This is a genomic window from Reichenbachiella versicolor (genome assembly GCF_003171675.1).
GTDB lineage: Bacteria > Bacteroidota > Bacteroidia > Cytophagales > Cyclobacteriaceae > Reichenbachiella > Reichenbachiella versicolor.
The window spans coordinates 1-57,671 of the sequence record NZ_QFZQ01000003.1 but is presented as its reverse complement, the minus strand read 5'-3'; the positions used below and the strand labels follow the sequence as shown (position 1 = coordinate 57,671).

Below are 57,671 nucleotides of genomic sequence, written 5' to 3'. Positions count from 1 at the left end.
AATGGCAATGCTGTGAGACATTCTAATAAAAGGATTGAATTTGAACTACCGAAAGGACTTAGCAATCTAGGAGTAGACAATGGACACTACAGAAGCACACAAACTTACAGTGCCTCATCAGTAGTCACAGACAAAGGACGAGCACTGATGGTCATAAGAGCTGAAGACTTAAAAGGAGATGCAGAAATCAAGGTAAAAGGAAACGGTTTGAAGACTGCTTCTGTCAAAATAAGTGTGAAGTAACAGGCCTCGTGTTGATGACTTACATTGTCACGAAATCATGGTTATCATGCCATATAGCATCGAAAGAATCTAGGTACATCATCTTAGCGTTCGCTTGAAAAGCACATAGAAGTCTAGCTCTGTGCTTTTCAATAGCTGTTATTCATGATGTACTTCAAATATTCCCATCAAACGTAGCAATCTGTTCATAGAACCCATATTTTATCAGGACAGATTGCTACATTACCCATGCAAGGATGAATTTTATAGATTCTTAGACAACATTTCATCAACCAAGGGTTACATGTGATCAACCAGACGTTACATTTCATCAACCAAGCATTACATGTGATCAACCAGACGTTACATCTCATCAACCAGACATTACATGTGACCAACCAGACGTTACATCTCATCAACCAAGCATTACATGTGATCAACCAGACGTTACATCTCATCAACCAAGCATTACATGTGACCAACCAGACGTTACATCTCATCAACCAAGCATTACATGTGATCAACCAGACATTACATGTGATCAACCAGACGTTACAATTCATCAACCAGACATTACATGTGATCAACCATGAGGCTCCTGAAATAGTTGACACAAAAAGTGTCGATAATGAAAGAAGGGCTAAAAAGAGAAGACTTATCGAAGTACAAAAATTCGGGAGGTAATTATAAGGAAGCTTTCAGTATATGGTCATCCAAAGATCACATGGCTATGTTCTTTGAGCCTATTGATATTTCTATGCATTCGATATGACGTACTAATTCTTAAAAAACGTTAAATCAACATCTTTTCTTGTCATTAAAACCGTTACCGACTACTTTCAGGCCAGTTAAATAATTTTTCAATACAAATTTATATCTATGAGACGTAATTATAACCTTTCCGATGATGAGCTGGTTCAATATGGCTATACCGTACTGGAGCACCTCAATTCTGATTTGCCTGACTTCACATCTATGGACGCTGACCTTAATGAAGATAAAAGAAGTGATCTAGCTGCCAAGATTGAAGTAGCACTGAGGGATGGAGGCGATGAGGCCAACAAATCTGAAATCGGACAGAAAACCGAGACTTTATTGTCTGAAATGAGCAATGCCCGAAAACTGTACAATCAACTTCGATATTGGGTACTGAAAACCTACCCTAGAAGCAAAGCCATTCAAAGACAGTTTGGAATCGGTAGATTTACCAAAGTATCTAGAAACCAAACCTCTTTAATCGGCTTCTTCTATGAGCTGTCTGAAACTGTGAAGCAGTATATGACAGAATTGACAGCTGCTGGTGCTACTGAAGCTTTTCTCAATGAAGTCATCGCTCAGGCTGACAAAATGAAGAACGCAGAGGTACAGCAGGAAGTAGTCAAAGGTAACAGAACCGTAAGCACAGCCGAGCGTATCGGTAGACTCAATGAGATCTATGATATTCTTAGAGAGTTCAACGCCGCAGCTGAGTTCACCTACTTTGCCCAACCCGAAAAGCGTGAGTTTTATAGAACTCCCGCCGGTACTCCTTCGGTAGAAGAGGAAGAGAGTTTGGAGGCATAAAGACTATATATTAATTTGGTTAAATGAAGGCACGCTTGTAATAGCGTGCTTTTTTTGTGTCATCTATTTAGGTGATTTCACTCTTTTTAATCCCCCCTGCCCCCTTGACCAATGCTATTAAGCTAAGGAATAAAAAGCCGACTAAGTATTCCCTTAGTCGGCCACCTCTAAGTAAATTAGAGGTAATAAAAATACGTAATAATGAAAGTAAACAACGAAAATCAAAAGACGGAGAACTTTGGCGGTTCTTCAAAAAAAACTCTTTGATTTTATCAGTAACCCTGAGACAGAGCTCAAATACAAGCAATCACCCAAAGACTTTTCCAGAACATCTAAATTGTCCTTTCAAGCGGTTGTCGGAAGTATTCTTCATCTGTTCAAGGAATCAGTTGAATATAATCTACATGTTGTCTTACCTTCTCTTTGCGCTCAACATGTTACAGGTAGTGCCTTTTCTCAGGCCAGATATAAGGTTAAGAGTTTGTTTTTTAATGATTTGCTTACCCTATTAAAAAACTCTTATCAGTGCTTAGATAAGAAGCTTTGGAAGGGTTACCTCTTGCTCGCAGGAGATGGCAGTACGCTTAACCTGCCAGCATCCGATGATATATCAGAGAAATTTGGTATCCATGCTACCAATAACTTGGGTATAAACAGATACTTGGCTCGAATATTCTTTCTCTATGATGTACTCAACGATTATGTGGTAGAGAGTAAGTTGTCGGTGATGAAGCAAGGAGAGAAAACACTGCTAGAGCAATGCCTACCTGAGCAAAGTGAAGGTGATGAAATGATTATTCTGGATAGAGGATTTGGTAACTTTTGCATGATCAAAGAATTAACAAAGAGGTCTTTTCAATATTGTATTAGACTGGGGGTGGACAACTCAAACTTCGCCAAAAGAGCGATGGAAGACGAGCGATCAGACTATGTGACAAACTGGATACCAAGTCCAAAAGAAAAAGAAAACTGTCGAAAAAATGGCTTAGACTCAGATCCCATACTGGTACGAGTAACCAAAATCAGGCTTAGCTCAACAGAAATGGAATTACTCATAACAAGTCTCCATGACCAGAGAACTTATACTAAAGATGATTTAAAAGAACTCTATCACCTTAGGTGGGGAGTCGAAGAAGGGTTCAAGAACTTAAAACCCAAAATGAAAATAGAACATTTTGGATGTAAGAAAACAGAAGGTGTGTATCAGGAGTTCTACGCTCATATTTTTCATATCAATATGATATCCTTGCTAGGAATAGCTTGCCAAAAGGGCATAAAGAAGAAAATCTCCAAACGAAAAATAAACTACAAGTTCAATTGGAAAAATGCCTATAGATTCCTCAGAGCAAATGTTATCAAGCTTCTGTTTCAGAACAACCCTAAAAAACTCGTTGATGACCTTATATCCAAAATAACCAATTCTCTAATCGCAGTAAAACCCAATCGGCAATTTGCCAGAGACACAAGAAACCTTAACCGACGCAACAGAATATCCCAATTCAATAAGTAAGCCTAGAAAAGACTACTCATATTGCCCCAATAACCGCTACATCTAAAATCTGATGGATATGAATGCCTATACTTAACCTTTAGCCTCACACAGGTTTCAAAAACATAAGCACTCGGACCTTTTGATTCAAAGCAATATTCTATCCTTAGCTTAATAGCATTGGAAAGGGGGCTAGGGGGATTGAAAATGAGTAAAAGACAAATCAATCATCCTCATATTCCTCAATATAATTTTCAATGACCCTTAGCACATTAGACATGTCATTTTTGACTTCAAGATCATCGAAGCGAATTACTTTTAATCCAATAGCCTCTAGTTCTTGTTGACGCTTTTGATCATAGGTAGCCATTTCTTCATGAGCGTGAGAAGCTCCATCAATTTCTATGACCAGATTGAGAGATTTGCAGTAAAAATCAACAATGTAGTTCAGAATAGGTTTCTGTCGGTTGAATTTATGTCCGAACATATTACCAGCACGAAGGTATCCCCACAGTAGAACTTCAGAAAGTGTAGAATCGTTTCGAAGCTTTCGTGCTTTGTCCTTAAGATTCTAATTGTAAGGTAAGTAGGCCATTCGTGGTTTTGTATTTAGATATAAAAAGGGAGAGGATTCCTTTATTGATAAAATGATTTTATAAAAAAACTCCCTCGTTCAAATACGAGGGAGTCAATAAATCAAAATGTTTGTTTAAAACGCTTAATCAGGGTTAATTACTTACTCTTAAGCTCTTGAACCTCTTCTTGCAGTTCCTTGATCGTTTTATTTTGTTCGATCAAGTAGAGAGTCAGTTCTTCGATTTTTTGGAGGAGTTTAGCATCCATCTCTCCCAGAGAAATGCCATCCGCTTCTACCTCTGCAGCACTTGGAATATCAGGTAAATGACCCTTTTCAGAGATATATGATTCCACTTCATTTAGTTCACGTAGTTCATAGTCTTCTTCAAATACGAAGTCTGACCAACCACTAAGTGTTACTTTTATCTCTTTGGCAGTCAATCCATTTTTATCAATCTTGACCTGCTTTTCATTTCCAATTTTAAAGTAGACTGCTCTAGTATTACTCTGACTTTTACCTGCATTTAATATAATATCACTAAAAGGTGCATCGAATAACCAATCTCCATGATTTTCATCTCGCTTATATGATTTGATCAGGTTAGTACTACCTCCTACCCCTCCTACATTAAAGTGCATTCCATGTTTACTGATATACACTCTGTTCTTTGATCCTACATTAAAATAGATGTTTCTTGGGTTATTTTCATTTATTCCAGCATTGATATAGATACTACTGTATGGGGCTTGAAATTTCCATTCTCCCTGAGTATTTGACAATTTTCTAGAGCTTATCTCATTAGGTCTACCTCCTACTCCTCCAGCTGGAAAGAGTATTTTATAGTTAGACATATTTATATCTTGATTCTGAGTCTGTGCCATCAAGGCACTTCCTGATAGACACAATAGTGTCAATACTATTAGCTTTTTCATTTTGTTCTTTTTGTTAGTTGTTAATTCAGCAATTAGATTTTTTAAATTATTTATTAATGGCTAGCCGTTCAACTTTTTGAAAATCTGTACCTGTTGCCTCCAAAAAGTAAATACCCGTTTCCAAATTGGATAAATCCATAATACTTTGTAAACCTGTGTGTTTAGCAAATTGTACCTTTTGACCTTTAATGTTATAGATCACTATATCAGCAGATTGGATATCATTAGAAAATGAAACTTTGATGTAATCTTGATCTAATGGATTAGGGTATATGGTCATTTTCAAATCCTGATCCAAACCTGTATTTGTATCTGCTAAAGATGATCCATCCCTATCTATCAATATCACCTTCGAATAGGACGTAGTGACTCCATCTTCAAATGAGGATTCCAAATTGATAGTATACAAACCATCTTCATATCTGCTATCAATTGTAATCTGGTTTCCTGATTCATAGTATACCTGATCACCTTTTGAAATTTCCCAATCAAAAGTGGCTTGATCACTTATTAAAGCTTCATACTGTTGATCATCATTGTCTCGTATTACTGTTGTTCCAGCAATTCTAGGGTTGGGATGATAGGACTGTGTGAGCTCACGAGCATTGTTCGCTGTGAGTGTGGGAATACTTGTTGTGAGTCTAGCTCCTTTCTGAATATGAACCCCTGGTCTAAAAACTATAGACTGACTTTCTAGATTCAATTCGCCACCGCTAAGAACTACTACTGGACCAACAGGTATATTCTTACCTACATGATCTAATGCATCTACATTTTCTCCTATAGTGATTTCATCTAATGCCTGGATCCCCACTGATGAAGAGATCGTTTTATTTTGAAGAAAAAAATCTTCCAACATTATTTCTCTCTCGACTACTTGATCAATCAAATCCTGCTCTATTGCAACATGAGGATCATTTGTATTGTCAGCATATATATCATCGAAGGGTGTGTAATTATTATTGATAAGAAAGTCCTTATTGCCATTGAACATGAACATGCTATAATTAGGCGTATTATAATCCAAATCAATAGAACTTACACTTGGTACAAAACTGAACTTATCTATCAAAATTCCATTTTCTTGTCCGAGCTGCATTATACCTCCTGGCACGTCTTCTCGAGCTAATGGATCTTGAGCACTTGTATAACCCTTCTTGTCTGTCGTTTCAACACAATTAATATCAATAGTTACTTGAGAAACTTTTTGGTTAGCCTGATTAATGCTAGTCGACCAAATATCAACATTTAGTTTGGTCCAGTTTGAGCAAAAAATACCAGGTTGAGCACCAAAAGGGCCCTGTTTATTTCCTTTATAATAATCAACCATATGATCCCCAGGACTGAAACCAAGTCCTATTCCATTACTACTTCCATTGATCATAGCTACATTTCTTGATATCGATGGATATCCGACATTTTGCAGGTGGGACATCAACTCGTTATATCTTGGATTATTGCTACCAAAAGAAATATGCTTTCTAAGCATTGATTTGGCTGCTGCCGAATGCCAACTTGCCCTAGCACCATTAATATTGTTCAAATCATTCCCGACACCTACTACTGTTCCTAGATTTAATGTCACTCCAATCGGCATAAATAATCTCAACCTCAGAACTGCTTCTACAAATTCGACTAAATCTATATCCTGAATATTATCTAATGTGGTTTGAAGTCCCATCGGTACATTGGCTCCTTTGTGAGGAGAGTCAAATGAAACATATAATCTCAATTGATGATCATAGCCTTCTTGTTCCAACTCTGCTAAGGCAATTCGTGATACCAGTCCCCCCATACTCTGACCTATTATCACACCACTATAATTTCCAGATTTCTCTTGATTGATTCGCTTGATCAAGTCCTTGATCACTTGAGCATTGCTAACCAACGGTTGATTATTATTTTTAAAATCTACAATAACGATATCATATCCATGATTTCTTAATTCACTGAACAATGGTCCATTCCATGTTTCTACATGTTTATCAAGATTTTTTTCAGCGAACCCTCCTACATTAAACCCTTCTACAAACAAGACTGGTTTATCAAATTCATCACCGTCACTATAAATCGTGTTTCTCCCGCTCAAAACTCTCACATTGGCGTCGGCATTACTAAACTCATTCATGTTTACGACTCTACCATTACTAGCTGAGTTGGTAAGGTCTGATCGAATTGCCGAAACATCTTTTACCACAATCATTGAATTCGTATACAAAGTATCCGATGGTAGAATTAACCTAAATGATATGGCCTTTTCTCCTTCTGACATGTACTGCTGTTTGATAGGTTGATTCACTTGGATAGATCTATATCCCTTACCATCTCCAAAATCCACCTCCATAAAATCTTCTTTTTCATAGATGTTGGACAAGATATCATCGGACTCTAGTATAAAATCGACTTCTAGACTATTGACCTCACTCTGCTTTGGGGCCAAACTCAATATGGTAGATTGAGTAAGGGTTGGTTTATAGCTGTTATCATCGTAGAACTTACTAAGCTCTTCATTTTCTATATAATCACCCTTATATAGTAACAACTCAAGAGCACAAGTACCTTCGTCACCACTAACTACTGATGTCGCAGGTGCTGTTTGAAAATTTGCTTTGCTAGCATCAATAATTGACCTTATTACTTTCTCTTTCAAAGCATAATGTCCGATACCATCTGAAAAATATCCAGGAAAGTCATTGATATGCTGAGGGGTTGATAATACGAACCCTTTGTTAAATAAAACTCCTGTCTTAACTCGGCTATCATCTATCTGCTCCAATAGCTGATAATACTCTTCCAAGTTTTGAGAATATGATAGAGTACATTGTCCTATGAGTATCAGGGCAACAATTATGTGTTTTAGTTTCATTACTGATTAATTTTTTAGGTTAAAAAAACTCCCCTCCGAAACGAAGGGGAGTAAGTAAGATTATTCTACTACAACTCGTCTGATTTCATCAAACTCATTCGTAACGGTTCTTAAGAAATAGATACCCGGTCTAAGACCTGAAACATCTATGACCTTGGATTGCGCCCCCGCAGACAACTCCGGATCTGAATCTTCATAGACTGGTCGACCCTGAATGTCTGATACCACTACTCTCAAACTAGATTCTTCTTCTAATCCAAAGTCTAGGAATAGCACGGAGTTAGTTGGATTGGGGTGAAGCGACAAACTAGTAAGAGCAGAATAATCTTTATCAACCGGAACTTCTTCAATCATAGTTTGATCTTCGACAAGACCTAACTCTTTTGTAACTTCTAAACTTCGTGCGTTATTATATGCATTAAGTTGAGAACAAGAAAGTTTGTGCGGACGAGGAACTGTTTTTAAATGAAGTTTTACCGTTGAATTTTCAGGCTTATAGCTAAAACCATCGATAAGAGAAAAACTCAATTTTTCATACTCATGTGATTTATAACCATCAAGTTTATAGTCAAAAGGTTTGGGAGAAGCATATTTATCAAAGTAAGCATATCGTTCCTCATCACTTGGGTATTGACGATACCCTACTGAAACCTCGGTCTTCCAACAAGTATTCTCAAGTTTATATTTTGGTAATAGTTTATCAAAATTAAAATCTGTTTTAAGCTTTTCATTCGCTTCATTTATAAACTCCTTTACCTTGATGATTTCATTCAAGGCACTACCACTTTGAACATATAACTGAGCCGTATAATCTGAAATGCCTTCTGTAGTAGGTATCTCAACATCAATTTTTTTTGAATAAAGACAACCTGCTAACTTGCTACAGTTCGACTTATCTAATTTGGATTTAGCTGTTCCTACAATTTTATTACCTTTCATTACAACAATAAAAGCACCATGTCCAAAGTATTTACCCTCATCGTCACCTGAAACCTCAATCGAAAACCTAATTTTGAATTTTTCATCAGGTTGACATTTCTGTTTGAGATAAAAATCTCCTAGCAACCGATACTCAAGTGTATGTCCATGTACTTCAGTAACTTTAAACGTCTGAACAGTTCCATGATCTCCATAGTAATTACATGCTTTTGAAACAAAAAAGGAGCTTAAATTCAAAATTAATAATACAAACAATACTCTCATCTCTCTTCTAATTTTTTAATTCTTTCTAATAGTTCTATTTGATGTAGGGTAAGCTCCTCAATCTTCTTGAGAAGTAGTAAGTTCATCTCTGTCAGGTTCATACCATTCTCAGACATTTCAACGGCAGATGGTACTTCTGGGAGGTGCTTGTTGGCTTGGATATAAGATTTAGTATCTTCTAAGGAGCGAAGATCGTAGTCCTCTTCGAAGACGTAATCAGGGACGTCTGGAACATTAGTATCTACTAGTACTTCTTCACAGTGAATCGTTCCATTGACTGCGAGTAGAGCGTCTGGGTTAGTAGTTCCGATGCCTACATACCTTCCAAGCATATGTATTTCTCCATGTGAGGAAGTTTCAATTTTAATATCATGATCTTTTCTTCCTTTGATGACTGTATCAAACCCCTCTACCCCAATTAATGGTTGTAACAAACCAATTGGTTGGTCGAGTTTTGCATATAAAAATGAATTGTAGCCTTGCAATGCGATATTACCTGCTACTCCTACTTCCATTTCTGGATTAGTGGTGCCAATACCTACCTTATGCCCTAGAAGATGCACTTCTCCATGGCCTGTTGTTTGAATTTTTATTTCATGATTGTTTCTACCTTTAATGACCGTATTAAAGCCTTCTACACCGATTAAGGGCTGTAACAAACCAATTGGCTGATCGAGTTTTGCATATAAAAATGAATTGTAGCTTTCAAGTGCAATACTCCCTCTTACTGATAACTCATGTTGTGGATTTACTACTCCTATGCCTACATTTCCTCCTTCCGTTTGCAACAATAAAGGCTTAGAATCTAAACTCCCTAAGTATGATGCACCTGATAAGGATTGAATAGCAAGTCTGTTTCCACCATCTGGTGAGTGTATTTCGAGTAACCCTCTATCTCCTGAATTGTATTTGATAATAACGCCTTTATTACCAAAGTGTAGACTACCGGTATTGTCCGATCCTAGATTATTTATCTGTGCTTTAGAACTGATTGACAATACAATCAGACCTATTATTAAGCTTAGTTTTTTGTTCATATTATTTGGATTCTAAATGTTCTAGTCTTGATTTTAATTTTTGATTCTCCTCATTAATAGAGATCACATGTAGCGTGAGCTCCTCGATCTTCTTGAGAAGTAGTAAGTTCATCTCCGTCAGGTTCATACCATTCTCAGACATTTCAACCGCAGATGGTACTTCTGGGAGGTGCTTGTTGGCCTGGATATAAGATTTAGTTTCTTCTAAGGAGCGTAGATCATAATCCTCTTCGAAGACATAGTCTGGAACTTGATCTACATTAGTATCTACTAGTACTTCTTCGCAGTGAACCTGACCATTTGTCTCGATGTCTGTACAGTGAATGGTTCCATTGACTGCTAGTAGAGCGTCTGGGGTGGTGGTTCCGATACCTACTCTCCCTGCAGTAAAGTAAGAATCGCCATACCCTCTGATATTTACTGTCAAATCTCCGTCAACGTCAGTAGCTCCTAAAAAACCACCTCCGCCATGAGCTCCCATCTTAGCATAGGTACTATTTTTCGCAGCTCTGATTTCAGAAGTAGTTTCTTTAGAATGAACTTCTAATGTATAACTCGGATCCTGTACACCTATACCTACATTACCTGCGTTGAAATAACTTTTTCCATATCCTCGGATATTTACAGTTAGCTGGCCATTTTCATTAGTAGCCCCCATGTAACCGCCTAAATTGAAACTTCCGATCTTAGTAAAAGCACTAGATCTTTGTACCCTAACTTCAGCGTTTGGTCCCGTTTCAGTTTTGACATGAATATTATGCTCTGGGGTCTCGGTTCCAACTCCTATATTATTGGCCCAATAAAAGTTTTTAGATCTCACTCCAAAGTGACCTAGTTTGGTAGGAGAAGTAGTGGAAAAGAAGTTTTTGGAATCAAATTCTACAATATCCAAATTCAAGTGAGAATTCCATTTAAAACCTATTCCATAACTCTCTTGCTCCCCAATTACAAGCATTGGCTTGTTTGCAGTATTATCCCCATTTACGGATAAAACATTATCTCTATTTCCTTTGAATTTTACATCACCATAGTGGTCAGCTTGTGCAAAGACTCCTAAAGCACAAACACTCATTGAAAGGGTTAATAATAATTTTTTCATTGTTTCAATTTGTTAAGTTCAACTTTCATTTTAGACATTTCTTCTTGTTGTCTGATCACATGCAGCGTCAGCTCCTCGATCTTCTTGAGAAGTAGTAAGTTCATCTCTGTCAGGTTCATACCATTCTCGGACATTTCAACCGCAGAGGGTACTTCTGGGAGGTGCTTGTTGGCTTGGATGTAAGATTTAGTTTCTTCTAAGGAGCGTAGATCATAATCCTCTTCGAAGACATAGTCTGGAACTTGATCTACATTAGTATCTACTAGTACTTCTTCGCAGTGAACCTGACCATTTGTCTCGATATCTGTACAGTGAATCGTTCCATTGACTGATAGTAAAGCGTCTGGGTTAGTAGTTCCGATGCCTACTCTTCCAAAGTGGTCGATTCTCATTCTCTCAAAAAATTTATCCTTACCGTCTTCCGTAAAAAAAAGAAGGCTTCCTCTATTAGTACCTGTATACATACCGGCAATTTTACTCGACCCGTCAAATCCGGTAAACTTTAGTTCAGCCATAGTAACATTAACTTGATTTGTACTAGGACCTGTTTTATAGACATGTAATTGTTCCCACAATTCAGTTCGGCCGCTGTTTTGCACTACAAATTTGTCATTTACATTGATTGCCTTGCTATCCCATCTCCAGATATTACCATCATTCCATTGCTGTCCTCCTTCGATGTACAGTAAGCCTTTACCATAGTTAGCTTTATCACCAAACGGGTTACCTTCACCTGTAATATTCCGGGCACTGATCGTGAGTCCTCTTCCATCAACACCCCATCTATCCCCATCTACATTAATTGTAGCAACAGAATTACTTGATCCTGGTTTAAAGCTTCTTACATGTAGTTTGGATTCAGGGTTAGTTATACCAATTCCTACAAAACCAGTTGGCCCTATTTTGTTATCCTGCGATTTTGCGACTAGGGATAAAAAGACGATTAATAATGTATAAAAGTGTTTCATGTGATGTGATATTAAGCTCACAACCACAGCTACGAGTGATCCATGATACGACCGAAAGTATGCCTAAGGACTCAAAAAGAAGGGAATAGTGTCAGGCAATTACGATAAATACAAGGGGCTAGTAGAAGTGTGTTATAAGCAGGTTATTTAAATTTTCAGATTAAAAAATAATTCCGCTTAGATTGGTGTCAAGTCCACATTAGACTTGATGCAAGATTACTGATCAATCCATTCATTCGCAAATAGCAGACATTAGTAAATTGATAACTTTTACCGCTTTAGTAATATTTATTATTTAACATGATGAATATCAGTGACAAGAAATTTTGAGTAAAGATGTCGACGCATATACTTGCTTCTTGTAGCAGTAAATAATGCATTTTTTTGATTTACGAACATGATGCTGTAAGTCTAAATTGCCTCTTTCCCTTTCCAACACTTGTCCCTTATGCTTGCCAAGTGTTGGTAAGCATAAGGGAAAGAACCTGTCAAGCATAAGGGACAGACAATGGTAAGGTAAGCACATGAGTTGGTTCAATTCAACAATTGGTTTTGAACTGACCTAGAATCTTATTTTCGAATAAAAAATAATCCTGCGAAAGTCAAAGCTCCATTGACTAATAGCAGCTCAAATCCAAATTTGTATCCTCCCAACCAAGCTTCCGAATTGGCATTGATCAAATACGTGAATGCTGGTGCTAAAAGACAAACCAATGGTACAAACTGGTCTTTGACTTTTAAGTCGGTAAAGAGACCAAATGCATATAGTCCCAGTAATGGCCCATAAGTATATCCTGCGATTTTGAAGAGTGAATTAATCACACTATCATCATTGATCGCTTCGAACAAAATAATGACCAAGAAGATGATCACTGAAAACATTAAATGAACTTTCTTGCGACCTGAAGGGCTTGACTTCACAGGGTCTTTGTCCAAGATGTCAATAAAGAAAGAAGTCGTCAAAGCGGTCAAGGCCGAATCTGCACTAGAGTAAGCCGCTGCCGTTACCCCTAATAAAAACACTACTCCAGCGAACAGTCCAAGATGATTCATTGCTAGATAAGGGTATAACTTATCAGTGATTTCGTTGAAATTGATCTGATTAGTATGACCATATTGATATAATAATACACCTAGTGCAAGAAATAATAAATTGGCAAAAACTAATACTACGCTGAACCAAAAAACATTTTTCTTAGCATCATCTATCGATCTGCAAGTCAGATTTTTTTGCATCATATCCTGATCCAAACCTGTCATCACAATGGCAATAAATGCTCCTGCAAAAAACTGTTTGAAGAAATTTCTTGGCGCTTTCCAATCCCAGATAAATATATCTGAATAGTCACTGTTCCATACCGTAGACATTAGTTCAGCAGCAGTATAATCCAGTTCTTTGGCTATAATCCAGATCGTAATCCCTACAGCCAAGAGCATAAAAAAAGTCTGTAAGGTGTCCGTCCACACAATAGTCTTGATTCCTCCTTTGAAAGTGTAAAGCCAAATCAAGGATATAGTTACCAAAACAGATACTGCAAAAGGAATATTAAAGGCATCAAAGAAAGCGACTTGCAATACTGTAGCCACCAAGAACAATCTAAATGCAGCTCCGATCACCCTTGAGAGTAAAAAGAAACTTGCCCCAGTCTTGTAAGTTGTATTACCGAATCGAGAATCCAAGTATTGATATATTGACACCAAATTCATTCTATAATACAGCGGTAGTAGTACCTGTGCGATGACTAAGTATCCGAGCAAGTACCCGAGTACCATCTGGAAATATGCCCAATTACTATTTCCTACTTCGCCTGGTACTGAGATGAATGTCACTCCAGACAAAGATGCTCCTATCATACCAAAAGCTACTACATACCAAGGGGACTGACGATTGCCTGTAAAAAATGATTCCTGATTGGAACCTTTGGTGGTATAGTTTGCTATGATCATCAGAAGCAAGAAATAGCCTCCTATGACACTGAATACTAGTAATGGGCTCATATAGAAAAGATATCTAAGTTGCACAACAAACTTAGTGCATTATATATTCTAGATTAAGCTATCCCCTTTTCATGAACATATGTATGAATTGATCATCTCTATTTAGTATTTCCATTATTTCCTAAGATTCTCCAGCAAAAGGATACCTTTGCCGCACATGTCTACATCTACAAACGAGCTTAGACTCTCATTCAATAATGATGACCCTAATTCAAAACAATTCGCAAGTACATTAAATAAAAGGGTCAACGAATATTTTACCTCCACAGGGAAATCTAAATATGGCAACTTTGGGATGTACTTCAAGACGGTATTGATGCTCGCTTGGTTCTTTATTCCCTATATCCTAGTCATACTATTCCAACCTTCTGGCTGGTCAGCGATTGGCCTTATGGTCTTAATGGGGCTAGGAATGGCAGGTATTGGTCTTAGTGTCATGCATGATGCTATTCATGGATCTTATTCTTCTAACTCTACTATCAATAAAATATTTGGATACACGCTGAATCTGGTAGGCGGAAATGCCCTCAATTGGCGAATTCAGCATAATGTAAAACACCACACGCATACCAATGTAGAAGGTCACGATGAAGATATTGACCCCAAAGCTATCCTTAGATTCTCTCCTAACTCACCTTTAAAACCTATTCATCGATTTCAGTTTATCTATGCATGGTTCTTCTACGCATTAGGGACATTTTTCTGGGTGACGTTCAAGGACTTTGGTAAAATAATACGCTACACTAAGGAAGGGCTACTGAAAAAGCACACTCAAAGTGTCACTTCGGAATACTTAATTCTTTTAGTAAGTAAAGTTCTATACTACACCTATATCATTGGGGTTCCAGTCTATTTCACCAGCTATACGGGTGGAGAAATATTTCTCGGATTCCTAATTATGCACCTAGCTGCTGGCATGGGGCTAGCAGTTATCTTTCAGCCAGCTCACTTGATGTCAGACGTGGTCTTTCCTGCCCCTAATAATGAAGGTCAACTACAATACTCATGGCTAGTTCATCAGCTGTATACCACAGTCAATTTCGCTAACCGAAATAGTGTTCTAACTTGGTACTGTGGCGGTTTGAACTTCCAGATAGAGCATCATCTGTTTCCTCATATCTGTCACGTTCATTATCCAGCATTGTCTAAAATAGTGAAAAAGACAGCTAAGGAATTTCATTTACCTTACCTGTCTATTGATACTTTCTTTGGGTCTTTATCTGCGCATACTCATATGCTGAAGAAGCTTGGAAAAGCCTCTTAATCTGACACTCCTACGGCACGTACTAAATAACCTCTTCGCTGTGCAACCACGATAGCTGTGATGAGTAGCATGACTGCAGTAGTAAAGGCGATGTACCAGACTTGATGAGACAGTAACTGATAGCCTTCCGCAAAAACAGGATCTTGATTTATAGTTTCTATTTGACTGGAGTGCTCTATACTTTGGGCTTTTGAAGTTTCGTATGCTGTATTATTAACTTTTGTAGATAACACTAACGCCCCTACCACCATGATCACTATGGTATATAATGCTATTTGAATTTTAAAATCTGATACTTTCATTTAAGAATAATGTGTTTTATACGCTTCTAGACGCAATACCCTTAAACACCCCTCTCTAGATTTATAAATTATCTTGAATAAAAAAACTCGGTCATCTAACCGAGCCTTTCATAGTATCCTATTGTTTTAATCGCTAGGCGATAACCCTTTCGATCTAATTCCCCCGACCCAAGTGTCGGGGAGCTTCATTTTTAATGAGGTGGATGCATAGGCATCCTTTGACCTGGGCCTCCAGGAGGGTGCATTGGTGGGTGTCTTGGCTTATTGCCTGACAATACAGGCTTAAGAATATCTTCCAATGCCAATTCATAATACCTCAACTGTTCTTCATTGCACATATTACGAATATCAACGAAGTGATCATAGGCATTTCTAAGTTTCTCAGCTTCTAGTCGATTGTACTCATTGAATATTTCAGGGTTAGGGTCATCCGCGCTATCACCTTGAAGTTGCATAAAATACTTCTTCAAAACCTCTGATTGCTCACGACCTATTTTTCTCATTTCTAAATGATGAACGTGAGACAACTTCTGGTACTCTTTGACCTGATCATCATTGAATCTCAAAGTTGCACTGATTACATCTGGCACTTTTCCTCTCACCGGAGAGTCAACCATGACTTGGGTTGGCTTATTCTTCACCAGTAGAAAAATCAAAAAACAATTGATCAACAACAGCAAAATAGTCATCACCTTCCAGTACGCATCAATTCTCATTTTAGTAGATATTAAAATTTGATGAATAGGGTAATTGTAACTCTTGCTTAGGTTGGTTCTTGGTGGTCAAGTAGTCTTTGGCAACAAAAAGATTACATCCTAGGATAATAATTACACTAGCAGCAACTAGCTGCCATTTTATTTTCTTCACCGCCTCTGAATGTACTATCGAATCTTGAATTTTAGCGAATAAATCCGCAGGAGGTTCAGCTCTCTGAATCCCATCCAGACTTCCCATTATGTCTTTTTTCCACTCCTCCATATTCATATGACGTAGGTTAATTATTATCCCCTCGATTAGGGTAATATTTTTCTAATTTTTTTCTTAGGTTTTGCTTGGCTCTTGCCAATACTGATTCCACTGCTTTTCGAGTAGTATTAAGGATCTCAGCTACTTCAACTTGAGGTAATCCTTCTACTTGAGTGAGAATAAACACAGACTTCTGTTTATCAGGAAGTTCGTTTATTACTTTAAACAACTGCTGAGCATTTTCTTTATGCTCTAATTTGACTCCTGGATGATCAAAAGTACTCTGGTCATACGCTAAATCTCCAGAGTCCTTTTTGTACAAAGACACAAAGAAACCCTTTCGTTTTTCACTGTTTTTTCTTCGGATCATATCCAAAGATTTGTTGACAGTCACACGATATATCCATGTACTTACTTTAGCCTCTCCCCTGTATTTAGAGGCTTTTTGGTAAATAGTCGTAAAAACATCCTGAGTCACTTCTTCCGCATCTTCTGCGTTTTGCAAATAGCTAATAGCTGTATTGTAGACCTTTTTTGAATATCTCTCATATAAAATAGCCAAGGCACTATTTTCTTGCCTAGCTATAGCTTCTATGAGAGATTCATCTTTAGTCATGAATTCCAAATATAATCAAGACAGATCGTTGTAAAAGCAATTCATAGATTTCAGAGAATGCTTATTTTAGCGACTGATTTAGGACATCGTAAATCCCCTAAAATCTACACCAATGTCATCCATCAATTATCCGTTATTTTAAATTGTAAACTTCTTTCTCTATCTCGATAAGAATCTACTTCAATGCGGCTAACAACTCTCAACAAGTATGGTATTTTGACGATTTCGGTTTTGACTGCCGCTATCTTAAAAATATACATTCTCAAGACACTCTTTAAATACTTACCTCCGGACAACTATATAGCTGTATTAATAGAAATACTGGTGACCATTTTTATTTTCGTACCAGCTTTCACAGTCGTAGGTAAATTCATAAAGAAATTCTCCAAGGCTTATTTAAATATTAGTAAAAAAATCAGTCGCAATCGTAAAAAAGGGTTCTTGATAGGATTCTCTGTTTTATTCGTGATAATATTCTTTACCTACGCCTACGTCAAATATGAGATGAATGCTCTGGACGACATACGACAGGTCTACGAACAAAATGAAGAAACGGTCACCAAACTCGGTATATTCAATCAATAAAAAACGGCTACCCAAATTAATGAGTAGCCGTTAATTATATTTTAATGGGATCTATTTAGCTAAGTTTAGCTGCCCATTCTTTGATGCTTGCTATGGCAGTTCTTAAATCATCTTCGGATGCAGCATAAGAAAGTCTCAAACAGTTTGGATCTCCAAAAGCCGCTCCAGTAACTAAAGATACATGAGCATTTTCTAACATAAATAAACAGAAATCACTGGCATTGCTAATTGTAGTTCCCTCATAAGATTTACCAAAAAATGAACTTACGTCTGGGAAGAAATAAAATGCACCTTGTGGCATATTTACTTTGAAACCAGGAATGTCAGAAAGTAGTCCATAAACCAATTCCCTTCTTCTACCGTATTCCTCCGTCATTTTTTGAGTCGGCTCCAAAGAAGTAGTCAATGCAGTATAAGTTGCTCTTTGAGCGATCGAACAGTTCGCAGAAGTCAGTTGACCTTGGATCTTACTACAAGCTTTAGCTACCTTAGTCGGTGCACCGATGTATCCAACTCTCCATCCAGTCATTGCAAAACCTTTGGCTACACCATTCACAGTGACTGTTCTATCAATCATTCCATCAATAGCTCCAAAACTAGTATGACCTCCAGAGAAGTTGATATGCTCATATATTTCATCAGAAATGACAAGAATATCAGTTGGCCTCAATACATCAGCAATAGCCTCTAATTCTTCTTTTGTAAAGACTGACCCAGTAGGGTTACAAGGTGAAGAAAAAATCAACGCCTTAGTCTTAGGAGTGATAGCTGCTTTGATCTGCTCAGCAGTAGCTTTGAAGTCATTTTCGATTCCACCGCTTACTATAACTGGTGTCCCTTCTGCTAATTCAACTAACGCCGTGTAAGTAACCCAATATGGAGCCAATACGATTACTTCATCACCTGGATTAATAGTAGACAAGAATATGTTAGCCAAAGACTGCTTAGCACCGTTAGATACTACAATTTGATCAGCAGAGTATGTTAAACCATTTTCCTTTTGAAATTTTTCAGAGATAGCTTCTCTCAAATCTGCATATCCATTTACTGGAGGGTATGCAAAGTATTTTTCAGAATTGATCGCTTCGATAGCACCTTCTTGAATGTGCTTAGGAGTCTTAAAATCTGGCTCCCCTAAACTCAAACTTATTACGTCTATTCCTTTAGCCTTGAATTCTCGCGCTTTTGCGGCCATGGCTAAAGTGGCAGATTCTGCCATATTTAAGATTCTATCTGATAATTGTTGTTCCATGATCTTGTTATATCACTCTATTTCTAAATTTCGATGCAAAAGTACACAGCCCATTAACAAGTGAGAAGAGAATAAGTTTTAAAAATTTAACACTTTGATACTAATTCGTTCAAATAACTTTTATGCATAACTGATATTACATTCTTTTCAATCATTAAATAATTGTTAACCTGAAGATTATTACTAGATTTATTCACGCGTCTACCCCAACTTGCGAAGTGCGAATTCAAAAAAGTCTTTTCATATTCCTGCTAACAGCATTCTGGCTCGTAAAACCAGTCTATTCAAACCCTGCGTATACCAGCGATTTTGGCTCTCAAGAATCAAAACTTGATTATTATACTAAGCGAGCAGAAGAACTAAAATCTACCTCACCTGATTCGGCTCTAGTGTACGCCAAACTTTCGATTAGAATAGCAGAAAACGTTGAGGACGTTAAAGCCCAAGCAAAAATGAATTTGTTGATTGGACGCCTACTTGACAAACATGGGAGTTTTGAACAAGCCATTGAGTATTTGATTTCAGCTTTAAACAGATACAAGGAAATGGACAATAAAAAAATGACTGCTATTGTTCAAAACCAACTTGGTAGAACTTACTCAGAAGCTTTTTTATACAACTCTTCTCTACCTCACTTAAAACAAGCCCTTTCTTATTATCAAAAAGAGAACGATCAACTCAATATTGGGTATACACTCATCAACTTTGGGTTTGTATTTGAAAAATCAGATAATGCAAACAAAGCTCTGAGCTATTACAAACAGGCTAAAGAAACTGTAAAATCTCTAAAAGACTCTTCCATAATAATCACTCTGGAAGAGGCATTTGGTAGTGTATATGAAGATTTAGGACAGTATGAATATGCTCTTGAAAAGTACAAATGGGTTCTTCCTCACTACAAAGACAACATTTTTGACCGAATTGATGTTTTGAATAACATTGGTGACTGTCACTTAAAATCAGGCGACTCTGAGAAGGCTCTACCTTACTATAAAAAAGCTTATAAACTAGCGAAAGACAAGGGCATTAGTTGGAAAATAGAGCAGAATGCTAAAGATCTTGCAAAAACCTATGAGGCTATGAAAATGGACTCTATAGCTCTTCAATACTTCAAAGAACACCTTACAATGTATAAGGAGTTTTATAATAAGCAAAGCACCTCTCATATACACCAACTTCAAATCCTTTATGACATAGATCAAAAAAATAAAGAAATAGAACTACAAAAATCACAGACGAGAGCAGCTCTTCGTACCAGAGTATTCGCTCTGATTTCAGCTGTATTTTTGCTCATAGTTGTTCTTATCCTATGGCGAAACATTAGAATCAAAACTGAACTTAATAGAAAACTTAAGAAACAGAATCATGAAATAGAGACCCAAAGATCGAAATTACAACTTGCCAATGAAGAGTTAACTAGTACTCTTAACCAACTTCAAGAAACTCAAAATAAATTGGTACACGCAGAAAAAATGGCAACCGTAGGAACACTATCGGCGGGCATTGCTCATGAAATCAATAATCCGTTGAATTACATTCAGTCAGGGGTAGATATTTTGGACTTTCAACTTAATAATCAAGCAAAAGATGCTGACCTACCCAAGGTGCTTGAAGCCATCAAACAAGGTGCTCTTAGGGCTACTAAAATTGTTAAAAGCCTCAACCATTTCAGCAGGCAAAATGAATCTTTGAATGAAACCTGTAACATTCATCAGATTATAGATAATTGCTTAACAATGCTTCAATACACCATAAAGAACAGAATTGAAGTAAACAAAAACTACAGTGAAGATGCTATTGTATGCCTCGGAAATGATGGCAACCTTCATCAAGTATTCCTTAATATTCTAGCTAATGCCACACAAGCAATCGAAAAAGAGGGTTTCATAACAGTAGAAACCTCTATTATTGACTCTATGATTACGGTTAGGATTTCGGATTCAGGAACTGGAATTGCTCCTTCTATTATTAGCAAAATAAAAGATCCATTCTTTACTACCAAGGACCCCGGAGTAGGTACAGGCTTAGGACTTTCTATAACGAATAAAATAGTAGAGGATCATAAGGGGGATTTTCTTGTAGAATCAGAACTTGGAATTGGAACATCAATGATCATTAAGCTCCCAGTCCGGTAAGATTATTCCAAACCACTCTGATAAGAAGTACGAGTAACAATACTTCTTCCAAGTGTCAATTCATCTGCGTATTCTAATTCACCTCCCATCGGTATTCCTCTTGCTATAGTTGAAACTTTGACGTCTAAATCTTCTAGTTTGCGCGAAATGTAAAAGGCAGTTGTATCTCCTTCCATCGTGGCACTTAGAGCGAGTATTACCTCCTTTATCTCTCCATTGGATTCTCTTACTCTCTTCACAAGTGAATCAATATACAGATCTTCAGGACCAATACCTCCAATCGGAGAAATAACACCACCTAACACATGAAAGAGTCCTTGATACTGACCCGTAGCCCTGATTGCCAACATATCTGGAGTATCGACTACCACACAGACAACCGATAAATCTCTGTTAATAGTTTTACAAGTACATTCTGTAGTATGAGAAATCACATGACAAATATCACAGTATCTGGTATCACGCCTCAACTTGGTCAATGCCTCAGTAAGACCTTTAGTTTCTGCTTCTTTTTCCTTGAGTAAATGAAGTGCGAGCCTTAAAGCGGTTTTTTTTCCTATTCCTGGCAGCTTAGATATTTCTCTAACTGCTTCTTCTATAAGAATACTAGGATACTCCATTCAGTAGTTCATATTATACAATAGCGGCATTGATACCTCTATCAAGAATAGCCTCCTTCATGGGTTTTAGATCAGCTTCAGTACCTTTTTTTACTTCACATTTACCTTTGAAATGAATAATGTAAGTACATTGTTCCGCTTGAACACGTTCATGACGACATACTTTAATCAAAGTCTCAATCACATGATCAAACGAATTCACATCATCATTGTAAACGACCAACCCACGACCCTCGTCTTGGGTTTCATCAACTAATACTTCTACTAATTCCTCTTCTTCTAATTGCCAGTTCATATTCTCAGAAGTTTGAAAGATTCGGCAAAATAAATGCAATCCAATGAAAGAAATCATATTATCTTCAACTTTCAAACGTTTGGTCAATAGTTAACACTGATATTTACAGCAAGTAAAATACATTCATGAAGAAAGTTATCTTGATATTACTAGCCTTATCGTGCATCGGTCTTTCAAATACTTATGCTCAAAAAAAGAAGAAAAAGAGACGTGCTGCAGAAACTACAAAAGTTGTAACTACTGCTAAAGCATATATAGGAACACCTTATAGGTATGGTGGAACTACAAGAAAAGGCATTGATTGTTCTGCCTTAATACAAAATAGTTTTTCAAAAGCTGGGTATAAAGTACCGCGTACATCCAAAGAGCAATCTAAGTATGGAAAAAATGTTGGGTGGAAAAAAGTTAAAGAAGGCGATTTAGTTTTTTTCAAATTCAAGAAAAAAGGAAAAAAATGGAATCATAGTGGGTTAATCACAAAAGTCGACGGTAAAAATATTCGATTCATCCATGCCTCCTCTTCTAAGGGAGTTGTAGAATCAAACTTAATGGTAGACTATTACAAAGACAATGTAATCGGGTTTAGACGTGTGATCCAGTAATTTTTGACTTTATAAAACAAATTACCTCATCATATTGTGTAGGTTCAAACCAATTAAATTCTTGATCCCTTCGAAGCCAAGTCATTTGACGCTTCGCATATCTTCTAGAATTTCTTTTCAACAACCTAACTGCTTCTTCATAATCGTATTCACCAACAAAATATGGAAATATTTCTCTATACCCCACAGTTTGAAGAGCATTCAAATGTTTATAAGGTTCCAGTTTCTTAGCCTCATCGAATAAGCCTTGCTCAATCATGATATCCATCCGTTGATTAATTCTATCATAAAGCTTCTCCATATCCATTCTTAGAGCAATCTTAATTATATTGTAATCACGCTGAATGTTATCTCCTCCTGTCAAATATTTTGAAAAAGGCTTTCCTGTAGTCCTTATCACTTCTAGTGCTCGTATTATTCGTTGAGGATTATGAAGATCTACCTGTTGAAAATATTCAGAATCCTTTAACTCTAATTCTTGAACTAAAGTCTTAAGTCCTTTCTTATTTAAGTCTTTTTTTAATTGCTCACGAACTCCTTCATCAGATTCTGGTATATCATCAAAACCTTCACATACCCCTTGAATATACAGACCAGACCCTCCCGTCATCACAACAACATTATTTCCTTTAAATAACTCAGGAAGCAACTGATTAACATCGTTTCCGAAAGCTCCAGCGGCGTAATCATCATGGATTGAGTGAGTATTAATAAAATGATGCTTTACTTCTGCAAGTTCCTCCTTGTCAGGTTTAGCAGTTCCTATTTCCGTCTCACGATAAAATTGTCTTCCATCACACGATATAATCTCCGTCCTAAAATGCTTCGCCACATCTATTGCCAACCGAGTCTTACCTACTGCTGTAGGCCCTGCTATCACCACGAGCCACTTGTCTATTTTCATATGGCAAAGATATATTTAAGGCTTAATCGCACCTCAAATACTACTAATTCGAATAGAAATCATGATGAATTGAGTCTGTTTTTACATTATCTGTCTATATTTAGAATTCGCTATTAAAAACATTACATACATAATTAAAAAGTTCACTTGTAATATTTATACAAAAAGAAAGTTGGACTTTATTTGCTTCTAAATGGAAAAATTAATTGTAAGACCGACTAGGATCACCCCTTTAATCTACTTTGACACAGTTCGTGGACTGCTGGAACTGAGAGGAAAATCAAGTCCAGAAAATGCAATCCAGTTCTATAATTCCCTTTTTAACGAATTGGAACGGTTTGGTGCACAGAGTAAACAGAACTTAGTAGCGAACTTCAAACTGGAATACTTCAACACAAGTAGTTCAAAGTGCATTTTTGACATTCTCAAAAAGGTAAATCAAGTAAGGCTGAATGGTCGTCGAATCGCCATCAACTGGTATTACGAGGAGGATGATGAAGATATGTTAGAAGCTGGCGAAGATTATGCTGACCTTCTAGGTGCCGATTTCAACTTCATTGAAACAGAATTTAGTTAAGTATAAAATATCTCTACCCTCGTTTTATTCGCTTCCTTGTTCTAAAAAGTACTTTAGCCCTAAGTTCACTGATTTTTATCTCTACTCTTCTACAGTTTCTACTAAGCGCAGGAGAAACTTACAAGTATATAAATAATACTATTGAAACTTTTAGATATAAGGATGGCGTGAGTACATATAATAGAATTAGTATCAGAATGCGAGCATGAAGTAACTATGTCTTTCCTAGAGTTATATTTAGTTCATGTAAACAAAACAATTATTGATTACAATAATTGAGCAGACTGGATAAAGGACCCAAAGTATTTCTATTAAGTATTAAGTAATAGATTTATATCTCAAGTCTAGTCTCATTAGTTTCTTCCCTCTTCCGACAAATCAATTCAAAATAAAACTTTATCTTTGCGGTCCGTTTTAGAGCCCTTACCTTGTAAGTCGGCTAAAAAAGTCATTTCGAGGGACTTGACGATTTTAAAAAACATTAAAATTATAGTTAGGTGAATATTCAATTAGATCAAATCTCAGACGTAGAAGCGTTGATCAAAATCAACTTGGAAGAGGCTGATTACCAACCTAAAGTTGAGGCTAAACTTAAAGAGTACAGCAAAAAAGCACAAATTAAAGGTTTCAGACCTGGTAAGGTGCCTAAAACTCTTATCCAAAAAATGTACGGAGAGTCTATATTGGTCGATGAAGTAAACCAGATGGTTTCCCACCAAGTAATGGACTATATTAAAGAAAAAGAAATTCAAATCTTAGGTGAACCTTTACCGAATGTAGAAAAGGTTAAAGACTTAGATTGGAAAAACACCAAAGAGTTTGAATTTGAGTATAATATTGGTATCGCTCAAGACTTCGACCTTAAAGTTGATAAAAAAGTAAAGGTTGACACCTTCACGATCAAGGTTGACCAAGAATTAATTGATGACACTGTTTCCAACATAAAAAAGCAGTTTGGAGAGTCTACTAACCCTGAAGAGTCAGAAGAAGGCGATTCTTTATATGGAACGGTTCTTTCAAAAGAAGAAGGAGAAGAAGGATACGGAGGAGAAATAGATATAGCTGACGTTGCTACTAGATCTAGAAAGAAATTTATTGGAGTAAAGTCTGGTGACGTCTTAGAGTTCGACCCAACTACGGCTATCAAGGATATTGAGAAAAGAGCTCAGTTGGTCGGAGAAGACAATAAAGAAACAAAAGGAAAGATCAAGTACGAGGTAAAGAACATCAACAGGGTAGCACCTGCTGAACTCAACCAAGATTTGTTCGACAAAACTTTTGGCAAAGATTTGGTAAAATCAGAAGAAGAGTTTCTTGAAAAAATTAAGTCTACTCTAGCTGAAAATTACGAAAAAGAAACTGATGGATACACAGATCTTAAAATCAAAGACAAATTTGTTGAGACTGTAAAAATTGATCTTCCAGACGACTTTTTGAAAAGGTGGTTAGAAAAATCAAATGATAAATTGACTAACGAGGAAATTGAAAAAGATTACCCTCTTTACACCAATGACCTAAAATGGTCAATGATCAAGAACAAAATTGCTAAGGATAACGAAATCAAAGCTGAACATGAGGAAGTTACCGAGGAAGCAAAAAACATGATTCGAGCGCAGTTTGGGTCAATGGGAATGTCTGAGCAAATGGAAGGTCAAATTGATCAGTTCGCACAGAATTACCTACAAGGTGAAGAAGGTCAAAACTACATGAAACTTCACGAAAAAGTATTCAACGACAAGGTAACTGCTTTCATCAAAGAAAACATAACTATTAAATCAAAAGAGGTAACTCTAGAAGAATACAAAAAGAAGGCATAACCTTCTTTGACATAAAACGTCTTAAAAGAAAGTCCTTTGAAAAGAGGGCTTTTTTTGTTTTTTTGTAGTCACAATTTTTAGACAAAAATAATGGATAAGAAAGAATTCAGAGATTTTGCCGTAAAGGGAAAAAACATAAACGGAAACGTATTTGATCAATATACCAGCCATATCGAAAATATGACTCGATCTGTAATCGAAGAAAGGCCTACAAGATTTGCTGAAATCGACGTCTTCTCAAGGTTAATAATGGATAGAATTATATTCTTGGGAACTGGCGTAGATGACAACATAGCTAATATTATCACTGCACAGTTACTATTCTTAGAATCTGTAGACGCAAATAAGGACATCCTTCTTTATGTAAACAGTCCAGGAGGGTCGGTATATGCTGGTCTGGGTATTTTAGATACTATGAACTATGTAAGACCGGACATAAATACTATCTGTACTGGTCTAGCAGCATCAATGGGAGCTGTATTACTGGCAGGAGGTCAAAAGGGTAAAAGAGCAGCTCTTCCACATGCTAGAGTTATGATTCATCAACCTATGTCAGGAATGCAAGGACAGGCTTCTGATATGGAAATTTCATTGAAACAAACTCTATCGGTAAAAGAAGACCTCTATAATATCTTAGCTGAAGCAAGCGGCAAGTCATATGAGCAGATCGAAAAAGACTCAGACAGAGATTATTGGATGAAAGCTGCTGAAGCTAAAGAGTACGGTTTGATTGATGAGGTTCTTGAGAGAAAAGCCGACTAATAAATAACTATATTTGCAGAAAGAAAATTTGGAGAGATGGCACAGGTAACTTGCTCGTTTTGCGGGAGAAATAAAAAAGACGTTGATTTGATGATTTCTGGGATTCATGCCCACATCTGCGACAAATGTATCGCGCAAGCCAATCAAATCCTCGCAGAGGAAATGAAAGCTAAAGAAGACCCTACTTCTCCAAGTTTCAATCTGATCAAACCAAAGGAAATGAAACAACATCTTGACCAATATGTAATTGGTCAAGATGACGCCAAAAAAGTCATGTCTGTAGCGGTATACAACCACTACAAAAGACTTATGCAAAAGAAAACTGATGATGATGTAACCATAGAAAAATCTAATATCATCATGGTTGGTGAAACTGGTACTGGTAAGACTTATTTAGCTAGATCTTTAGCCAAAATCTTGCAAGTACCTTTCTGTATTGCGGACGCTACTGTACTTACTGAAGCTGGATATGTAGGTGAAGATGTAGAAAGTATTCTTACTAGACTGCTTCAGTCTGCGGATTATGATGTAGAATCTGCTGAAAGAGGGATAGTTTACATAGACGAAATAGACAAAATTGCACGAAAGTCTGACAACCCTTCTATAACAAGAGATGTGAGTGGAGAAGGTGTACAGCAAGCAATGCTGAAACTTCTTGAAGGCACATCAGTAAATGTTCCTCCTCAGGGTGGAAGAAAGCATCCTGATCAGAAAATGATCAACATCAACACTGAAAACATCCTTTTTATTTGCGGTGGAGCATTTGATGGAATTACAAGGAATATTGGCTCTAGATTGAACACTCGTCCATTAGGGTTCAATTCTAAAACCAGTGACTCAAATGTAGACCTGAAAAAAGAAAACCTTTTAGAGTATGTAACTGCTCAAGATTTGAAGAGCTTTGGTTTGATTCCTGAACTAATTGGTCGACTACCTGTGTTAACACATCTTGACCCATTGGATAGAACAGCCCTTAAGAAAATCTTAACAGAGCCTAAGAATGCTTTGGTGAAACAATATACCAAACTATTCCAAATGGAAGGAATTGAAATTGAATTCAAGAAAAACGCACTTGACTATATCGTAGATAAAGCAGTAGAATTCAAACTCGGTGCTAGAGGACTTAGGTCTATTTGTGAAGCAATTATTAATGATGCTATGTTCGATATGCCATCTGATGAAAGTGCTAAGAAACTAGTAATTACGAAAGCTTATGCGGAAGGGAAATTTGAAAAATCTAAGTTCAAAAAACTCAAAGTCGCATGATTTAAAAATAAGCTAAAGAATAAGTCTTATAAAAAGGTCTTGCAGTTTGAAACTGTAAGACCTTTTTTTTATCTGTAAAAAACCTTATCAATTCAACAAAAAATTCTAAACAAACAAGTAAAAGCAACTTGACTAAAGAATAAACTGACTTAAATCTTTGTTTTCGATCATACCTGCTAATCTCTCCTCAACTTTAACCTTGTCGATTACAATTTTAGCATTCGCTCCAATCACATCAGGAATATCAAATAATATATCATTTAATAATCTACTCATAACTGTATGTAACCTACGAGCTCCGATGTTTTCAACCTCCTCGTTTATTTGAAACGCAATATTTGCAATTTCTTTTATTGCTTCTTCATCAAAAGAAATATCTACATCTTCAGCCCCAATTAATGCAGTATATTGCTTTGTCAGCGAATTTTTCGGTTCCATTAAAATCCTAACAAAATCTTCTTTGGTAAGACTTTCCAACTCAACTCTTATAGGGAAACGACCTTGCAACTCTGGTATTAGATCAGAAGGCTTTGCAAAATGAAAAGCTCCTGCAGCAATAAATAGGATATGGTCAGTATCTATAACACCATATTTGGTATTTACTGCGCTACCTTCCACTATAGGAAGTAAATCTCTTTGCACTCCTTCTCTACTAACGTCTGGACCTCCTTTTTTTGAAGCTCCAACTGCTATTTTATCTACTTCATCTATAAAAATAATACCGCTATTCTCAGCTTTTTCGATGGCTTCCTCTTTCACTTCATCCATATCTATTAGCTTGGAAGACTCCTCCTCAAAAAGCATTTTTTTCGCATCAGCAATGGTTACTTTTCTTTTCTTCTGCTTTTTAGGCATCATATTACCTATCATCTCCTGAAGATTCATCATAGAAGCTTCATCTATCTGACCTCCACCAATCATCCCTACACCAGGTGAAGCATTATTTTGAACGCTAATTTCTATTTTACGCTCATCGAGCTCCCCACTCCTGATCTTTTCTCTAAACTGTTCTCTAGTTCTTTGATTTAATTCAGAATCATCGGTTGGAGTTTCTTCCTCCATTGTATTTCCAACTTTGAATCCTGCAGACTTCACTGGTGGAATTAATGCGTCAAGAATAATATTCTCTACCGCTTCCTCTGCTTTTCCCTTAACCTCTTCTTTTTTGAGGTGTTTAACTAGGCTCACCGACTGCTCTACCAAATCACGAACCATACTCTCTACATCTCGTCCTACATACCCTACTTCAGTAAATTTTGATGCTTCTACTTTAACAAAAGGTGCATCCGCAATTTTCGCTAGTCGACGAGCGATCTCCGTCTTACCTACTCCAGTAGCTCCTATCATCAAGATGTTATTAGGAACAATCTCACCTTGAATCTCAGTCTTGACGTTCATTCTACGCCATCTATTTCTTAAGGCAATTGCTACATTTCGCTTAGCCTCATTTTGACCAATGATGTATTTATCCAGTTCCCCTACAATCTCTTTCGGTGTTAAATATTGATCTACAGATAACATTTATAATATTGATTTCTTCTTAAATACTTTATTCAAATTACTAGTGATGGTAAAGTAACTCCTACCTCCATCAACATGATAGCTGGCTAATGTATATGAAATTTCAAAAGCCTTAATTTTTGCCATCACTCCAAGTGTAAGTCCTGTCATTCCCGCTTTTTCTTCAAGAGATAATTCCTTTCTGAGTAAATGATTATAACCTGTTCTTACTTGAAAATTTTGACTAAACACTATTTCAACTCCAAGATTCACATGTCTAAACCCTTTATCAAACCAAGTTGGAGTTCCTTCACTTGAATCATCATATGTGGAGTTAGGCTTATTGAGATTATATACTGTTCCAGTCAATCTAAAAGGCATATGTTCTGGCTTATAAGTAAAGCCTATCTGCACATCAATTGGCACTTCTGCATTCGATGTACTAGTATAGTCAGACAACGTAAAACCAATATTTTTAATCAATAAACCTGCCATAAACTCTCGACTAGGATGAATAAACGTACCCCCTAAGTCAAAAGCTAAAGCTGAGGAATTGAAATTTTCTATACTTGAATTAATATATTTCAAACTCAATCCCATTCTAAAAACACTAATCTGATGGCTCTTACTTATTACAACAGCTGTCTCTCCACCTTTAAATGTTCCAGTCGAATTCCCCACTTCATCGAACCCTTCAAACTGTCCATATCCAAGTCTTTGTATCCCAAACCCTATTGGGCCAATACCTTTATGATTAAAAGAATACGCCAGAGTGTTGTACTTGACATCCGCATAGAATCCAAAATAGCTCCAGGAAATATGATTATGATTCATTGAGTCAAGCATAGCAGGGTTGGACATAAACAAATTGACATCACTTTCTGTCGAAGTAATCCCTACTCCTCCTAGACCTGCAACCCTAGCACCAATAGGTAAGTTGAGAAACTCGAATGACTGCTTACCTCCAAGTTGAGCAAACAAAAAGCTCGTATTACCTACTAATAGAGTCAAGAATACGAGCTTAAAAATTTTCATCAGAATACTAAATGAGTTTTAGTTATTGGAAAGTACAAACTTCATTGGAGATTGAACCTTCTGAGGCAAAAGAGCAATATCAAGTACTTCATCAACTATTTCTACGAAGTGAAAAGTCAGCCCCTTAATATAGCGTTCATTCAACTCATCTATATCTTTTTTATTCTTATGGCAAAGGATTATTTCTTTAATTCCAGCGCGTTTTGCCGCCAAAATTTTTTCCTTAATTCCTCCTACAGGAAGAACCTTACCTCTTAGCGTAATTTCACCTGTCATAGCCAACTTATCCTTTACCTTACGCTGTGTAAATATTGATGCCAATGATGTTAGCATAGTTATTCCAGCTGAAGGCCCATCCTTAGGTACTGCTCCAGCTGGCACATGAACGTGAAGGTCATAGTTCTCAAATGTTTGATAATTTATATCAAGTTGATCAGCATTTGACTTCAGATATGATAAAGCCGTCACAGCAGATTCTTTCATTACATCTCCTAATTGACCTGACAAAGTCAATTTACCTTTACCACGACTAAGACTTGACTCTATAAATAGAATTTCTCCTCCAACTGAAGTCCAAGCTAGACCAGTAACTACTCCTGCTAGTTTGTTATTTTGGTAAAACTCCTTATCAAATACTTCTGCACCTAAAATCCTTCTTACCTCTTCTGGAGTAACTTTTTCTACATACTCTTCTTCCATTGCGATAGATTTTGCAGCATCTCTTACAATAGAACCTATCTTACGTTCAAGACCTCTCACTCCTGATTCTCGAGTATAATCATCAACAACCTTCGTTATAGCTTTTTGATCTATACTTAGTTGTTCCTTTGTCAAACCATGTTCTTTAAGTTGCTTCGGAAACAAGTGTTTTTTAGCAATTTGAACTTTTTCTTCCAACGTATAACCACTTACATCAATGATCTCCATTCTATCTCTTAATGCTGGTTGAATAGTATCTAGTGAATTAGCTGTAGCTATAAAAAGTACCTTTGACAGATCATATTCTACCTCAAGAAAATTATCTTTAAAAGCACCATTCTGCTCAGGATCTAACACTTCCAACAGCGCCGAAGAAGGATCACCCCTAAAATCTGAGGAAACTTTATCTATTTCATCCAATACAAAGACTGGGTTAGATGATTTCGCCTTATTTATATTCTGAATTATTTTCCCAGGCATTGCACCTATATAAGTTTTACGATGCCCTCTAATTTCTGCTTCATCATGAACACCACCTAAAGCCATTCTTACATACTCTCTATTGAGTGCTTTGGCTATAGACTTACCAAGAGAGGTTTTACCAACACCTGGAGGTCCAAACAAACATAAAATCGGCCCTTTTAGATCATTTTTGAGCTTTCTGACCGCTAGGTATTCGATAATTCTATCCTTGACCTTTTCTAAGCCAAAATGGTCTTGATCCAGAATTTTCTTTGCTCGTTTTAAATCAAAGTTATCATCAGTCATGTCACCCCAAGGCAGCTCGATCAAAAGCTCTAAATAATTCATAGCTACAGGATACTCTGCTGCCATTGGATTCATTCTTCCAAGCTTATCAATCTCTTTTTTGAAGTGAATTGCTATATCTTCTGGCCAGTTTTTGTTTTGACCTTTTAGCTTCAACTCTTCAATTTCTTGTTCACTCCCTCCCTGACCGAGCTCATCTTGTAATACTTTCATTTGCTGACGCAAATAATAGTCACGTTGTTGAGCATCAATATCAGTATTTACTTTATTCTGAATTTCATGCTTCAACTCAAGAACTTGAATATCTTTTAGCATATAACGAAGTAGCAACTCGGCTCTTTTAATGCCTTCGTTAGTTTCTAATAGATTCTGTTTATCCTTAATATCCGTATTAATATTGGAACACAAAAAATGAGTTAAAAAACTGAAACTATCGATATTCTCCAATGCCACCTGTGCTTCTTTAGGAATATCTGGATTTAGCTTCAAAATCTTCTTGGCTGAATCTTTCAAAGATTCAATTAAAGCTTGAATTTCTTTCTCACCTGACTCATCAAAATCCTCAGGTAATACATGAACCTTAGCGGTCATATAAGGATTCTCTTGTACTATTTGATCAATCTCCATTCTAGTTTTACCTTGAATGATGATCGTAGTATTCCCATCAGGAAGCACCAACATTTTTAATATCTTGGCTATTGTCCCTACTTTGTAAATTTCAGTTTCTTTTGGATTTTCATCCTCTGGATTCTTTTGAGCTACAACGCCAATGATTTTGTTAGATCTATAAGCCTTTTTTACTAGGCGAATTGACTTTTGTCTTCCGACTGTAATTGGAATTACTACGCCTGGAAACAATACAGCATTTTTTAATGGTAGTATTGGTAGGTTTTCAGGTAGGTCTTCCTCTTTTAAATCTTCATCATCTCCTGTCAGATCTATTGGAATCAAATCCTCAGTTTCATCATCTGATAGAGCATTTTGAAGTTGGAGGGTATCTAAATTACTAAATGTCATATTTTAATATTTCTTCTGCCACAATGACATGAAATCCACTTCACACATCAATAACTTTAAAGTTACCCATAAGTTGCAATCGGTGTGCCAAAGTTAAGTGTATTTAATCTCTGCAAAGATTCGTTATAAAGTTGGTCTGCATTAGTTTTGAAACATTAGGATATTCAGTCAACAGAATCCACGCTACAGAATCGACTTAATGATTAAGCATTTTAGAACATTTTTCCGTAACTCTGGCTTGAAGTTCATTGGTACAATACTAATTGTAATGATGTTATTCCCTGTCAAATCCTTAAGTCAAAGAAAGGAAAAGAGTCAAGGTAATCAAATAGTTACAAAAGGAGATTCTACAGTTGGCGAATGGCACATAAATCTGTACAACTTTCCCAACATCAATGAAAATCCTGAATACTACAATAAATCCAAGCTCACCCAGATAAAAAAACTAGAAGCAAAAAAAGAGTGGCATGAACTTTATTTGGAACTACAAGACTACGTTCAGCAATTCGGAGTCAGAAACTTCTATGTAGATACGTACTGGATTTGGAGGCTTGCCAAATTGACAGAAATTTATGGCACAGAAGATGAAGCGATTGCTCTTTACAAACTTGTTTTGAGACACCATCATGAACAAGTAGATGTAAAAGAAATTGAACTATATACTGATATTTTAAATGATCAGGAAATTGAAAACTTTGTTCCGCTTGATTATTACTACCAACTTGTCGAGCATAGAAAGGCCATTGATACTATCCGTCCACCTCGCGGAGTCTTGCTTAATATGGGGCGAAAAATCAATTCAAGATATGCCGACTACGGCCCCTCAATTGGTTTTCATGACGAAGTTTTACTATTTACCTCTAAGAAAAATGAGTTAAGAAAAGGACTTAAGCATGTTCAAAACGAGGACATTTTCATAAGTAGGAAAGAATCAGGCGGCTTTTGGAAGCTAAGCGAGGAATTGAAGGATATTAATTCACATTACAATGAAGGTTCGGCATGCCTTAGTAAAGATGGTAAAACATTAATTTTCTCAAGATGCGAGTCCCCAAAATCTATAGGAGGCTGCGATCTATTTATAGCCAAAATGGATGAAGATAGTGTATGGTCGAGCATTCAAAATATGGGCGTAAATGTTAATAGTGTTGGCTGGGATAGTCACCCGTCATTAACACATTCTGAAGACACTTTATATTTTGCATCAGATCGAATCGGTGGCTTTGGGTTATCTGATATTTATTTCACATACAAAGATGAAAATGGAGCTTGGACAGCTGCCCAAAACGTAGGCCCAATCATTAATACTAGAAACAATGAAGTAAGCCCGTTTTATCATCCTGAGTATGAGGTTTTATTCTTTAGTTCCAACGGTCAACTGTATAAGTTTGGAGAGTTTGATATTTACAAATCATATCACAGGGATGGTAAATGGAGCGAACCTTATAATATAGGCCCTCTAGTAAATGGAAAAGGTAGTGAATTCTATTTTACCATGGACTCAAAATCGCAAAACCTATATTACGCTCGATCTGCTACTCGTGACTTAGACAAGCTAGACATCTACTCTTTCCCTCTTCCTATGGAAGCTCAACCTATGGCTCTTACACCGGTAACAGGATCTTTAAGCGACTCGGAAACTGGTGAGCCATTTACCTCTGGTATAGTATCTATAGTAGATCTAGATGATGGAATAGAAATTGCGCCTAGATATTTAAACCCAGATGGAACATTCGAATTTGACCTGATCAACGACAAAGATTATCTACTGATAATACAAGGAGATGAGTTCTTTAGAATTGAAGAGACTTTTCATCTAAATGGCCCTATTAACTTCGCAGAGGTAGCAGAACACATATCGAGTAAGATGAAATTTGCGTCAATTGAATTTGATCCAGGTAAGGCTCATTTGAAAAGTGAGATGTATGGTGATTTAAATAAAATCGTAAATTTCATGTACGACAATCCTGACTTTTATCTCGTTGTTTCAGGACATACGGATCAAGACGGTTCCGCAGACTTGAATCTACAATTGTCGAAAGATAGAGCTGATGTGATCCGAGATTACATTGTAGAGTTTGGTGGTGTAGAAGGCTACAGGGTTGAATCAGAAGGATACGGAAGTGCTAAACCATTAGTCGATGAAGTGACCGAAGCAGATCAAAATCTTAACAGAAGAGTTGAGTTCGACATTTTCCGACCTGCTGTACAAACAATACCTAAAGAAGATACTGAATTTTAAATATTACATGGAATTTTAAAATAAAAAGTACTGCCTTCTCCTTCCTTGCTTTCTGCCCAAAATTGTCCATCATGAAGTCTCACAAATTCTTTGCAAAGGGATAAACCTAGTCCTGTACCCCTTTCATTCCCCGTCCCTTCAGTACTCCTTGCTTCATTATTAATAATAGATTCAAGCCTTTCATTAGACATCCCTTGTCCATTATCTTTAACTGCAAAAACAATTCCCTCGGAGTCTTTTTTTATGGACATCTCTACTTCCCCCCCTGGCAAAGTAAACTTTATTGCATTACTGAAGAGATTGCTTAAAATACTGCTCAAGGCTCTAAGATCACCGTTCACCATAAGGCCTTTTACCACATCTATTTGAGTGTCTATCTTTTTCGATTTGGCAACCTCTTTATAGGGAGCAATACTCTCTGCAATTAGAGCCTCTGCATCAAGTTCTTTTTTGTCAAGTTTAAATTTACCTTGTAGAGTGAGTGACCAGTTCAAAAGATTTTCCAATAATGTAAAAACTTTTTCAGATGATTCTCTTATATGCCTAATCATATTTAGAGACGTGTCCTGATCAAAAGATCCTCCGTTAGATTCTAAGAGTTTTGCCATTTCTCTTATGTTTCCTACAGGACCTTTCAGGTCATGCCCAATAATAGAGAATAATCTATCCTTTGTATCAGATGCTTCCTTAGCTTCAAGCTCTGAGATTTTAATAGCAGTTATGTCCTTAGTAAAGCAGGCTACGCCAATAATTTGATCTTCAACTTTTATAGGGTTAAATAACACCTCAACATACTGAGGTATATTTTCAATTTCGAAATGATCAATTTCTTGGAAATTTTCTCCTTTGAGTGCTCTATCATACCTTGACTTCCACAAAGTACGTAGAGGTTCTGGTATTAAATCGATTATACAATCGCCAACAGTCAAGTCAACACCGAAAGCAATTTTAAAATTTTGATACAAAATAGAATTCATAGTCAACAAGCAGTAATCAGCATCAACCGACCAAATTGAATCTTTTGTATTTTCAAATTGAGCTACCAACTGAGCTTCGCTTTTATGCCAACTCATTTGTGCTTGTACCCGCTTTGTCACATCTCTGGATGTACAAACTCCTCCAATTACTTCTCCATCTTCCTCAATAGGAACTATCGTGACTTCTACATAAGACGGAACCCCTTCGATTTGAAAATATTCTTGAAAAGTTTGTAATTCCCCATTAATTACACTGGTATAACGTTCATACCATACTGAATAAATGGGCTCAGGTACATTTTGTAACACACTCACTCCTGGCTCCAGTTTTATGCCAAATGCCGTTTTATAATCATTGGCCATTAGATTATTAGTGACTGTACAAATCAAATTTCTATCAAATGACCAAAGTCTATCTTTCGAATGATTAATCTGATCGATAAGAGCTTTTAGACTTGAGGTTGCTGCCATATTAACTAGAATTTAATCTAATTTCATTTGTTCTCAAAACATTTCTAACTGTTCAGGTAATAACCTAAAACTCAATCTGTGGTATGGAGTCACTCCCAATTCCTTAATTGCCTTACGATGCGCCTTGGTAGGATATCCAGCATTAGTTGCCCAACCATAGCCTTCATACTCCTTATCTAGACCTTTCATGATCTCATCTCTGTAAGTCTTTGCAAGAATAGAAGCAGCAGCAATTGCATAATATTTACCATCCCCTTTGATGATTGTCTCGTGTGGAATATCTCTATACTGATTAAACCTATTCCCATCTATTAATAGTAGCTCTGGAATTTGTTCCAACTGAGCAATTGCTCTATGCATGGCTAAAAAGGATGCGTTTAATATATTAATTTCATCGATTTCTTCATTTGAAACAATGCCAACCCCATAAGTAATTGATTCATTTTCTACTTCTTTCCTCAACTCTTCTCTCTGTTTTGCATTCAATTTTTTAGAATCATTAAGAATATCATGAGTATAATCAGGTGGTAAAATAACGGCAGCCGCCACTACTGGACCTGCCAAACAACCTCTTCCAGCCTCATCACATCCTGCTTCTATTTTACCTTCTTTGAAATATGATAATAGTCCCACTTTCCAGATTTGATTAAACGCTAAAAATAAAGCTATTTTGCAACCTTCTAATGCACCAAGCAGAGAAGAATGTCAAACCACGATTAATTAACGAATTAACATACTAAAACACACATACTATGAAGACTTTAGATCAATACAATTTTGGCGGAAAGAAAGCCTTGATCAGAGTTGACTTCAACGTGCCGTTGAACGATAAATTCGAAATCACTGATTTCACCCGAATAAAAGCTGCAACTCCTACAATTAAAAAGATTTTATCTGATGGTGGATCTGCTATATTGATGAGTCACCTTGGGAGGCCTAAAACTGGACCTGAAGAAAAATTCTCGTTAAAGCATCTTGTGAGTGAGCTTTCTGAAAGGTTTGGTACAGATGTAAAATTTGCAGAAAACTGTATCGGAGAAGATGCTAAGTCTTTGGCTGCTAACCTACAACCAGGAGAGGTTCTATTGTTGAACAACCTTAGGTTTTACAAAGAAGAAACTAAAGGTGATGAAGAATTTGCTAAAAAGTTATCTGAGTATGGGGATGTATATGTCAACGATGCTTTTGGTACTGCTCATAGAGCACATGCTTCTACAACTATAGTTGCCAAATTCTTTGAAGATAAAGTATGTGGATATGTGATGCAAGCCGAGCTTGATAATGCTGAGAAAGTATTGAACAGCCCTCAAAGACCATTCACAGCTATAATGGGCGGAGCTAAAGTTTCGGATAAAATTTTAATCATCGAAAAATTACTTGATAAAGTAGATAACTTGATCATAGGTGGTGGCATGTCATATACTTTCTCAAAGGCAAAAGGCGGCAATATTGGAAACTCTCTTTGTGAAGATGATAAAATGGAGTTAACAAAGGAACTTGAAGCTAAAGCTGCTGAAAAAGGAGTCAAACTATACCTACCTGAAGATAATATTATAGCTGATGACTTTAGTAATGATGCAAATACGCAAGAAGTAGACAGAGGTCAAATTCCTGATGGCTGGGAAGGTTTAGATATAGGCCCTAAGACCAGAAAGGTTTTCTCTGAAGTTGTAGAAAATTCAAAAACTGTTCTTTGGAATGGTCCTATGGGTGTTTTCGAATTCCCAACATTCGCTAAAGGAACTGACGCTATTGCTGAATCCGTTGTAAAAGCTACTGAGAATGACGGTTTCTCTTTAATTGGTGGCGGTGATTCTGCATCTGCTATTAACAACTTAGGATACGGTGACAAAGTTTCTTATGTATCTACAGGAGGTGGTGCTTTGCTAGAATATATGGAAGGTAAAACTCTTCCCGGAGTGGCTGCTCTTCAAGAATGAAACGCAAAATAGAAAGGCTAAAAAAAGTAAGTAGACTGTCTCAAAAGGGCAGTCTCTTTAATATTTAATGTTATTAAAATATCTCAGTGACTCTAATAATTGTACTGAATTAGAGTAATACAATTATTTATACTCCATGCTTTTGAGATAGCCACCCTCTTATCTAAAAATATGTTATACACGAAACTCCCTTAAAAGCTAATCAGCCTCTAAAGATTACTAATTAGTAATTTAATGTTTACATAAAGTTTCTTGACCTCATTTGATAATTATTTCTAAATAAGATTAACCAAATCTTAAACTCTAATAAAAAAGGCTTGATCAATGACCAAGCCTTTTAAAATTTCTAATTTATCTTAATTACTTTGGAGTCATTGTAATAGTCCAGTTATCACCCCAGCTAACAGCACCTCCACTAATTGTAATTATTCCTGTATCTGGATCAAAAGAACCCGTACCAGATATAGGAGAACCAAAAGGCCCTGTAGTATTTATAATACTAACATCATTGCATACATCCTGTAAAGTACCTGGATAATCTCCACTAAGTCCGTAGATATCGTACCATAGAGTAAACAACCCTGCAGAGAAATCAGATATTTCATATACACCATTCACTCCAGTATCAGTTAAAGTAACCTCGTAAGCATAATCAGTCACTGGATTTTCCGTAGGACCATCGTCCGTTGACATCCCAGATGCTACAGTTGTATATGTTCCAGCTATACTAGATTTACAAGCAACCGAAGCATTCAATACACCTGCATTAGATCTAGAAACTATTCCTGACTTGGAAACCGTTAACACTTGAAATGTAAAAACATCTCCGACTTCTAAATCAGAAACAGCAATACCTTCTATATCCGAAACTGCATTTGCAGCTGTTACGGTCACAGTAGCTGGAAAATCTTCAAAAGTTCCTATCTCTGTTGTAACTCCTTTAAAAGTCTTCTCTACTATTATCGATGCAGTATTGCCTAAAGTATCCTCTGCTACTACAAATTCAACAAAAGCATTATCAAAGTCAAAAGAATCGAAAAACGAAGAGTTGATCGCCGAAATAGTTGGAAAGGAAATATCACCAGCTCCTTTTCTATCCTGCATTAGTTCGTCGTGTGTTTCATAACATCCTGTTAGAAACAACGAAATCAAAAATATAGATCCTAATATATGTTTCATGATAATATCTTTATTCAGCCCACCATACTGGGACATTTGTACTAACTAATTTCAACTTAGGATTTGAAGCCAACTCGTCCTGCGCGTATGGAAATCTTGCCGGAGCTGGATCAGGGTTATTTAAAGTTGGAAAACCTGTTCTTCTATAATCATTGAATGCTTCAAGCGGTTGAAAAAGCCAAAAGGAAATATACTTCTGGGTGATTATAGTTTCAAGCGTCAAATTAGCTTCTCCTACGTCTACAAGAGAAGATCCTAAATAGACCGTAATAGCACTCGCGTCTACGCCAGCTCTTTCTAAAGCCGCTTCTACCGCCTCTAAATATGCTGAATAGGCATCAGATGCATTACTTAATCTAAGATACGCTTCAGCCTCAATGAATTTCAACTCATCGTAAGTAATTAAAGGTAATTCTGATGTAGCCGCCAAGTAAAAATCATCCGTTGTACTTGGATCACTTTCTGTTGCTGCTCTTGAATAAATATCTCCACTCTGATCAGTTTGTGCTGACCCATTTGGTGCTGGTACTACTGAACCTTCTACAGTTCCAAACCACAATGTATCCCTTGGGTCTCCAAGATTTGTTATCATATCGAAAAGCGTCTCACTTATTGCATGATGACTCCTATCATTCAACTCTTGAAACCATGGATTTTCACCAGTAGCATCTGTCGTAAAACTTGAAAATACTAAGTTATCATCACCATCTTCAAAAGCTTCTTCAATTGCTGCTAAAGCACTATTTGCAGAACCTATAGGATCTTTTTTACTAAGTCTATTATAATATCTCGCTTTCAAAGCGTATGCTGCTTTAATCCACTTTGTAGAATCCCCAGTGTAATAAAAGTCATTTGCATTGTGATAAACCACACTTGTTTTTTCAAGATCAGCTATAGCCTCGTCAAGCAAGGATTGCAAACCAGTATAAACACTTTCCTGACTCTCAATTGCTGGTTGCTTATTTGAAATTGCAAAAGTCGCCTCACTAAACGGTATGTCACCCCAAGCATCTGTAGCTACCCCAAAGGCATAAGCTTGAATTACTTTAGCAATACCTACAGAATTCCATGCACCTTCTTCTGCACCTTCTTCAGACCCTCTTTCAATCAAAACAGATAAATCTTGCAATAAATCCGCATATATAGTATTCCATGTATTGTTAACCATTGAACTATTGATACCCGCACGCTTATCTGCATCCTCTAATTGTCCATGTACACCTGTAGTATGCTCTACAAAAACAGAAGAGTACCAAGCTAATTCTGTACCACTGACTCCAAATGCCAAATCTACTCCCACCTGAGGCATCAACAATGCAATCGGCACTTCACTTGGATCATTTGGATTTTCTCCAATTTCATCAAGTTTTTCGTCTGTACATGAGAATAGACTTGCTATCATCATGATAAGACCTAAAACATAAATATTATTTTCTCTTTTCATGTTTAATATCTTTAGCTGTCTAATTAAAATGTAATAGAAAGTCTTCCTCCATAACTAGCTACCTGAGGATGAGCTACATACTCTAAACCCTGTCCGTTCGTAGCACCTGTTGTACTTGACTCTGGGTCAAAATTTGGATATTTAGACCACAAAGCTAAATTTCTTCCAACAAAGGAGACCGTAGCACTGTTAATAAAAATGTTATCCAACCACTTTCTAGGAATTGTATAGCCAATAGATAACTCTCTAAATCTCACATATGTTGTTTCAAAAACATGTGCTTCATCAATACTACCAAGTATAGTATTCCAGTAGTATTCTCCACGAACAATGGCTATATCATTCTCTCCTGTTACGACAGCTTGATTATTATCATCTATATTTCCTTTAACAGCATCTAAAACCACTGGGGTTTCTCTACTCTTCTCTGTAACTTCCAAAATACCATATAGCGCTCCTAATCTATTGTTTCCTGAGTACATTTGACCTCCTTGTCTCCAATCAACTAAAGCTGTAAGTGTAATTCCTTTGTAAGTAACACTTGAGTTAAAACCAATATTAAAATCTGGCTGTACATCACCTATCTTTTTAGCTTCAGGATCTGCTATAGGCATTCCATGTCTAGGACTTCCAGGGTCGTCATAAACAACGATTCTACCCTGATCATCTCTCAAATACCCAACTCCATAAATAGAAGGATAAGTACCTCCTTTCAGCGCTCTAACACTAGGAGTCGTAAAACCTCCAAGCTGGATACTTTCAACACCATCAGCCAACTCTTCTACTTCATTATTGTACTTAGTAAAATTAATTCCTACAGACCATCTCCAGTCCTTATTCTGAATAGGAACCAGATTAAGAGTTAATTCATGTCCTGTACTCTTTAGAGTACCTGCATTTTTAAATTCAGACTCATACCCAGAAGATGGCGCAATAGGGACTTCAAAAATTTGATCTTCCACAGTTGAACTAAAGTATGTATAATCCACACCGACTCTACTATTCAAGAAATTCATTTCTAAACCAAATTCCCAAGTTTGTAAATTTTGTGGTTTCAAATCTGGAGACCTTAGAATATCAGATTGATTGAAAGCATTCTGCCCAGAGAAAGGGAATTGAATACCATCAGTTAAAAAACCTCCAACTGCTGAGTTTCCAGGAATAAAGACGTTTTGAGTTCCATAATTCGTATCAGGAAGTTGACCTACCTCAGCATAACCTACTCTTAACTTACCTGCACTAAGAATATTTTGTGGTATATCGAACAGTTCTGTGAACACTATACTTGTTCCAACAGAAGGATAGAAAAACGATCTATTCCCTTGTGCCAGAACGCTAGTTACATCATTTCTACCAGTAGCATTCAAATAAACAGTTCCTTTCCAGTTTAAAATCAAATTACCGTAGTATCCCATTACAAGTCTTTTCTGAACTTCTTCCAATACTATCTGGCTTTGCGTGTTTGACATATTGTGAAAACCTCCGATTGAGAAACCAGTACCTTCTACATTCATTTCTCTAGAGTCTATTCGATAAACTTCATTACCAAGCATGAAATTCACATTAAAATCTCCAAAAGACTTGTCAAATGTCAAATTCACGTTTGAATTAAGCTGACGTTGGGTAAAAATCATATCTGTCAATTTACCACCTGTTGGAGGGCTATTTCTACCGCCAGTCTCTCCTGAACCTAGCTCATAAACCTCTTTCTGACTATTAGTGAATTGATCCATTCCTATTTGATACCTTAACTTCAGCCAATCCTTGACATCGTACTTGAAGTGAATATTTCCTATGAAGCGATCATTGTCTTCCGTAAATTCATTGTTTGCCAAAGACCACCTTGGGTTATCCATTGCAGCACGGTAATGAATTTGTTCATAAGGCGATCCTTCTACATGATATGGAGTTCCCCATAAATTGTAACTTCTTGGAGCAAAATAAGTGGTAAATAGAGGATTACTTAAATTACTTCCACTTGCGATTTTATCGATATGCATATTTGTATACATCATGGAGCTTCCTACCGAAAACTTATCCGTTAACTGAAATTCTCCAGAAAACTTACCTGAGTACCTCTCCATTCCTGTCGTAGGGATGAATCCATCTTGGTTAGTAGCACCAAAACTCAAATTGAAACTACCTTTATCACTAGCTCCTGATAGAGATATATCATTAGTAATAGTACTACCAGTCTTAAAAAAAGGATCTACGTTATCGTATACTTGAGCTGTGACGGTTTCGCCAACATTATTGACGTACTCTCCAAGCTCCGATATTTTAGGCCCCCAAGACATTGAAGTTCCTCCTGCATATGCACCACCATTTCCTTGAGCATATGTACTTTGAAGTTTAGGTAATCTAGTAACAACATCAGCAGTGTAAGAAGTAGAATAGGTAACCTGCATTCCTTTTTCTAATCCCTGTCCTTTTTTAGTTGTAATAATTATTACTCCATTCGCTGCTCTCAAACCATATAAAGCTGCTGCACTTGCTCCTTTCAAAACATCAACAGACTCTATATCGGCTGGATTTATATCTAGCATTCTACTTGATGCATCACTTCCAGATACTCTAGAATTAACATCTCTTTCAGTAAACTGAGGTTCTGATTCTATTGGCATACCATCAACGACAACCAAAGGAGCATTAGTTGAATTAAGAAAACTTGGCCCTCTTATAGTCATGTAAGAGGAAGAACCTGGCATTCCACTTGATTGTCTAATATCTAAACCAGCAACTTTACCCTGTAGTGCATTTGACAAGTTTGGTTGAGCAGCTTGAGTAACCACCTTATTTTCAACTTTTTGAGTTGAATATGACAGTGCTTTTCTTTCTTGCTCGATACCAAATGCAGTAACCACTACTTCTTGTAACTGCTTGGAATCTGTTTCCAATTTCACGTCTATTACAGAACGTGCTCCTATTTCTATTTCTTGAGTGGTCATACCCACAAAAGAAAAAATTAGTGTCGCCCCTTCGGGAGCACTAAATTTCCAATTCCCGTCCAAATCAGAGATTGTACCACCAGTAGAACCTTTTATGGTTATGGTAGCACCTGGAATCGGATCGTCATTTTCATCGACAATGCGACCTGACACGCTTCTATCCTGGGCTAAAAGCACAGAACTAAAGCATGAAAGGAGCAAAAACACTAGTAATTGAATTCTCTTCATATTATAGCTTTAAAGGATTAATAAATAGTTGTTTTTTCCTACTTCAAAATCAATCAATTATGGATTTCATGAATGTTCTGCTTGCCAAATATCTAAATCACACATAAAAAAACTCTACCAACATTCATTTCAGTAGAGGTTTACATTTCAAAAGAAAACAAACAGATTAAAATCAATAATATTGATCAAACCTTATAGTAAGAAGTTGCCCAAAGGTACAATTGTGAAGAATGGTTAACAATGGTATTTTCTTAGTTAAAATATGTTAAAACGCAGACAACATAAAAGACACCCCATTGTTAATTGTACTATTCTAATATATATATACAAATACATAAATTTATTTTGAACATTTCTTAGAACCGTTCAAAGTCTACATTTTTATTATTTTTTTAAAATTTTATTTCTGATTTCCTAAAAAAGGAAATTTTAAAGTGCTGTTTTTATTAAATATGAAAAATTTCCTAGCTGAAAATTCAAATTATACACTATTATTAAAATGACCACATCACGAAACCTCATAAACAAAATGATTAATTCCACAAGATGAAGACAGGCACAATTAAAACCTAAAACTTACATTATAGTAACATATGATCTATATTGAAAAACTATAATCAACATTCGTATAAAGCATAATTAACAATAAAAAGAACGAGGCTCGAACAAATTATACAAGCCCCGATCCATTTTACTTAACTATTTATTATCCTTGATTAATTAACGTCCCAAAACACTTTGGTTGCTTGAGTATCACCTCCAATAGCGGCTGCAGCTGCTTCGTAGCTAGTACTATTAAGTGTCTGTTCTCTAAGAGGGTATGTCATTCTATTTGGTACAGTTAGATCTGTATCACCTGGCAAGGGTTTTAGTCCCTCAAAATCAAACCTTCTCCAGGTTGACCATGCCTCTAACCCTTGATTATATAAAGCAAGCCACATTTGCTCTCCGATTATTTGCTTCCAATCACCTGAACTTCCGTCTGCAGTTGTATAAGCCACTTCTGGTCTAGCCAGATATGTTGCTACATTTTCTACTCCCCATTCAGCAAATGAAGCAGTAATAGCGGTATTATAGTGAGATTCTGCTGTTCCTGTAATATTATAACCTCCTCTCTCTATCATCTCTGCCATCATAAACTCGACCTCTACATAACTCAATAAAGTACCTGGATAAGTCGGAGTATGTAAAATATCTCCAATCTGAGAAGAACTACCATAAGAATTACCTGTTCCATACACACCACCTTGAAAAATCCTAATATCTCCTTTAGAAACAGAATCAGATGCTAAAAAAGTAGGAGTCACTAGGTAATCTGTACTTAATAGCTTGCCATCTTTATCATAGTTCTCAACAATCACATTGGTAGTAAAAACAGAGTCTCGAGCCTTCTTGGTTTTTGGATCAACATTCCAACCATATGGAATCGCATTTCTACCATAAACCATAAGTCTAGGGTCAAGTTTGTCATTCATAGCTTCCGTTAATGTATTAGCTAAAACAAAATCACTTCTACCACTCAATACCAAGTCCTCATGAAGTGGACTTGAATTTGGCGAGGCACCTTGGTACGTCATAGCAAAGTTATCAGCATTGCTTTCAAAAACACCAGCATCCAAAGCTTCATCAGCCCACTCTATGGACTTGGCCTTGTTTACGTCAGCAAGCTTCATTGCCATCCTGAGTTTCAAAGTATTCGCAAAAGTAGCCCATGCAGACAAATCTCCTGCATATACCAAATCTTGTTCTTTTTCAAAGCTACCTTCAGAACTATTAGCAGCAAGAGTTGAACTTGCAGTTGTTAGCGTAGCTTCCACAGCATCATAAATACTGGCAGCATCATCATACTTTGGATTTAGATTAGCAACGTCTAAAGATTCTGTAAACGGTACATCTCCAAAAATATCTACCAAAGACACATAGGTATATGACATCAAAATATCTATAACTGCTATCTTATTATCCAACTTTTCATCAGACTCAATTGATTCACCACTTTCTTTTTCAATTAGAATACTACTTTTGGCGGCACTCAAATCGGATAAAACATCTCTATATTGATTTGTGAAAATGGAAAGAGAAATTTCTCTTGTAGTTATTTGATATTGACTCTCCTGTGGATAAGTTGTCTGTGCCCACATTTGAGAATACAACCTAAACGGGTTATCATTCACATTTGTACTTGTGATGTTATCTACTAACTCTCTGGTTGCACTAGCAAAAAGAGTACTTACAGGAACTTCTGAAGGATTTTTCTTATCCGTGTTTAGTTCATCTAACCTTTCGTCACATCCTATTGTTACTAATACAAGGATGAACACATATAATATATTTTTCATATCTATTTCTTATCCTATGATTAAAATTTAAAACGAATGTCAAACCCATATGATCTAACGGTAGGGTACGAGCCCGATAGATACCCAGCAGAAAACTGTCCTCCTAATCCAGATTCTGGATCAGCATAAGGAACATTTTTATGAATAATCCATAGGTTACGACCTACTAAAGACACATCCACGCCTTGAGACCAAGACCCAACCAGCTTAGAGGGAAGAGAGTATGTTAGTCTCATCTCCCTCAACTTCACATAAGACGCATCATAAACCGTCATCTCTCCTGGGTTTCTTGAATCATTCCCCCAATAGAAAGCTCCAAAATAATAACTAGCATCTGCTCTAACTGTATTTGGTGTTCCATCAGCCTGCACACCAGGGTTAATAAGACCTCCACTGGTTTCATCATTAGTAACAGGATCTCTCAATGGGTTACCTAAATCGTTTAGACCTGCTGTCTCAGGATACAACCCTGTTCCTCTACCATAGTGCATATCCAAAGAATAGACATCCCCACCTTGCGACCAATCAATCAAAAAGCTCAATGCAAGACCTTTATACTTGAATGTACTATTAAAACCCATTGTAAAATCGGGGTTTGGGTCGCCAATAATCTGATTTGTTTCAGCTACATAAAAACCATCTTCATCTACCAATCTTTGACCGTTTTCATGATAAACATACCCAGTACCCCTTAATACTCCTAAGGGCTGACCAACTGTAGCATTGGAAGATATATTCCCTTGATAACTTTGTATGGTGTAATTATCAGTTTCGTTTCCATTGTCATCATTAAGGTCAAGTACTTTATTTCTATTTCTTGTGAAGTTTACACCTAGATTATAGGTAAAGTCTTTTTCTCTTACAACATCTCCACTTAAGACTAACTCTACCCCTTTGTTTTGAATAGTACCTACATTAATAAAAGTACTTGAGAAACCAGTAGCTCTCGATACCTCCACAGGCATCAATTGATCTGTAGTTTCTCTGTTATAATATGCTAAATCAACACTAACACGATTACTTAAGAAGGCACCCTCTGCACCTATTTCATACTCCACCGTCTTTTCTGGTTTAAGATTCTTATTATTCTTAGTATCTCGAATACTATATAATACAGGCTCTGTCCCAAAGTTGGCAAACCTTTCATAGGTATCATTTACTCGTAATGCTCTGGTATCATTACCTACAGAACCATAACTACCTCTTAGTTTTGCAAAGTCCAACCAGCTTGCGTCTATAAGTTCTGAAAATACGAAACTCGCACTCAACCCTCCATAACTATATTGTCTGTTGGCACTTGGTAGAGCTGAAGAAATATCTATTCTATAGTTACCATCTAAGAAAACCATGCCTTTGTATCCCAAAGAAATGTTAGAGAAATATCCATAAATTTCCTTTTCATAAAGTCTTTCTTCTGGGAATGGAAGAGCATATCTAGAATTACTCAAAGAGTATATCTTAGGCACCGTCAATTCTCCACTTGTAGAGGCAAAAATGCTTTCATATTTTTCTTTCTGAAGATTAAAACCCGCAAACGCACTTAACGACACATCATCAGTTAAGTTTTTATTGAAATTCAAACTACCAAAGTAGTTTGATTCCACCGCATTTATATCGGTCCTAGCATATCCTGACGGTTGATCGGCCAAACTCACACCAAATTCAGCTGGCAAAGAGCCTACTGCTCTCCTTTCTTCTCTGACTTCAGTATATGAATCAACAGATGCTCGACCATTGACAGTCAACCAATCAGTAAATTTATATTGAATACCAACCTTCGAAATCACTCTATCTCTAACTTGCGTATTGTAGTTCTCATACCTAGTCCAATAGGGATTATCAAAATAAATTGGAGTTAATGGATCACTATAATCAGCAGCATTCCATGTATAGTTTAAACCAGTTCTTTTATAGACTTTCTCTTGTTGTTTTACATCCACATTGACTTGCCACCACTGTCTAAACATACCCATAAGATTATCTCCATACCCTGAAGAAAAACCTCCAGTGAGATCATAAGTACTATACTGGAACAAAACATCAGTAGATAATTTTTCACCCAACTTTACATTTGCGTTAAAGTTCAATGTATTCTTATTCAAATTACTATTTGGAAGAATATCATCAGTTGTATTATTAGTATAACTTAATCTAAAATTAGTATTATCATTTCCACCAGAAAGGGCAATATTGGTGTTAGTAGTGATTTGTGATTCAAAAAAGTCCGCTGGTGTAGTACTTGGAGCAGTATATGGATACGCTTTACCAAAATTAGCTTCTCCCGGCACAAAAGAGTCCCACTGATAGGCTGTAAAAGAACCATCTAATCTTTCCCCGTAAGAACCATCTTCTCTTGTTGGCACAATAAAATCATCAACACCATCACCATCAATATCTTCAATAAAAAGTGTTCCAAATGGAGTAACACCATCATTTTGAAAAGGACCATAGCCTGCACCATACTCAGTTTGGTATTCTGCAAATGTAGACTTGTCAATAGTTCCATATGTCATCCCAAAACCAACCTCAACACCAATACCTTTTTTTTGAGATCCACCTTTCTTGGTAGTGACTAAAATCACCCCATTTTGTCCTCTAGCACCATAAAGAGCTGTAGCCGCAGCCCCTTTAAGCACAGACATTGACTCAATATCATCTGGATTAAGGTCAGCCACAGGATTACCATAATCGTATCCTCTTCTACCAGACCTTTGTTCAACTGTATTTCGTGTCGTATTCTGTACTGGAACACCATCAATAATAAACAGTGGATTATTATCAACGATAGATGAATTACCTCTAATATTGATCACAGCTGAACCACCCATAGTAGTAGTTTGTCTTACATTAACACCAGCTACTTTACCTGATAGTGACTCAATCAAATTATCTGTCTTTGCCTGCTGAAGACTAGAACCATCAACAGACTGCTGAGCAAAACCAAGAGCTTTTTTCTCTCTGGAAACTCCCAAAGCTGTTACAACAACTTCTTGTAATTGTTTGGTATCTGACTCAAGTGTAACATCTAGCATAGATTGTGCTCCGACTACAATTTCTTTAGTAGTCATTCCAATAAACGAAAATATCAATACTCCATCTTGAGGAACATTCAATTTCCATTTACCATTTACATCAGAAACCGTTCCTCCTGTGGAACCTTTGATGGTGATGGTTGCCCCTGGTATAGGCTCTCCTTTTTCATCGATAATGCTTCCCGAAACACTCCGATCTTGTGCCAAAAGCACAGAGCTGGTGCAGATCAAGAATGATAGCATTAGAATTAAAATTCTCTTCATATTATAGTTTTAAGAGTTGAAAAAAATTGTCTCTCCTCAATCAATAAAAACGAATACCTAAATGCATTTTGTACAATTTATTTGGGTGCGGTAAATGAACTAAAACAATTACTTAATTGTTACCGTTACACCACTGTTGTGTATTTTCTACATTAATGAGTTAAAAATCGATATTGACAATACCTTTATACTAATCCTTATCTTTTAAAAGAATAGAATTGAGATATGTTTTTATTAGAATCGAGAATTCTTAGCAAGTTAAGAGTGGTTTTTTTTGCCTACAACGTTTTTTAATTGCTTAAAACCTGTTTTATTCCATGTAACGCTTTGTTAAAAACATCATTTGCTTATATTAAAATACAACCTTTCTTTATTAACGGCACGTGTATTTCACACATAACCCTTTTAACCAAAGAATATTTTACATAACAAACATTAACTTACAAATAATTTGGATGAGCAGTTTTTAAAATATTAAAACCCAGCTTCTGAATAAAGAACAATACATAAACGTATAGAATACAATAAGTACAAATTCATCCGTTCCCATTCTGGAAAAAAGGAAAGTTTTGCCGCTTTTAAATAGTAGAATATCTCTCCAGATAAAACTTGGTATAGATATCTATAGTCTATTTTACAATTTCTATTACCTTGAACTCTATTCTTCTATTTTTAGGAGAGAATGGAGCTTCATCTAATAGTTGCTTAGAGCCATATCCCTTATATGCTAGCTGATGAGGTGGAATTCTCTTTGAAACTAGAAAATCAAATATAGTCTGGGCTCTGTTCATTGATAGTTTTTCATTGTATGCACTGTTTCCGCTTGCATCTGTGTGACCTGATATTTCTACTATCACTTCGGGGTTTTTTCTTAAGAACCAATAGACTTCTCTTAACTCAGACATCGATTCTCTTTTAATCTCAAAAGAGTCATGATCAAAGAAAATATTTCCAAGAATAGCCTTCGCTCCTTCTCTTATAGGCTGAAGTTGTATGTTAAGTATTTTGTTGTCAAAAGAATTAAGATCTTCTAATTCAAATTTAAAATCATGAAAAATATATCCTGGGCTTGTAACGTATACACCATATTTATTTCCCTCTGTAAGCACCATTGTATACTCACCTGATACTTTATCAGATTTCAATTCAGAATAGAATCTTTTGTCATCTAACTTATAAATTTTTATTGATGCCTCAATTGATAGTTTAGTTTCTGCATCGATTACCATACCGGTTAAAAAGTTACTTCGATTTTTAACTCTGAAAGTTTCTGGCAATTGGATAGAATACAAACTACTATGTAGTTTGTTATCTTCTTCTTTTTCAATAGCAATAATACCTGTACTACCATCCGAAGCTATTGTTAATGAAACTTGATCGTTCGAATCATTTAGAGGATAACCTAAATTTCGGGGAAAACTCCATATTGAATCCTTTTCAAGTTCAGCTGTAAAAAAATCTAACCCTCCCATTGTCTCATGTCCTTCGGATGAGAAATAAATCGTCTCTCCATTGGCATGAATAAAAGGTGCTATTTCATCTCTTTTTGTATTAATCCTATTACCCAAATTAAAAGCTTGAGTCCAATATCCATTTTTATCCTTTATAGAAGCCCATATATCTTTATTACCTAATCCACCTGTTCGATTAGATACAAAATAAATTGTCCGCCCATCTGCTGAAAGTGCTGGTTGAGCGTCCCAAGCCGGTGAGTTTATTTCTTTGCCCATATTTCGCGGTTTAGACCATTCATCACCTACTTTATTACTTATATAAAGATCACAGCTGCCATAGCCTTTCCGAGTATTGCAAGAAGTAAACACTATCGTGCGACCATCAGCTGATATTGATGAGGCCCCTTCATTTTCTTCCGTATTTATACTTGGTGATATTGATTCAGGTTTAGACCATCCAAACTCAGTCTTTTGAGAATAAAAAATATCCTCATCATCAAGTGTATTCGACCCCACTCGTCTAGTGAAATATAGTTTATTCATATCCACACTGAATTCCGCAAAATATTCCATCTGAAATTCGTTCGCAAAATCCGGTAATTTGGTCATTTGATAATCAAAAGGTTGATTTTTTGCCTGAATAGCAAAATTACAACTCGCTATTTTATCTCTTGCAGCACGCTTTCTTACACGATCTCCATGCTCAGTTCGTAGATAATGAAGTAAATAATTCTTAGACAAAACATAATCTCCATATTTAAAATATAGTTCTCCTATCGTATAGTAAGCATATCTAGACTTAATATAATCTGGATCAATATCCACTGCCTTCAAAAATGACTGCATCGTAAGACTATCATTCCCCACTCTTGAATACATACTACCGAGAGCCAGCCATACTTCAATAAACATTGGATCTCTTGATATAGCTTTTTGTAATAATGGTGTGGCTTCACTAAACTGGGCTCTTTTAAGAAATACTCTAGCCTCATTATAATATTTCAGTGCTTTCTTATCAGCTGAATGATATTCCGTATACTGAGCTTTAACCACATTAATGTTAAAGAGAATTAACGCAATACTAAATGCTACTTTGAAGAACCTCATAGACTGGACGTTTATTACGTAACGTAAATTTTCTATAAATCTGATTACTAAAAAAGCTAATACTAACTAAGACACAGTTCTTTTAATATAAACAAAACTAGCCTTAAGTATGTTTGAATGGTTGTTAGAATATGAGGTTAAAAAAAAGAGGATACCTCATTTTTTGAGACACCCTCTTTAATAAACTTTTAGTTTACATTAATAATTATAGTGTATTATCAATTAACTGTTCAAAAGTATCATTGATATTTCCTTTAATTGAATTGCCACCTCCAAATTCTATATCAAAGGTAACAGAGTATTTCAATTCTTCTGCGGATGTAGATTCCATCTCCTTAATTTCTAACAATCCACTTCTGGATTGATATTGAACCGTTTTCCCAATCACATCAACGAATGCAAGATAGCTCTCGTGTAGCTTAATTTCAGATCCCTCAGAAATCGCATCAACCTTTTGTTTAATAGAAGCCCAATTGTCGGTAGTAAAATCGTCCACAGGAACACCCAGTTCGTTACTTAGTTCAACGGCAAAATCCTCAGTATAAGCCTGTCTTGTCTTTACAACTTGAGATACTTTTTTATCTACTTCTCCATTTACTTCAAAATCCCCCAACAAAATGGCCGGAGATTTTTCGAAAATTCGAGTTTCACCATTCAATACGATAGAATCATCTGATGGATCAACATACCTTTCTGCATGCCTTATATCTAAAGTATCAAGCGACATATAAGAGTAACAGTTAATAGATACAGTCAATACCGTATCCTGTAGTTGTTGCTCTTGATCTACTTTAGTATTTCCCAAACGAAATAATTGGCTCACTACTTCTTCGTATCTTGTACTACCTTCTTCTAAGAACGGTAATTCTCCTTTTAAAACGCTAATACTTAAAACAGTTGCATCATAAGCTTTTTTCAAATCATCAGTATCATTCCTTCTAATTTGATAGGAGAAATTAAAATTGTTGTATACCGCATTAACATCATCCGGTATATTACCATTTAAAATTAAAGCATCAGCACTTATAGGTTCGTAAGTAACTCCTTCTAATTCAAATACATTTTCTCCAGTATTTAAATCGAAGCTACGACCTTCTTCTTCGCTACATGAAGATAGAACCAGAGGAACTATCAATATGACACAAAGTAACTTTTGAATGTTTTTCATTGTCAATCATTTTAGTCTTATAATCAAAATCTAAGGTAATGCATCTCATAAATACAACTTTCTTGAAAATCTTAGTATGGGAGGTATGAATAATCCCCCCCCCTAAAACAAAATAATATAACCTCTCATGTCGTATCTCATATTTGCAGAACAACTATTTGAACGTACTTTTGCCTCAATTCGTTTGAAATCTAAGTATTCAAAATGCCATTTAGTTTTTTTAAGAGAAAAAAAAAGAAAGAAAGCTCTAAGTCACAGTACTTAGATCTGACTATTAGTCAAGTTATAACCGAAACAGAAGACGCAGTAACGATTGTATTTGAAGAGCCTGAAGCTGGCAACCTTCAATACAAACCTGGTCAATTCTTGACATTAATTGAGAATATTAACGGAAGTGAAGTCCGAAGAGCATACTCTTTGTGTAGTTCTCCTTATGTTAATGAACGTCCTGCAGTAACTGTCAAAAGGGTAGAAAATGGACTAATGTCTAATTATGTAAATGATAACTTCAAAATTGGAGACAGTGTGCGTATCATGGAACCAATGGGTACATTCACCATTGATGTAAATCCTAAAAAACATGTCTATCTAATTGGAGGAGGGAGTGGTATAACTCCTCTGTTATCGATAGCAAAATCTACGCTTAGCGTAAATGAGCAAAGTAAAGTGTCTTTGATTTATGCTAATAGAGACATCAACTCAATTATTTTTAAAGAAAACATCAAGTCTCTGAAAGAGTCTTATGGAGATAGATTCAACATCATTCAATACTTAGAGAAATCACCAGACAATTGGACCGAAGAAACTGGTTATTTGACCATTGAAAAATTAACTAAAAACATTCAAACCCTCAGTGACGAAAATTTCTCAGATATAGAGTATATGACGTGTGGGCCTGAGCCTCTAATGAACATTGTCATCAGTACTCTTGAACAATTAGGCATTCCAGCAGAAAAACAGCACAAAGAAAGTTTTACTGCAAGTAATTCTTCTGACTCAAAGACTGTTGATGAAGGAGGTAAACCTATTGATGTAATAGTGATTCATGAAGGTGAGCAACATGCTTATACCGTAGATTCAGGTAAGACTATATTAGAAGCAGGACTTGATCAAGGTCTTGATCTACCCTATTCGTGCCAAAGCGGACTTTGTACAGCTTGTAGAGGAACCTGCAAGTCAGGTGAAGTTATAGAAGACAGTGTAAGTGTCTTATCTTCGGAAGAAAAAGAACAGGGCTATGTTTTAATGTGTATCAGTAAACCAAAGTCTGATAATGTTGTAATAGAAGTTGGTTAAGGGCGAGTAGCATCTATCTGATTAGCTAATTCAACTTCTGCAGCCAAATACCCAAAGGCTTGCCAGTTAGGGCTTTCCAACATTTTAGTAAAAATTTGGAAAGCCTTTTTTGTATCTCCTTTATAAAAATACCAGTTCCCAACTCCATACCCATATGTCAAATCATCAATTGAATATTTATTTGTCTTATTGATATCAAATAATTCTTTCGGTCGTAAAATTCCTTTATACATGAGTAGTCGTCTATGATATGACTTATTTTCAATCACATTCATATGCCTTTGAATAGGCTCTAAAAGTTCCTCTGCAGCATCAATACTTCCAAGTCGTTGATACGTCATATACAACCAGTCACTTGCAGAAACGAGCATATCATCATTATTTGCAAGATCGAGACATTTTTTATAGGCAGAGACCGCTTTATCATAATTACCCTTTAAATAATAAGTCAAACCCAAATGATACCATATATTAAATTGCACAGTCGATCTTGGAATCTGACTACCAAAACCATTACGTTCCCATTTAATTGGTGATTTTCTAACATAAAAAGCCGCTTTTTCTAAGTCTGCTACAGCATTATCAAACTGTCTTAATGTCAAGAAGCGATGTCCCCTATGCCTATACAATTCAAAAGACAACGGATACCTCTCAAGTCCATTAGTAAAGATTTGAATAGCTTCTTTATACATATATAGAAAAGCCAATCTACGACCATACCAGATAATATAATCCAAACTATCTGGTCTTGAACTAAAGTTTTCTGAAGCTTTTGTCAAATCAGCCTCGCGACGTGTTTTGGTTCTTTTATTTAAAACGGGAGGGTACAATTTTTTACCTAATAGAGATATAGCAGAATACTCCTGAAGATCATATTCTACGACTTTGACAGAGTCTACTTCTTCTCTATCTCTGCGATTAGTAGACTCCATATGCAAACAAGATGATAATAACAGAATTATCATCATATAGAATAATATAAGGTGATTGCCTGTATGTTGGAATTTCATATTTATAGCCAATAGCAATTTCCAATTATAATCTAAAGTATCAACAGCACAATACTAGTACCTATGAAAACTAATGTCAATTACTGCCCGACTTTGATAAGCCCTAAAATAAATCAATGAGGTCAAATTGATTTTTAAAACTCATAAATGCAAATTGGAATATTCATGTGATATTTTAAGCGCAAAAAGCCAAAACACTCTCCCGAACATATCAAATGATTCGTCAATTAGAAATAACTTTCATTTTTAATTTGATTAAGTATAAATGGATTTAAAGTTATTCTTTAACCCTATAGACGAAAGCCTATCAGATAAGAGTTTTAAGGCAGATTCGCTAATTCAGAGTGTATACCTTAATGAAGAAAAGCTACCTGACATCCTAAATATAGATATCGCAATAATAGGGATTAAGGAAAATAATGGATATTCCACTATAACTGACACTGGTGTTAGGTTTATAAGAAAGAAACTTTATTCCCTTAAAAGATCAAATTCATCTACCGAAATTGTAGACCTTGGTAATCTAAGAAGCGGTCCTAGTCGAGAAGAAACATATAAAAGGCTCAAAGCAGTATGTCAATATCTTATGCACAAACAAATTCTACCCATTATTATTGGAGGGTCACATGATATTGATTTAGGACAATTCTTAGCATATGAAGAAGATGATAAATTAATTTCTATTTGTAATGTAGATTCACATTTTGACATGGATAATCAGACTGAATTACCATCTGAAAATCACATCCATACTATGATTAATCATAATCCTAATTTTTTATTTAATTATAGCCATCTAGGGTATCAATCCTACTTTGTCAGCCCCACTATTTCTAAGATATTTAAACAATTGAACTTTTCTACATATCGCATTGGTGAAATGAGAGAAGACTTTAAAAAAGTAGAACCAGTCATACGAGAATCTGATATGCTTTCTTTTGATATATCTGCTATACAAAAAGCATATACGCCTGCTGGAAATAAAAGCGATGTATTTGGACTAACAGGAGAAGAAGCTTGTCAAATCATGTGGTATGCAGGACTTAACGACAAACTTAGTTCTGTAGGTATTTATGAATATAATCCAGAAAAAGACACTAATGATCACCAATCTGCACAGGTAATTGCTGTAATGATATGGTATTTCATCGAAGGCTTTAACAACCGTAAAGGGGAGAAAGGGTTCCAAACCAATGACTATATGAAATACGTAGTAACAATGGATAATGAACCCGATGCTATAACTTTCTATAAAAGCCGTCTTTCTGATAAATGGTGGATGGAGGTACCGAATCTTAATAATAAGAGTATTTACGAAAGAAATACAATTGTACCATGTGATCACAATGACTACAACTTGGCCCTAAACGGAGAAATACCTGACAGATGGATCAAAGTATTCAGCAAGCATTCTTGACCCGTAAAATGTAGTCACACTTATTACAATAAATCCCCTATTATCTTTCCTGATCAATATTCAGAGATGGTTTGGTGAGATTATAAAAATATAGTGGTATAAAAAAAGGGTTAATGAATTCTCACTAACCCCTTTGATAAAATCTGGCGATGACCTACTCTCCCGCATTTTACTGAAGTACCATCGGCGCTGAGTGGCTTAACTGCTCTGTTCGGAATGGGA

At 36.2% G+C, this 57,671-nt stretch carries 44 protein-coding genes, 1 rRNA gene and 1 pseudogene (1 of these 46 running past the window's edge); 16 read left to right on the top strand and 30 right to left on the bottom strand.

Translation table 11 applies throughout. From position 1 onward, the window contains the following. The 4 genes from DKG80_RS08465 to DKG80_RS08455 form a co-directional block, all read left to right on the top strand. A protein-coding gene (locus DKG80_RS08465; protein ID WP_109830904.1) for a sugar-binding domain-containing protein crosses the window boundary here: on the top strand, positions 1-243 show its 3' portion. It extends 2,268 nt beyond the left edge of the window; the window shows 243 of its 2,511 coding nt (coding positions 2,269-2,511); the start codon falls outside the window, past its left edge; it ends in the stop codon at positions 241-243. Positions 244-528: 285 nt separating this feature from the next. Further along, the gene (locus DKG80_RS21125) at positions 529-906 is read left to right on the top strand and encodes a hypothetical protein (RefSeq protein WP_162555768.1); all 378 of its coding nucleotides are present in this window, start codon (positions 529-531) and stop codon (positions 904-906) included. A 195-nt stretch (positions 907-1,101) separates the two neighbouring features. Continuing rightward, a complete protein-coding gene (locus tag DKG80_RS08460) occupies positions 1,102-1,785 on the top strand; it encodes a hypothetical protein (RefSeq protein WP_109830903.1) in 684 nt (227 codons plus the stop codon). Between the two features lie 238 nt (positions 1,786-2,023). Then, positions 2,024-3,295 (top strand): IS4 family transposase, encoded by a 1,272-nt coding sequence (locus DKG80_RS08455; RefSeq protein WP_162555767.1) that lies wholly within the window; start codon positions 2,024-2,026, stop codon positions 3,293-3,295. Between the two features lie 202 nt (positions 3,296-3,497). Here DKG80_RS08455 and DKG80_RS08450 read toward each other — a convergent pair. The 8 genes and pseudogenes from DKG80_RS08450 to DKG80_RS08415 form a co-directional block, all read right to left on the bottom strand. After that, positions 3,498-3,830: pseudogene (locus DKG80_RS08450) on the bottom strand (endonuclease domain-containing protein); the annotation flags it as partial. Positions 3,831-4,006: 176 nt separating this feature from the next. After that, positions 4,007-4,783, bottom strand: coding sequence for a hypothetical protein (locus DKG80_RS08445; protein WP_109830901.1), 777 nt, complete (start codon positions 4,781-4,783; stop codon positions 4,007-4,009). 46 nt (positions 4,784-4,829) lie between these two features. Continuing rightward, the gene (locus DKG80_RS08440) at positions 4,830-7,649 is read right to left on the bottom strand and encodes a T9SS type A sorting domain-containing protein (protein ID WP_109830900.1); all 2,820 of its coding nucleotides are present in this window, start codon (positions 7,647-7,649) and stop codon (positions 4,830-4,832) included. Between the two features lie 60 nt (positions 7,650-7,709). After that, positions 7,710-8,852 carry a T9SS type A sorting domain-containing protein gene (locus DKG80_RS08435; protein WP_109830899.1) on the bottom strand — a complete coding sequence of 381 codons (1,143 nt, stop codon included), beginning with the start codon at positions 8,850-8,852 and terminating at the stop codon, positions 7,710-7,712. After that, on the bottom strand, positions 8,849-9,889 hold the full coding sequence (locus DKG80_RS08430; protein WP_109830898.1) for a hypothetical protein: 1,041 nt from the start codon (positions 9,887-9,889) through the stop codon (positions 8,849-8,851). The genes DKG80_RS08435 and DKG80_RS08430 overlap by 4 nt, the downstream gene beginning before the upstream one ends. 1 nt (position 9,890) lies before the next feature. Continuing rightward, positions 9,891-10,988, bottom strand: a complete 1,098-nt coding sequence (locus DKG80_RS08425) for a hypothetical protein (protein ID WP_109830897.1) — start codon at positions 10,986-10,988, stop codon at positions 9,891-9,893. Further along, positions 10,985-11,956: a hypothetical protein gene (locus DKG80_RS08420; RefSeq protein ID WP_109830896.1), complete on the bottom strand. Its 972-nt coding sequence runs from the start codon at positions 11,954-11,956 to the stop codon at positions 10,985-10,987. The genes DKG80_RS08425 and DKG80_RS08420 overlap by 4 nt, the downstream gene beginning before the upstream one ends. 570 nt (positions 11,957-12,526) lie before the next feature. Beyond that, positions 12,527-13,954, bottom strand: coding sequence for a sodium:solute symporter (locus DKG80_RS08415; protein ID WP_109830895.1), 1,428 nt, complete (start codon positions 13,952-13,954; stop codon positions 12,527-12,529). Between the two features lie 157 nt (positions 13,955-14,111). Here DKG80_RS08415 and DKG80_RS08410 point away from each other — a divergent pair, with 157 nt between their 5' ends. Next, a complete protein-coding gene (locus DKG80_RS08410; protein ID WP_109830894.1) occupies positions 14,112-15,218 on the top strand; it encodes a fatty acid desaturase family protein in 1,107 nt (368 codons plus the stop codon). On the opposite strand, the gene DKG80_RS08405 is transcribed toward DKG80_RS08410, so the two are convergent. From DKG80_RS08405 to DKG80_RS08390, 4 genes are all read right to left on the bottom strand, one after another. Further along, positions 15,215-15,520: a hypothetical protein gene (locus DKG80_RS08405; RefSeq protein ID WP_109830893.1), complete on the bottom strand. Its 306-nt coding sequence runs from the start codon at positions 15,518-15,520 to the stop codon at positions 15,215-15,217. The genes DKG80_RS08410 and DKG80_RS08405 overlap by 4 nt on opposite strands. A gap of 191 nt (positions 15,521-15,711) precedes the next feature. Continuing rightward, positions 15,712-16,236, bottom strand: a complete 525-nt coding sequence (locus tag DKG80_RS08400; protein ID WP_109830892.1) for a hypothetical protein — start codon at positions 16,234-16,236, stop codon at positions 15,712-15,714. Position 16,237: 1 nt separating this feature from the next. Next, positions 16,238-16,504, bottom strand: a complete 267-nt coding sequence (locus tag DKG80_RS08395) for a hypothetical protein (RefSeq protein ID WP_109830891.1) — start codon at positions 16,502-16,504, stop codon at positions 16,238-16,240. Positions 16,505-16,514: 10 nt separating this feature from the next. After that, complete coding sequence (locus DKG80_RS08390; protein WP_109830890.1) at positions 16,515-17,102, bottom strand: RNA polymerase sigma factor; 588 nt, start codon at positions 17,100-17,102, stop codon at positions 16,515-16,517. A 183-nt stretch (positions 17,103-17,285) separates the two neighbouring features. Between DKG80_RS08390 and DKG80_RS08385 the strand changes: the two genes are divergently transcribed. Next, the gene (locus DKG80_RS08385; RefSeq protein WP_162555766.1) at positions 17,286-17,687 is read left to right on the top strand and encodes a hypothetical protein; all 402 of its coding nucleotides are present in this window, start codon (positions 17,286-17,288) and stop codon (positions 17,685-17,687) included. 55 nt (positions 17,688-17,742) lie between these two features. Here DKG80_RS08385 and DKG80_RS08380 read toward each other — a convergent pair whose 3' ends face one another. Continuing rightward, entirely contained in the window at positions 17,743-18,939 is a 1,197-nt protein-coding gene (locus DKG80_RS08380) for a pyridoxal phosphate-dependent aminotransferase (protein ID WP_109830888.1), read from the bottom strand. Between the two features lie 218 nt (positions 18,940-19,157). Here DKG80_RS08380 and DKG80_RS08375 point away from each other — a divergent pair, with 218 nt between their 5' ends. Further along, complete coding sequence (locus tag DKG80_RS08375; protein WP_109830887.1) at positions 19,158-21,074, top strand: tetratricopeptide repeat protein; 1,917 nt, start codon at positions 19,158-19,160, stop codon at positions 21,072-21,074. A gap of 2 nt (positions 21,075-21,076) precedes the next feature. Here the strand turns inward: DKG80_RS08375 and recR are convergent, their stop codons facing one another. After that, a complete protein-coding gene (gene recR, locus DKG80_RS08370) occupies positions 21,077-21,694 on the bottom strand; it encodes a recombination mediator RecR (protein ID WP_109830886.1) in 618 nt (205 codons plus the stop codon). Between the two features lie 13 nt (positions 21,695-21,707). Further along, positions 21,708-21,989, bottom strand: coding sequence for an ATP-dependent Clp protease adaptor ClpS (locus DKG80_RS08365; RefSeq protein WP_109831143.1), 282 nt, complete (start codon positions 21,987-21,989; stop codon positions 21,708-21,710). A gap of 125 nt (positions 21,990-22,114) precedes the next feature. On the opposite strand from DKG80_RS08365, the gene DKG80_RS08360 reads away from it, so the two are divergent. Beyond that, positions 22,115-22,591: a C40 family peptidase gene (locus DKG80_RS08360; protein ID WP_109830885.1), complete on the top strand. Its 477-nt coding sequence runs from the start codon at positions 22,115-22,117 to the stop codon at positions 22,589-22,591. Here DKG80_RS08360 and miaA read toward each other — a convergent pair. After that, on the bottom strand, positions 22,572-23,495 hold the full coding sequence (gene miaA / locus DKG80_RS08355) for a tRNA (adenosine(37)-N6)-dimethylallyltransferase MiaA (RefSeq protein ID WP_109830884.1): 924 nt from the start codon (positions 23,493-23,495) through the stop codon (positions 22,572-22,574). The genes DKG80_RS08360 and miaA overlap by 20 nt on opposite strands. A gap of 193 nt (positions 23,496-23,688) precedes the next feature. On the opposite strand from miaA, the gene DKG80_RS08350 reads away from it, so the two are divergent. The 4 genes from DKG80_RS08350 (at position 23,689) to clpX (ending at position 27,917) form a co-directional block, all read left to right on the top strand. Then, a complete protein-coding gene (locus tag DKG80_RS08350; protein ID WP_109830883.1) occupies positions 23,689-24,072 on the top strand; it encodes a DUF1987 domain-containing protein in 384 nt (127 codons plus the stop codon). Positions 24,073-24,569: 497 nt separating this feature from the next. Further along, positions 24,570-25,889 (top strand): trigger factor, encoded by a 1,320-nt coding sequence (tig, locus tag DKG80_RS08345; RefSeq protein WP_109830882.1) that lies wholly within the window; start codon positions 24,570-24,572, stop codon positions 25,887-25,889. Between the two features lie 87 nt (positions 25,890-25,976). After that, positions 25,977-26,651, top strand: coding sequence for a ClpP family protease (locus tag DKG80_RS08340; protein WP_109830881.1), 675 nt, complete (start codon positions 25,977-25,979; stop codon positions 26,649-26,651). Between the two features lie 36 nt (positions 26,652-26,687). Further along, entirely contained in the window at positions 26,688-27,917 is a 1,230-nt protein-coding gene (gene clpX, locus DKG80_RS08335; RefSeq protein WP_109830880.1) for an ATP-dependent Clp protease ATP-binding subunit ClpX, read from the top strand. Between the two features lie 132 nt (positions 27,918-28,049). Here clpX and hslU read toward each other — a convergent pair whose 3' ends face one another. Genes hslU through lon form a run of 3 tightly spaced genes read right to left on the bottom strand, consistent with a single transcriptional unit; the run spans position 28,050 to position 32,936 of the window. Continuing rightward, positions 28,050-29,438 carry an ATP-dependent protease ATPase subunit HslU gene (gene hslU / locus DKG80_RS08330; RefSeq protein WP_109830879.1) on the bottom strand — a complete coding sequence of 463 codons (1,389 nt, stop codon included), beginning with the start codon at positions 29,436-29,438 and terminating at the stop codon, positions 28,050-28,052. Next, entirely contained in the window at positions 29,439-30,452 is a 1,014-nt protein-coding gene (gene porQ / locus DKG80_RS08325; protein ID WP_109830878.1) for a type IX secretion system protein PorQ, read from the bottom strand. A gap of 18 nt (positions 30,453-30,470) precedes the next feature. After that, positions 30,471-32,936, bottom strand: coding sequence for an endopeptidase La (lon, locus tag DKG80_RS08320; protein ID WP_109830877.1), 2,466 nt, complete (start codon positions 32,934-32,936; stop codon positions 30,471-30,473). 199 nt (positions 32,937-33,135) lie between these two features. On the opposite strand from lon, the gene DKG80_RS08315 reads away from it, so the two are divergent. After that, positions 33,136-35,175, top strand: a complete 2,040-nt coding sequence (locus DKG80_RS08315; protein WP_245906977.1) for an OmpA family protein — start codon at positions 33,136-33,138, stop codon at positions 35,173-35,175. Here DKG80_RS08315 and DKG80_RS08310 read toward each other — a convergent pair. Together DKG80_RS08310 and DKG80_RS08305 are read right to left on the bottom strand one after the other, a co-directional pair. Beyond that, on the bottom strand, positions 35,172-36,623 hold the full coding sequence (locus DKG80_RS08310; protein ID WP_109830876.1) for a PAS domain-containing sensor histidine kinase: 1,452 nt from the start codon (positions 36,621-36,623) through the stop codon (positions 35,172-35,174). The two genes, DKG80_RS08315 and DKG80_RS08310, sit on opposite strands and share 4 nt — an antisense overlap. Positions 36,624-36,656: 33 nt before the next feature. Then, positions 36,657-37,256: a ribonuclease HII gene (locus DKG80_RS08305; RefSeq protein ID WP_109830875.1), complete on the bottom strand. Its 600-nt coding sequence runs from the start codon at positions 37,254-37,256 to the stop codon at positions 36,657-36,659. Positions 37,257-37,375: 119 nt separating this feature from the next. On the opposite strand from DKG80_RS08305, the gene DKG80_RS08300 reads away from it, so the two are divergent. Next, positions 37,376-38,563: a phosphoglycerate kinase gene (locus DKG80_RS08300; protein WP_109830874.1), complete on the top strand. Its 1,188-nt coding sequence runs from the start codon at positions 37,376-37,378 to the stop codon at positions 38,561-38,563. 360 nt (positions 38,564-38,923) lie between these two features. On the opposite strand, the gene DKG80_RS08295 is transcribed toward DKG80_RS08300, so the two are convergent. From DKG80_RS08295 to DKG80_RS08265, 7 genes are all read right to left on the bottom strand, one after another. Beyond that, the gene (locus tag DKG80_RS08295; RefSeq protein WP_162555765.1) at positions 38,924-39,742 is read right to left on the bottom strand and encodes a hypothetical protein; all 819 of its coding nucleotides are present in this window, start codon (positions 39,740-39,742) and stop codon (positions 38,924-38,926) included. Between the two features lie 10 nt (positions 39,743-39,752). Beyond that, positions 39,753-41,186 (bottom strand): SusD/RagB family nutrient-binding outer membrane lipoprotein, encoded by a 1,434-nt coding sequence (locus tag DKG80_RS08290; protein ID WP_109830872.1) that lies wholly within the window; start codon positions 41,184-41,186, stop codon positions 39,753-39,755. Positions 41,187-41,209: 23 nt separating this feature from the next. Continuing rightward, positions 41,210-44,362 (bottom strand): SusC/RagA family TonB-linked outer membrane protein, encoded by a 3,153-nt coding sequence (locus tag DKG80_RS08285; protein WP_109830871.1) that lies wholly within the window; start codon positions 44,360-44,362, stop codon positions 41,210-41,212. Between the two features lie 716 nt (positions 44,363-45,078). Next, complete coding sequence (locus tag DKG80_RS08280) at positions 45,079-46,701, bottom strand: SusD/RagB family nutrient-binding outer membrane lipoprotein (protein ID WP_109830870.1); 1,623 nt, start codon at positions 46,699-46,701, stop codon at positions 45,079-45,081. Between the two features lie 20 nt (positions 46,702-46,721). Beyond that, positions 46,722-49,997 carry a SusC/RagA family TonB-linked outer membrane protein gene (locus tag DKG80_RS08275; RefSeq protein ID WP_109830869.1) on the bottom strand — a complete coding sequence of 1,092 codons (3,276 nt, stop codon included), beginning with the start codon at positions 49,995-49,997 and terminating at the stop codon, positions 46,722-46,724. A 629-nt stretch (positions 49,998-50,626) separates the two neighbouring features. Then, positions 50,627-52,558: an OmpA family protein gene (locus DKG80_RS08270; RefSeq protein ID WP_109830868.1), complete on the bottom strand. Its 1,932-nt coding sequence runs from the start codon at positions 52,556-52,558 to the stop codon at positions 50,627-50,629. 205 nt (positions 52,559-52,763) lie between these two features. Continuing rightward, positions 52,764-53,726 carry a hypothetical protein gene (locus DKG80_RS08265; protein ID WP_109830867.1) on the bottom strand — a complete coding sequence of 321 codons (963 nt, stop codon included), beginning with the start codon at positions 53,724-53,726 and terminating at the stop codon, positions 52,764-52,766. Positions 53,727-53,930: 204 nt separating this feature from the next. Between DKG80_RS08265 and DKG80_RS08260 the strand changes: the two genes are divergently transcribed. Continuing rightward, on the top strand, positions 53,931-55,022 hold the full coding sequence (locus DKG80_RS08260) for a ferredoxin--NADP reductase (RefSeq protein ID WP_109830866.1): 1,092 nt from the start codon (positions 53,931-53,933) through the stop codon (positions 55,020-55,022). On the opposite strand, the gene DKG80_RS08255 is transcribed toward DKG80_RS08260, so the two are convergent. Further along, a complete protein-coding gene (locus DKG80_RS08255) occupies positions 55,019-55,954 on the bottom strand; it encodes a tetratricopeptide repeat protein (protein ID WP_162555764.1) in 936 nt (311 codons plus the stop codon). The genes DKG80_RS08260 and DKG80_RS08255 overlap by 4 nt on opposite strands. Positions 55,955-56,297: 343 nt before the next feature. Here DKG80_RS08255 and DKG80_RS08250 point away from each other — a divergent pair, with 343 nt between their 5' ends. Next, entirely contained in the window at positions 56,298-57,449 is a 1,152-nt protein-coding gene (locus DKG80_RS08250) for a formimidoylglutamase (RefSeq protein WP_109830864.1), read from the top strand. A gap of 141 nt (positions 57,450-57,590) precedes the next feature. On the opposite strand, the gene rrf is transcribed toward DKG80_RS08250, so the two are convergent. Next, positions 57,591-57,671, bottom strand: a 5S ribosomal RNA gene (rrf, locus tag DKG80_RS21485); the annotation flags it as partial.

Coding starts and splice junctions, on each gene's coding strand:
- DKG80_RS08460 (WP_109830903.1), top strand. CDS start 1,102: ATGAGACGTAATTATAACCTTTCCGATGATGAGCTGGTTCAATATGGC.
- DKG80_RS08445 (WP_109830901.1), bottom strand. CDS start 4,783: ATGAAAAAGCTAATAGTATTGACACTATTGTGTCTATCAGGAAGTGCC.
- DKG80_RS08440 (WP_109830900.1), bottom strand. CDS start 7,649: ATGAAACTAAAACACATAATTGTTGCCCTGATACTCATAGGACAATGT.
- DKG80_RS08435 (WP_109830899.1), bottom strand. CDS start 8,852: ATGAGAGTATTGTTTGTATTATTAATTTTGAATTTAAGCTCCTTTTTT.
- DKG80_RS08430 (WP_109830898.1), bottom strand. CDS start 9,889: ATGAACAAAAAACTAAGCTTAATAATAGGTCTGATTGTATTGTCAATC.
- DKG80_RS08425 (WP_109830897.1), bottom strand. CDS start 10,988: ATGAAAAAATTATTATTAACCCTTTCAATGAGTGTTTGTGCTTTAGGA.
- DKG80_RS08420 (WP_109830896.1), bottom strand. CDS start 11,956: ATGAAACACTTTTATACATTATTAATCGTCTTTTTATCCCTAGTCGCA.
- DKG80_RS08415 (WP_109830895.1), bottom strand. CDS start 13,954: ATGAGCCCATTACTAGTATTCAGTGTCATAGGAGGCTATTTCTTGCTT.
- DKG80_RS08410 (WP_109830894.1), top strand. CDS start 14,112: ATGTCTACATCTACAAACGAGCTTAGACTCTCATTCAATAATGATGAC.
- DKG80_RS08405 (WP_109830893.1), bottom strand. CDS start 15,520: ATGAAAGTATCAGATTTTAAAATTCAAATAGCATTATATACCATAGTG.
- DKG80_RS08400 (WP_109830892.1), bottom strand. CDS start 16,236: ATGAGAATTGATGCGTACTGGAAGGTGATGACTATTTTGCTGTTGTTG.
- DKG80_RS08395 (WP_109830891.1), bottom strand. CDS start 16,504: ATGAATATGGAGGAGTGGAAAAAAGACATAATGGGAAGTCTGGATGGG.
- DKG80_RS08390 (WP_109830890.1), bottom strand. CDS start 17,102: ATGACTAAAGATGAATCTCTCATAGAAGCTATAGCTAGGCAAGAAAAT.
- DKG80_RS08385 (WP_162555766.1), top strand. CDS start 17,286: ATGCGGCTAACAACTCTCAACAAGTATGGTATTTTGACGATTTCGGTT.
- DKG80_RS08380 (WP_109830888.1), bottom strand. CDS start 18,939: ATGGAACAACAATTATCAGATAGAATCTTAAATATGGCAGAATCTGCC.
- recR (WP_109830886.1), bottom strand. CDS start 21,694: ATGGAGTATCCTAGTATTCTTATAGAAGAAGCAGTTAGAGAAATATCT.
- DKG80_RS08365 (WP_109831143.1), bottom strand. CDS start 21,989: ATGAACTGGCAATTAGAAGAAGAGGAATTAGTAGAAGTATTAGTTGAT.
- DKG80_RS08360 (WP_109830885.1), top strand. CDS start 22,115: ATGAAGAAAGTTATCTTGATATTACTAGCCTTATCGTGCATCGGTCTT.
- miaA (WP_109830884.1), bottom strand. CDS start 23,495: ATGAAAATAGACAAGTGGCTCGTGGTGATAGCAGGGCCTACAGCAGTA.
- DKG80_RS08350 (WP_109830883.1), top strand. CDS start 23,689: ATGGAAAAATTAATTGTAAGACCGACTAGGATCACCCCTTTAATCTAC.
- clpX (WP_109830880.1), top strand. CDS start 26,688: ATGGCACAGGTAACTTGCTCGTTTTGCGGGAGAAATAAAAAAGACGTT.
- hslU (WP_109830879.1), bottom strand. CDS start 29,438: ATGTTATCTGTAGATCAATATTTAACACCGAAAGAGATTGTAGGGGAA.
- porQ (WP_109830878.1), bottom strand. CDS start 30,452: ATGAAAATTTTTAAGCTCGTATTCTTGACTCTATTAGTAGGTAATACG.
- lon (WP_109830877.1), bottom strand. CDS start 32,936: ATGACATTTAGTAATTTAGATACCCTCCAACTTCAAAATGCTCTATCA.
- DKG80_RS08315 (WP_245906977.1), top strand. CDS start 33,136: ATGATTAAGCATTTTAGAACATTTTTCCGTAACTCTGGCTTGAAGTTC.
- DKG80_RS08310 (WP_109830876.1), bottom strand. CDS start 36,623: ATGGCAGCAACCTCAAGTCTAAAAGCTCTTATCGATCAGATTAATCAT.
- DKG80_RS08300 (WP_109830874.1), top strand. CDS start 37,376: ATGAAGACTTTAGATCAATACAATTTTGGCGGAAAGAAAGCCTTGATC.
- DKG80_RS08295 (WP_162555765.1), bottom strand. CDS start 39,742: ATGAAACATATATTAGGATCTATATTTTTGATTTCGTTGTTTCTAACA.
- DKG80_RS08290 (WP_109830872.1), bottom strand. CDS start 41,186: ATGAAAAGAGAAAATAATATTTATGTTTTAGGTCTTATCATGATGATA.
- DKG80_RS08285 (WP_109830871.1), bottom strand. CDS start 44,362: ATGAAGAGAATTCAATTACTAGTGTTTTTGCTCCTTTCATGCTTTAGT.
- DKG80_RS08280 (WP_109830870.1), bottom strand. CDS start 46,701: ATGAAAAATATATTATATGTGTTCATCCTTGTATTAGTAACAATAGGA.
- DKG80_RS08275 (WP_109830869.1), bottom strand. CDS start 49,997: ATGAAGAGAATTTTAATTCTAATGCTATCATTCTTGATCTGCACCAGC.
- DKG80_RS08270 (WP_109830868.1), bottom strand. CDS start 52,558: ATGAGGTTCTTCAAAGTAGCATTTAGTATTGCGTTAATTCTCTTTAAC.
- DKG80_RS08265 (WP_109830867.1), bottom strand. CDS start 53,726: ATGAAAAACATTCAAAAGTTACTTTGTGTCATATTGATAGTTCCTCTG.
- DKG80_RS08260 (WP_109830866.1), top strand. CDS start 53,931: ATGCCATTTAGTTTTTTTAAGAGAAAAAAAAAGAAAGAAAGCTCTAAG.
- DKG80_RS08255 (WP_162555764.1), bottom strand. CDS start 55,954: ATGGAGTCTACTAATCGCAGAGATAGAGAAGAAGTAGACTCTGTCAAA.
- DKG80_RS08250 (WP_109830864.1), top strand. CDS start 56,298: ATGGATTTAAAGTTATTCTTTAACCCTATAGACGAAAGCCTATCAGAT.